Annotated in this window: 50 protein-coding genes and 2 tRNA genes (2 of these 52 cut by a window edge); 29 read left to right on the top strand and 23 right to left on the bottom strand. The window is 67.3% G+C overall.

What is annotated here, in order from left to right; all coding sequences use genetic code 11:
- The 6 genes from AC5P9P_RS06525 to AC5P9P_RS06500 form a co-directional block, all read left to right on the top strand.
- On the top strand, positions 1–595 hold the final stretch of the coding sequence (locus tag AC5P9P_RS06525; protein ID WP_231522360.1) for an NAD(P)H-hydrate dehydratase. It extends 890 nt beyond the left edge of the window; 595 of the gene's 1,485 nt are visible here — the last part of the coding sequence; its start codon lies beyond the left edge, outside the window; it ends in the stop codon at positions 593–595.
- Positions 592–1,074: a tRNA (adenosine(37)-N6)-threonylcarbamoyltransferase complex ATPase subunit type 1 TsaE gene (tsaE, locus tag AC5P9P_RS06520; protein ID WP_164133277.1), complete on the top strand. Its 483-nt coding sequence runs from the start codon at positions 592–594 to the stop codon at positions 1,072–1,074. Before AC5P9P_RS06525 ends, tsaE begins: the two co-directional genes overlap by 4 nt.
- A gap of 82 nt (positions 1,075–1,156) precedes the next feature.
- The gene (locus tag AC5P9P_RS06515) at positions 1,157–2,719 is read left to right on the top strand and encodes an N-acetylmuramoyl-L-alanine amidase (protein WP_033834690.1); all 1,563 of its coding nucleotides are present in this window, start codon (positions 1,157–1,159) and stop codon (positions 2,717–2,719) included.
- A gap of 165 nt (positions 2,720–2,884) precedes the next feature.
- A complete protein-coding gene (gene mutL, locus AC5P9P_RS06510) occupies positions 2,885–4,789 on the top strand; it encodes a DNA mismatch repair endonuclease MutL (protein ID WP_049404634.1) in 1,905 nt (634 codons plus the stop codon).
- 11 nt (positions 4,790–4,800) lie between these two features.
- Positions 4,801–5,730, top strand: coding sequence for a DUF1684 domain-containing protein (locus AC5P9P_RS06505; protein WP_049404635.1), 930 nt, complete (start codon positions 4,801–4,803; stop codon positions 5,728–5,730).
- Position 5,731: 1 nt separating this feature from the next.
- Positions 5,732–6,688, top strand: a complete 957-nt coding sequence (locus AC5P9P_RS06500; protein WP_024958298.1) for a TraB/GumN family protein — start codon at positions 5,732–5,734, stop codon at positions 6,686–6,688.
- A gap of 72 nt (positions 6,689–6,760) precedes the next feature.
- On the opposite strand, the gene phaR is transcribed toward AC5P9P_RS06500, so the two are convergent.
- The 3 genes from phaR to gluQRS all read right to left on the bottom strand — a co-directional run bounded on the left by phaR (position 6,761) and on the right by gluQRS (position 9,152).
- The gene (gene phaR, locus AC5P9P_RS06495) at positions 6,761–7,288 is read right to left on the bottom strand and encodes a polyhydroxyalkanoate synthesis repressor PhaR (protein WP_005410391.1); all 528 of its coding nucleotides are present in this window, start codon (positions 7,286–7,288) and stop codon (positions 6,761–6,763) included.
- Between the two features lie 185 nt (positions 7,289–7,473).
- The gene (gene phbB / locus AC5P9P_RS06490) at positions 7,474–8,214 is read right to left on the bottom strand and encodes an acetoacetyl-CoA reductase (RefSeq protein ID WP_005410389.1); all 741 of its coding nucleotides are present in this window, start codon (positions 8,212–8,214) and stop codon (positions 7,474–7,476) included.
- Complete coding sequence (gluQRS, locus tag AC5P9P_RS06485; RefSeq protein ID WP_049404636.1) at positions 8,211–9,152, bottom strand: tRNA glutamyl-Q(34) synthetase GluQRS; 942 nt, start codon at positions 9,150–9,152, stop codon at positions 8,211–8,213. The genes phbB and gluQRS overlap by 4 nt, the downstream gene beginning before the upstream one ends.
- Before the next feature lie 93 nt (positions 9,153–9,245).
- Here gluQRS and htpX point away from each other — a divergent pair, with 93 nt between their 5' ends.
- Complete coding sequence (gene htpX / locus AC5P9P_RS06480; RefSeq protein WP_005410387.1) at positions 9,246–10,112, top strand: protease HtpX; 867 nt, start codon at positions 9,246–9,248, stop codon at positions 10,110–10,112.
- Positions 10,113–10,793: 681 nt separating this feature from the next.
- Here htpX and AC5P9P_RS06475 read toward each other — a convergent pair.
- The gene (locus AC5P9P_RS06475; protein WP_005410386.1) at positions 10,794–11,621 is read right to left on the bottom strand and encodes an inositol monophosphatase family protein; all 828 of its coding nucleotides are present in this window, start codon (positions 11,619–11,621) and stop codon (positions 10,794–10,796) included.
- A gap of 120 nt (positions 11,622–11,741) precedes the next feature.
- Here AC5P9P_RS06475 and AC5P9P_RS06470 point away from each other — a divergent pair, with 120 nt between their 5' ends.
- From AC5P9P_RS06470 to AC5P9P_RS06460, 3 genes are read left to right on the top strand one after another with little or no spacing between them, the layout of a single operon-like run.
- Complete coding sequence (locus tag AC5P9P_RS06470; protein WP_005414025.1) at positions 11,742–12,512, top strand: RNA methyltransferase; 771 nt, start codon at positions 11,742–11,744, stop codon at positions 12,510–12,512.
- 47 nt (positions 12,513–12,559) lie between these two features.
- Positions 12,560–13,492, top strand: a complete 933-nt coding sequence (locus tag AC5P9P_RS06465; RefSeq protein ID WP_049404638.1) for a phosphate/phosphite/phosphonate ABC transporter substrate-binding protein — start codon at positions 12,560–12,562, stop codon at positions 13,490–13,492.
- On the top strand, positions 13,489–15,615 hold the full coding sequence (locus AC5P9P_RS06460) for a putative bifunctional diguanylate cyclase/phosphodiesterase (protein WP_049404639.1): 2,127 nt from the start codon (positions 13,489–13,491) through the stop codon (positions 15,613–15,615). The genes AC5P9P_RS06465 and AC5P9P_RS06460 overlap by 4 nt, the downstream gene beginning before the upstream one ends.
- A 67-nt stretch (positions 15,616–15,682) precedes the next feature.
- Here the strand turns inward: AC5P9P_RS06460 and epmB are convergent, their stop codons facing one another.
- Positions 15,683–16,699, bottom strand: coding sequence for an EF-P beta-lysylation protein EpmB (gene epmB / locus AC5P9P_RS06455; RefSeq protein ID WP_033834684.1), 1,017 nt, complete (start codon positions 16,697–16,699; stop codon positions 15,683–15,685).
- A gap of 120 nt (positions 16,700–16,819) precedes the next feature.
- Here epmB and efp point away from each other — a divergent pair, with 120 nt between their 5' ends.
- The 5 genes from efp to AC5P9P_RS06430 all read left to right on the top strand — a co-directional run bounded on the left by efp (position 16,820) and on the right by AC5P9P_RS06430 (position 21,079).
- The gene (gene efp, locus AC5P9P_RS06450) at positions 16,820–17,386 is read left to right on the top strand and encodes an elongation factor P (protein WP_005410381.1); all 567 of its coding nucleotides are present in this window, start codon (positions 16,820–16,822) and stop codon (positions 17,384–17,386) included.
- 199 nt (positions 17,387–17,585) lie between these two features.
- Positions 17,586–18,929 (top strand): TRZ/ATZ family hydrolase, encoded by a 1,344-nt coding sequence (locus AC5P9P_RS06445; protein WP_049404641.1) that lies wholly within the window; start codon positions 17,586–17,588, stop codon positions 18,927–18,929.
- A gap of 25 nt (positions 18,930–18,954) precedes the next feature.
- Positions 18,955–19,671 (top strand): bifunctional 2-polyprenyl-6-hydroxyphenol methylase/3-demethylubiquinol 3-O-methyltransferase UbiG, encoded by a 717-nt coding sequence (gene ubiG / locus AC5P9P_RS06440; protein WP_005410379.1) that lies wholly within the window; start codon positions 18,955–18,957, stop codon positions 19,669–19,671.
- Positions 19,668–20,363 (top strand): phosphoglycolate phosphatase, encoded by a 696-nt coding sequence (locus AC5P9P_RS06435; protein WP_005410378.1) that lies wholly within the window; start codon positions 19,668–19,670, stop codon positions 20,361–20,363. Before ubiG ends, AC5P9P_RS06435 begins: the two co-directional genes overlap by 4 nt.
- Before the next feature lie 11 nt (positions 20,364–20,374).
- Positions 20,375–21,079: a squalene/phytoene synthase family protein gene (locus AC5P9P_RS06430; protein ID WP_033834682.1), complete on the top strand. Its 705-nt coding sequence runs from the start codon at positions 20,375–20,377 to the stop codon at positions 21,077–21,079.
- Between the two features lie 105 nt (positions 21,080–21,184).
- Here the strand turns inward: AC5P9P_RS06430 and AC5P9P_RS06425 are convergent, their stop codons facing one another.
- Genes AC5P9P_RS06425 through yidD form a run of 3 tightly spaced genes read right to left on the bottom strand, consistent with a single transcriptional unit; the run spans position 21,185 to position 23,635 of the window.
- A complete protein-coding gene (locus AC5P9P_RS06425) occupies positions 21,185–22,033 on the bottom strand; it encodes a M23 family metallopeptidase (protein ID WP_005414018.1) in 849 nt (282 codons plus the stop codon).
- Positions 22,033–23,379, bottom strand: coding sequence for a dihydroorotase (locus tag AC5P9P_RS06420; RefSeq protein WP_049430184.1), 1,347 nt, complete (start codon positions 23,377–23,379; stop codon positions 22,033–22,035). Before AC5P9P_RS06420 ends, AC5P9P_RS06425 begins: the two co-directional genes overlap by 1 nt.
- A gap of 1 nt (position 23,380) precedes the next feature.
- Positions 23,381–23,635 (bottom strand): membrane protein insertion efficiency factor YidD, encoded by a 255-nt coding sequence (yidD, locus tag AC5P9P_RS06415; protein ID WP_080240779.1) that lies wholly within the window; start codon positions 23,633–23,635, stop codon positions 23,381–23,383.
- A 272-nt stretch (positions 23,636–23,907) separates the two neighbouring features.
- Here yidD and dksA point away from each other — a divergent pair, with 272 nt between their 5' ends.
- Positions 23,908–25,137 carry an RNA polymerase-binding protein DksA gene (dksA, locus tag AC5P9P_RS06410; protein ID WP_049453462.1) on the top strand — a complete coding sequence of 410 codons (1,230 nt, stop codon included), beginning with the start codon at positions 23,908–23,910 and terminating at the stop codon, positions 25,135–25,137.
- 652 nt (positions 25,138–25,789) lie between these two features.
- On the opposite strand, the gene AC5P9P_RS06405 is transcribed toward dksA, so the two are convergent.
- The 3 genes from AC5P9P_RS06405 to cysS are packed head-to-tail and all read right to left on the bottom strand — an operon-like array spanning position 25,790 to position 28,917.
- Positions 25,790–27,037 (bottom strand): MFS transporter, encoded by a 1,248-nt coding sequence (locus tag AC5P9P_RS06405; protein WP_049404644.1) that lies wholly within the window; start codon positions 27,035–27,037, stop codon positions 25,790–25,792.
- On the bottom strand, positions 27,034–27,486 hold the full coding sequence (locus tag AC5P9P_RS06400; protein ID WP_005410372.1) for a SufE family protein: 453 nt from the start codon (positions 27,484–27,486) through the stop codon (positions 27,034–27,036). Before AC5P9P_RS06400 ends, AC5P9P_RS06405 begins: the two co-directional genes overlap by 4 nt.
- Before the next feature lie 54 nt (positions 27,487–27,540).
- Complete coding sequence (gene cysS / locus AC5P9P_RS06395) at positions 27,541–28,917, bottom strand: cysteine--tRNA ligase (RefSeq protein WP_495232657.1); 1,377 nt, start codon at positions 28,915–28,917, stop codon at positions 27,541–27,543.
- Between the two features lie 187 nt (positions 28,918–29,104).
- Between cysS and AC5P9P_RS06390 the strand changes: the two genes are divergently transcribed.
- The 11 genes from AC5P9P_RS06390 to AC5P9P_RS06340 all read left to right on the top strand — a co-directional run bounded on the left by AC5P9P_RS06390 (position 29,105) and on the right by AC5P9P_RS06340 (position 40,495).
- Positions 29,105–29,668, top strand: coding sequence for a glycine zipper 2TM domain-containing protein (locus AC5P9P_RS06390; RefSeq protein ID WP_024958440.1), 564 nt, complete (start codon positions 29,105–29,107; stop codon positions 29,666–29,668).
- Positions 29,669–30,002: 334 nt separating this feature from the next.
- Positions 30,003–31,013: an N-acetylornithine carbamoyltransferase gene (locus tag AC5P9P_RS06385; protein ID WP_005410369.1), complete on the top strand. Its 1,011-nt coding sequence runs from the start codon at positions 30,003–30,005 to the stop codon at positions 31,011–31,013.
- 119 nt (positions 31,014–31,132) lie between these two features.
- A complete protein-coding gene (locus tag AC5P9P_RS06380; RefSeq protein ID WP_111108399.1) occupies positions 31,133–32,329 on the top strand; it encodes an argininosuccinate synthase in 1,197 nt (398 codons plus the stop codon).
- A gap of 151 nt (positions 32,330–32,480) precedes the next feature.
- Positions 32,481–33,569: an acetylornithine deacetylase gene (locus tag AC5P9P_RS06375; RefSeq protein WP_111108400.1), complete on the top strand. Its 1,089-nt coding sequence runs from the start codon at positions 32,481–32,483 to the stop codon at positions 33,567–33,569.
- A 25-nt stretch (positions 33,570–33,594) separates the two neighbouring features.
- Positions 33,595–34,923 carry an acetylglutamate kinase gene (locus AC5P9P_RS06370; RefSeq protein WP_495232656.1) on the top strand — a complete coding sequence of 443 codons (1,329 nt, stop codon included), beginning with the start codon at positions 33,595–33,597 and terminating at the stop codon, positions 34,921–34,923.
- Between the two features lie 3 nt (positions 34,924–34,926).
- A complete protein-coding gene (locus AC5P9P_RS06365; protein WP_495232655.1) occupies positions 34,927–35,529 on the top strand; it encodes a GNAT family N-acetyltransferase in 603 nt (200 codons plus the stop codon).
- Positions 35,526–36,479, top strand: a complete 954-nt coding sequence (gene argC, locus AC5P9P_RS06360; RefSeq protein ID WP_049404651.1) for an N-acetyl-gamma-glutamyl-phosphate reductase — start codon at positions 35,526–35,528, stop codon at positions 36,477–36,479. The genes AC5P9P_RS06365 and argC overlap by 4 nt, the downstream gene beginning before the upstream one ends.
- 20 nt (positions 36,480–36,499) lie before the next feature.
- Entirely contained in the window at positions 36,500–37,795 is a 1,296-nt protein-coding gene (gene argH, locus AC5P9P_RS06355) for an argininosuccinate lyase (protein ID WP_005414004.1), read from the top strand.
- Positions 37,795–38,058 (top strand): YciI family protein, encoded by a 264-nt coding sequence (locus tag AC5P9P_RS06350; RefSeq protein WP_005414003.1) that lies wholly within the window; start codon positions 37,795–37,797, stop codon positions 38,056–38,058. The genes argH and AC5P9P_RS06350 overlap by 1 nt, the downstream gene beginning before the upstream one ends.
- A gap of 11 nt (positions 38,059–38,069) precedes the next feature.
- The gene (proB, locus tag AC5P9P_RS06345) at positions 38,070–39,227 is read left to right on the top strand and encodes a glutamate 5-kinase (RefSeq protein WP_049404653.1); all 1,158 of its coding nucleotides are present in this window, start codon (positions 38,070–38,072) and stop codon (positions 39,225–39,227) included.
- Positions 39,224–40,495 carry a glutamate-5-semialdehyde dehydrogenase gene (locus AC5P9P_RS06340; RefSeq protein WP_049404655.1) on the top strand — a complete coding sequence of 424 codons (1,272 nt, stop codon included), beginning with the start codon at positions 39,224–39,226 and terminating at the stop codon, positions 40,493–40,495. Before proB ends, AC5P9P_RS06340 begins: the two co-directional genes overlap by 4 nt.
- 135 nt (positions 40,496–40,630) lie before the next feature.
- Here the strand turns inward: AC5P9P_RS06340 and pgaD are convergent, their stop codons facing one another.
- From pgaD to AC5P9P_RS06290, 10 genes are all read right to left on the bottom strand, one after another.
- Positions 40,631–41,101: a poly-beta-1,6-N-acetyl-D-glucosamine biosynthesis protein PgaD gene (gene pgaD, locus AC5P9P_RS06335; protein WP_012480823.1), complete on the bottom strand. Its 471-nt coding sequence runs from the start codon at positions 41,099–41,101 to the stop codon at positions 40,631–40,633.
- Positions 41,098–42,354 (bottom strand): poly-beta-1,6-N-acetyl-D-glucosamine synthase, encoded by a 1,257-nt coding sequence (gene pgaC, locus AC5P9P_RS06330; RefSeq protein WP_005414000.1) that lies wholly within the window; start codon positions 42,352–42,354, stop codon positions 41,098–41,100. The genes pgaD and pgaC overlap by 4 nt, the downstream gene beginning before the upstream one ends.
- Position 42,355: 1 nt before the next feature.
- Entirely contained in the window at positions 42,356–44,242 is a 1,887-nt protein-coding gene (gene pgaB / locus AC5P9P_RS06325; RefSeq protein ID WP_111173148.1) for a poly-beta-1,6-N-acetyl-D-glucosamine N-deacetylase PgaB, read from the bottom strand.
- 1 nt (position 44,243) lies between these two features.
- The gene (gene pgaA / locus AC5P9P_RS06320; protein WP_049404657.1) at positions 44,244–46,271 is read right to left on the bottom strand and encodes a poly-beta-1,6 N-acetyl-D-glucosamine export porin PgaA; all 2,028 of its coding nucleotides are present in this window, start codon (positions 46,269–46,271) and stop codon (positions 44,244–44,246) included.
- A gap of 344 nt (positions 46,272–46,615) precedes the next feature.
- Entirely contained in the window at positions 46,616–47,821 is a 1,206-nt protein-coding gene (locus tag AC5P9P_RS06315; RefSeq protein WP_033832954.1) for a CynX/NimT family MFS transporter, read from the bottom strand.
- A gap of 220 nt (positions 47,822–48,041) precedes the next feature.
- Positions 48,042–48,118 (bottom strand) — tRNA-Pro (locus AC5P9P_RS06310).
- Positions 48,119–48,258: 140 nt separating this feature from the next.
- A tRNA-Pro gene (locus AC5P9P_RS06305) sits at positions 48,259–48,335 on the bottom strand.
- 55 nt (positions 48,336–48,390) lie between these two features.
- Positions 48,391–48,507: a cytochrome bd-I oxidase subunit CydX gene (cydX, locus tag AC5P9P_RS06300; protein ID WP_005410354.1), complete on the bottom strand. Its 117-nt coding sequence runs from the start codon at positions 48,505–48,507 to the stop codon at positions 48,391–48,393.
- A 58-nt stretch (positions 48,508–48,565) separates the two neighbouring features.
- Positions 48,566–49,717 carry a cytochrome d ubiquinol oxidase subunit II gene (gene cydB / locus AC5P9P_RS06295; protein ID WP_033832953.1) on the bottom strand — a complete coding sequence of 384 codons (1,152 nt, stop codon included), beginning with the start codon at positions 49,715–49,717 and terminating at the stop codon, positions 48,566–48,568.
- A 15-nt stretch (positions 49,718–49,732) separates the two neighbouring features.
- Positions 49,733–51,322, bottom strand: a complete 1,590-nt coding sequence (locus AC5P9P_RS06290; RefSeq protein WP_005410352.1) for a cytochrome ubiquinol oxidase subunit I — start codon at positions 51,320–51,322, stop codon at positions 49,733–49,735.
- 228 nt (positions 51,323–51,550) lie between these two features.
- Here AC5P9P_RS06290 and cydD point away from each other — a divergent pair, with 228 nt between their 5' ends.
- Positions 51,551–53,296 (top strand): thiol reductant ABC exporter subunit CydD, encoded by a 1,746-nt coding sequence (gene cydD / locus AC5P9P_RS06285; protein ID WP_033832951.1) that lies wholly within the window; start codon positions 51,551–51,553, stop codon positions 53,294–53,296.
- Positions 53,293–54,966: a thiol reductant ABC exporter subunit CydC gene (cydC, locus tag AC5P9P_RS06280; protein ID WP_049402646.1), complete on the top strand. Its 1,674-nt coding sequence runs from the start codon at positions 53,293–53,295 to the stop codon at positions 54,964–54,966. The genes cydD and cydC overlap by 4 nt, the downstream gene beginning before the upstream one ends.
- A 92-nt stretch (positions 54,967–55,058) precedes the next feature.
- Here the strand turns inward: cydC and AC5P9P_RS06275 are convergent, their stop codons facing one another.
- On the bottom strand, positions 55,059–55,403 hold the full coding sequence (locus AC5P9P_RS06275; RefSeq protein WP_049432746.1) for a DUF1294 domain-containing protein: 345 nt from the start codon (positions 55,401–55,403) through the stop codon (positions 55,059–55,061).
- Positions 55,403–56,485, bottom strand: the 3' portion of a protein-coding gene (gene metX / locus AC5P9P_RS06270) for a homoserine O-acetyltransferase MetX (RefSeq protein ID WP_049454323.1). The gene runs 30 nt beyond the window's last position; the window shows 1,083 of its 1,113 coding nt (coding positions 31–1,113); its start codon lies beyond the right edge, outside the window; the stop codon is at positions 55,403–55,405. The genes AC5P9P_RS06275 and metX overlap by 1 nt, the downstream gene beginning before the upstream one ends.

Genomic DNA, 56,485 nt, shown 5'->3' with positions numbered 1-56,485 from the left:
TGCGCTCGAAGATGGCGATGTGCTGCCGGCGCTGCTGGACAAGGCCAGGGTGGTGGCGATCGGCCCCGGCCTGGGCCAGGACGAATGGGCACGCGCAATGTTTGCGCAGGTGCTGGACAGCGACAAACCGCTGGTGGTTGATGCCGATGCGCTGAATCTGCTGGCGCAGGATCCGCGCGCGCTGCCGGAGGCGATCCTTACGCCACATCCGGGCGAGGCCGCGCGTCTGCTCGACTGCAGTACCGCTGACATCCAGGCCGATCGCTACCGCTGTGCGCAGGCGTTGGCCGAGCGCTTCCACGCCGTGGTGGTGCTGAAGGGCGCGGGCAGCATCGTGACGGCGCCCGGGCAGGTGCCACGGCTGATTGCTGCAGGCAACCCCGGCATGGCCGTGGGGGGCATGGGCGACCTGCTCACCGGCATCATTGCCAGCCTGCGCGCGCAGGGCCTGGCCGCCTTCGACGCTGCCGCCGCTGGCGCACTGCTGCACGCGCTCGCCGGCGACGCTGCGGCCGCCGACGGCTCGCGCGGCATGCTTCCCACTGATCTGCTGGTGCCGCTGCGGCAACTGGCCAACCCGGAACGCTCTTCATGACTGAATTCTTCCTTGCCGACAGCGATGCCACCGAACTGCTCGGGCAGTGGCTGGCGGCGACCCGACCGCCCCAGGCGCTGATCGAACTGCGCGGCGACCTCGGCGCTGGCAAGTCCACAACGGCCCGGGCACTGCTGCGCGCACTGAGCGTGCAGGGCGCGATCCGCAGCCCGACCTATACCCTGGTCGAGCGTTATCCGCTGGCCAGTGGCGGCGAAGCCTGGCACCTGGACCTGTACCGGATCGGCCAGGCCGGCGAACTCGATTTCCTGGGCCTGGACGAGGGCAGCGCGGTGTTGTGGCTGGTGGAATGGCCGGAACGCGGCGCTGGCGCGCTGCCGCCGACCGACCTGGTGGTGGCGTTGGAGATCGAGGGGCAGGGGCGCCGCGTCCGTCTCACCGGAGCCAGCGACGTCGGACATGAGTGGCTGAAGCGGCTTCCCCAAGGGGGCGACTTGCAGGCCATTTCTGTCGGCTGACGAGAACAAAGACCGGCAGGTTACGGATTATTAAGGAAAAAGGTGTTGCATTCCGTTCAGCGCGATGATTGAATCCTGAGCCATGCGCCCGGGGAACCGTCTCATCGCTATCTGTGCCGCCGTCGGACTGGGTCTGGCGAGCGTCAGTGCGTGGGCGGGTGAAGTCCGCCAGGTCCTGCTGAATACCGGCGCCACCGGCACCCGTGCCGAGATCTCGCTGGTCGGCAGTGGCGGCTACAAGACGCTTTCTCTGGCCAGTCCGAACCGTCTGGTGGTCGACTTCCCTGACTCCAGCGCCATACGCAACCTGAAGATGCCGGCTGCGCAGGGCGTGGTCACGGCGGTGCGTACCGGACAGCCGGTGCCGGGCACCTTCCGTGTCGTTTTCGACCTCGCTGAATCGGTGGCGCCGTTCCGCCCGCAGATGCAGCGGGAGGGCAATGAATCCAAGTTGGTGATCGAATGGCCGGGCGATGGCCCGGCCATGGCCGCCAGCCGTCCGGCAGCGACACCGGCGGTGCAGCCGCAGGCACCGGTGGCCACGCCCGGGCCGACCCCGGCTGAAAGCGCACAGTCGCGTTCCGATGCCGCACGTGCGACCGCGCTGCTGACCGCGCAGGTGCGGCAGCAGGCCAGTGCCACTGCCGCCGCACCGGCCACGCCGACCCCGGCGCCGTCCACCGCGCCGGCCCAGGTTGCGGCGGCCGGTACCGTGGCCAGCAGCTCACCTTCTTCCTCGCCGGCCGCGATCCTGGCCGGCCAGCGCACCGCCGCCGTGGTGACCACGCCGCCGGCTACCGTGCCTGCACCGGCGCCGACGCCGGTGGAACCGCCGCGCCCGGCCATGCCCAGCGATGCCTCGCGCATCCGCATGCAGGCCGGCATGCGTCATCTGGTGGTCGCCATCGATCCCGGCCACGGTGGCCAGGATCCCGGCGCGATCGGCCCGACCGGCAAGCGCGAAAAGGATGTCACCCTGGCGGTGGCGCGTGAGCTGGCCCGCCAGGTCAATGCGACGCCGGGCCTGAAGGCCTATCTGACCCGCGACAGCGACGTGTTCATCCCGCTGCCGATGCGTGCGCAGAAGGCACGTGCAAACAAGGCCGACATCTTCATTTCGATCCATGCCGACGCGGCCGAAAACCGTTCGGCCACTGGTTCGTCGGTATACGTGCTGTCGACCAAGGGCGCCTCTTCGCAGCGCGCCCGCTGGCTGGCGGACAAGGAAAACGCGGCCGACCTGGTGGGTGGCGTGCGCCTGCAGCAGACCGAAGGCACGCTTGCCAACGTGCTGCTGGACCTTGCCCAGAGCGGTTACATGAAGGCGTCTGAAGATGCCGCCGGCCACGTGCTGGGCGGCCTGAAGCGGATCGGCAACAACCACAAGCCGAACATCGAACGTGCGAACTTCGCCGTGCTGCGCACCTCGGACATGCCGGCGATGCTGGTGGAAACCGCGTTCATCTCCAACCCGGACGAAGAGCGCCGTCTGATCGACCCGGCCTACCAGCGCAAGATCGCCGGCGCCGTGCTCGATGGCGTGCACACCTTCTTCAGCCGCCAGCCACCGCCGGGCACGCTGTACGCAGCCCGTGCCCAGGCCGAGATCGACGCTGCCGGGACCATGGCCGGCGGCAGCAAATAACCTGCCGAAGGCAGGTTACTGCTTTCTGTAGAGTCGACTGTCAGTCGACTACGCGCGCAGCGCGGGGTTTTCGCCGCCCGGCGGAGGGCAGTCGACTGACAGTCGACTCTACATGCGCAGCCTCCGCTATCATCAACCCATGAAGTCTGCTGCCCATCCTCTCCCATGAGCGCGCCCGGACCGCGCCCGATCCGGCCGTTGCCGGAAATCCTGATCAACCAGATCGCCGCCGGCGAAGTGGTCGAACGTCCTGCGTCGGTGGTCAAGGAGCTGGTCGAGAACGCGATCGATGCCGGTGCCAGCCGCGTTGATATCGATCTTGAAGAGGGGGGTGTCCGCCTGATCCGCATCCGCGACAATGGCAGTGGCATCGCGCCGGAACAGCTGCCGCTGGCGGTCTCGCGCCACGCCACCAGCAAGATCGCCGATCTGGACGACCTCGAATCGGTGGCCACGCTCGGGTTCCGTGGCGAAGCGCTGCCGTCGATCGCCTCGGTCAGCCGCTTTACCCTGTCCTCGCGTCGCGCGCATGACGAACACGGTTCGGCACTGCAGATCGAAGGCGGCAAGATCGGCGAAGTGACGCCACGTGCGCATGCACCGGGCACCACCGTGGAAGTGCGCGAGCTGTTCTACAACGTACCGGCGCGGCGCAAGTTCCTGCGCGCCGAGCGTACCGAACTGGGCCATATCGAAGAGTGGTTGCGTTCGCTGGCGCTTGCGCGACCGGATGTCGAACTGCGCGTGTCGCACAACGGCAAGGCCTCGCGCCGCTACAAGCCGGGCGATCTGTATTCCGATGCGCGCCTGGCCGAAACGCTGGGCGAGGATTTCGCCAATCAGGCCGTGCGCGTCGACCACAGTGGTGCCGGCCTGCGCCTGCACGGCTGGATCGCGCAGCCGCATTATTCGCGCGCCAGCGCCGACCAGCAGTACCTGTACGTCAACGGCCGTTCGGTGCGCGACCGCAGCGTCGCCCATGCGGTGAAGATGGCTTACGGCGATGTGCTGTACCACGGCCGCCAGCCAGCCTATGTGCTGTTCCTCGAGCTCGACCCGACCCGCGTTGACGTCAACGTGCACCCGGCCAAGCACGAGGTTCGCTTCCGTGATTCGCGGCTGGTGCACGATTTCGTCTACCGCACGCTGAAGGACGCGCTGGCTGATACCCGCGCCGGCATGTCGGCGCAGGAGATCGGTGCGGGTCCGGTGCATCCGGTGGACGCCGCTGCTGCACCGATGGCATCGAGCGCGGGCGCATCGGGTTTCGGGCTGGCGCGTGGACCTACGCCCGGTGCCGGCTCGGGTGGCGGTGGTGGTGGTTTTTCCGGCTGGCGCCCGCAGCAGCCCCTTGGACTGCAGGTGGCCGATGCACCGGCGGCCTATGCCGCGCTGTATGCCGCACCGGCCGGTGCCGAACGCGGTGCTGCGCTGCCGCCGATGCCGACCGAGAACGGACTGCCGGTGACCAGTGCCGACGCCGGCGTACCGCCGCTGGGCTACGCGATCGCGCAGCTGCACGGCATCTACATCCTGGCCGAGAACGCAGAAGGCCTGATCGTGGTCGACATGCATGCCGCGCACGAGCGCATCGGCTACGAGCGCCTGAAGAACGCGCACGATGGTATCGGCCTGCAGTCGCAGCCGCTGCTGGTGCCGATCACACTCGCCGTGGGCGAGCGCGAAGCCGACACCGCCGAAAGTGAAGCCGAAACGTTGGCGGCGCTCGGCTTCGAGGTGACCCGTGCCGGTCCCGGATCGCTGCACGTGCGCAGTATTCCAGCGCTGTTGGCGCATGCCGAACCGGAGGGGCTGCTGCGCGATGTGCTGACCGACCTGCGCGAGCACGGCCAGAGCCGCCGCGTGGCCAGCGCACGTGACGAACTGCTGTCGACCATGGCCTGTCACGGTGCGGTGCGTGCCAACCGGCGCCTGACCGTGCCGGAAATGAACGCGCTGCTGCGCGACATGGAAATCACCGAACGGTCTGGCCAGTGCAACCACGGCCGGCCGACCTGGGCCCGTTTTTCGCTGGCGGAGATCGACCGCTGGTTCCTGCGCGGACGTTGAGGGGAGCATCGATGCGTTATCGGGGAATGGGCGGCCTGCTGGCCGCCTTGCTGTTGGCCGCGTGCAGTCCGGCAACACCGCCGGCGCCGAAGGTTACCGAAGATCCGGCCTATGCGGCCGCGCAGCAGCAATGGCGGGTGGCCCGCTACCAGGACCTGACCCGGCCCGATGGCTGGACGGCCCTGGTCGGCCTGCACTGGCTGCAGAACAAATCACACTTCGTCGGCAGTGGTGCCACCAACGGCATCCGCCTGACGGTTGGCCCGGACAAGCTGGGCCTGCTGCGTCGCGAGGGCAGCCAGTGGTGGTTCACGCCCGAAGCCGGTGTGGATGTCAGCCATGATGGCCAGCCGGTGCGCGGCCGTATCCGCATCGACACCGACAAGGATCCGCAGCCAACCCTGTTGGCCTTCGACGGTGGCAAGGGCCAGCTCAGCATCATCCGGCGCGGTCCGCGCGATGCGCTGCGGGTCAAGCATGCCGATGCGCCGGCGCGCCGTGATTTCGCCGGGCTGGAGTACTGGCCGGGTGGCCCGGACTGGCAGGTGCAGGCACGCTTCATCCCGCATCCGGCGGGCAAGACCCTTCCCATTGTCGACATCACCGGCCTGACCACCGAGATGCCCAATGCGGGTGCGGTCGAATTCGAACGCGACGGCCGCACATGGCGGCTGGAGGCGATCGGAGCCACCGAGCAGCCGCTGTTCCTGATCTTTGCCGACCGCACCAGTGGCCGCGGCAGTTATCCGGCCGGGCGCTATCTGGATACCGATGCGCCGGCAGCCGACGGCACGCTACGCATCGATTTCAATCATGCCTACAACCCGCCGTGTGCATTCACCGCGTATGCCACGTGCCCGCTGGCGCCGCCGGAAAACCGGCTGGACGTGCGCATGGAAGCGGGCGAGAAGGCCTACCACCTGTCTGAAGGAGAGGGCTGAGATGCCGTTGAAGGGACTGTTCCGTGCAACGCTGCTGATGGCAGCGTTTGCAATCGCACCGCTGGCACCGGCGCGCAATGCACCGGCCACCGACGCCGCTGCCACGGCGGCGGCCAAGCCGCCGGTGCCGCTGCTGTGGAAGGTGACCGGCCCGGGTGATTCACGCGTATACCTGCTTGGATCATTCCACCTGTTGAAACCGCAGGACTACCCGCTGTCGCCCGATGTCGAGCAGGCCTTCGAGGCCTCGCAGCGGGTCGTGTTCGAACTGTCGCCGGAGGACATGCAGTCGCCGCAGCTGGCCAGCCGCATGGTGCAGGCTGCAGTGCGCACCGATGGCAGCGAGCTCAAGCGCGATCTCGACGCGGCCACTTGGCAGAAGCTGCAGGCGTTCGCATCCGAGAACAAGCTTCCGTTGGCACAGATGCAGGGCATGAAGCCCTGGTTCGTCGGCCTGAGCATTTCGGTCGGGCAGATGCAGAAGATGGGCCTGGACCCGGCGCTGGGCCTGGACCGTCATTTCATGGAGCGCGCGCAGAAGACCGGCCGCAGGACCGCTGGGTTGGAAGACATCGATACCCAGATCGGCATGCTCGACGGCATGACCGTGCAGGAGCAGCGACAGATGCTGTCCGAGGCGCTGGATCAGGCGGGCAAGGGCGATGAGCAGGCGCGCCAGCTGCATGATGCCTGGCGGCGAGGCGATGAGCGCGTGTTGTGGACGAAGATGGCCGCGGAAATGCGCCAGCAGTACCCGCAGCTTTACCAGCGCATCAACACCGGGCGCAACGATGCGTGGGTACCGAAGCTGCTGCCGTACCTGCAGGCCGGGCAGGGTGGCACGCTGGTGGTGGTCGGTACGCTGCACCTTCTGGGCGGTGACGGCGTGGTCGAGAAGCTGAAGGCGAAGGGCTACAAGGTCGAACGCGTATGCACGGGGTGCAAAGCGAAACGTTGATGCTCCCCCGGGGCACAAAACAAAGCGGCGCGCCATTGGGCGCGCCGTTTTCGTATCCGCCGGTACATCGGCTCAGCGGCGGGTCTTGCCGCCGGTGCCGGTACCGGGTTCGTTGGGCTTGTTGCCGGTGCCGGTACCGGTGCCACCCGGTCGCGGACCACCGAAACCGGTGCCCATGCTGCGCTGGAATTCCTGCCACAGCTCCAGGTTGCGCTCGGTCAGCTGGTTCATCATCGCCCACGGGGTCTGGCCCAGCAGGTTGCCCATCTGCTGGCGGAACTGCTGCTGCTGGTCGAGGAAGACCTGCATGCTGCGCTCCAGGTAGTTGCCCATGAAGCCCTGCAGGGAATCGCCGTAGAAGCGGATCAGTTGGCTCAGCAGCTGGGTGGACAGCATCGGTTCGCCGTCCTGTTCCTGGTCGGCGATGATCTGCAGCAGGACCGAACGGGTGAGGTCGTCGCCGCTCTTGGCGTCACGGACTTCGAAGTCTTCACCGTCCAGGATCAGCTGTCGCACGTCCTCGATGGTGATGTAGCTGGAGATCTCGGTGTCGTAGAGACGGCGGTTCGGATACTTCTTGATGATGCGGGTCGCAGCCATTGAAGCGGTCACTCGTCACAGTAGATGCGAAGCATGGCGCAGTGCAGCAGCCGTTGCAACCGCCTCAGCCCCCGCCAGGCTTGGCTTTCACAGGGGATCATGTTGCGCAACAAGGGTTTGCGTGCTGCGCAGCATGACCATCGGCAGGGGCGGCGGGTGTGCGCCGCCGAGGCCGCCGGCGCGGCTTACCAACCCATATGGTGGCCGCCATTGATGTCCAGGTTGCTGCCGGTGATCCACGAGGCTTCCTCCGCCACCAGGAAGGACACCCCGTAAGCGATTTCCTCCGGCTTGCCGAGGCGCCCGGTGGGAATGTCGGCGACGATCTTGGCGCGCACTTCCTCCGGCACCGCCATCACCATGTCGGTCGCGACGTAGCCGGGCGAAATGGTGTTGACGGTAATGCCGAAGCCGGCGTTCTCGCGCGCCAGCGAGATGGTGAAACCGTGCATGCCGGCCTTGGCCGCCGCGTAGTTGGCCTGGCCGTACTGGCCCTTCAGGCCGTTGATCGAGCTGATCTGGATGACCCGGCCCCAGCCGCGGCGGCGCATGCCCTCGATGACCGGGCGGGTGACGTTGAACACCGAATTGAGGTTGGTGTTGATCACATCGTGCCACTGGTCCGCGCGCATGCGATGGAACGTGGTGTCGCGGGTGATGCCCGCGTTGTTGACCAGGATCTCGACCGGGCCCAGCTCGGCCTCGACGGCGCGCACCAGCGCTTCGGCGCTGCCTGGATCGGAGACATCGCCCGGGAAGATCGACACGCTGTAGCCGCGTTCGGTCATTGCCTGCTGCCAGGCGCGGGCCTTGGCCTCGTCGCGGTAGTTGGTGGCGACTCGGTGGCCCTGGTCGGCCAGGCGTTGGCAGATGGCGGTGCCGATGCCGCCGGTTCCGCCGGTGACCAGTGCGACGCGAGATGTCATGGAGTGTTGTCCGGGTGTCGGGTGGGGGAAGGGGGATTCTGCAACATCGGCGCGGAAAGTGCGCCGGCTGGCAACAGGATGTCGGTCCGCGGCAGTCGTGCCGGGTCGAAGGCCTGCCGAGCGGTGGCCAGCAGCGTATCCAGGTCGTGCGCAGGTTCCAGCGCCCCAGGTGCCTGGCCGAGCAGCTTCCAGAGCTGGCGCAGCACGGGCAGCGGGTGCGAACTGTCCACCGGCAGCGCCGCCAGCGACTTGGACAGTTTGTGGCCCGGCGCATCCAGCAGCAGCGGCAGGTGCCAGTAGCGCGGCACCGCCAGCCCCAATGCCTGCTGCAGCAGGATCTGCCGCGCGGTGGAGTCGAGCAGGTCGGCGCCGCGCACCACTTCGGTCACTCCTTGTGCGGCGTCATCGACCACCACCGCCAACTGGTAGGCCCAGCAGCCATCGGCGCGGCGCAGCACGAAGTCGCCGACCTCGGCGTGCACGTCCTGCTGCTGCGGGCCGCGCAGGCCATCGTCGAAGTACACGATGCTGCCCGGTGGCACGCGGAAGCGGACGGCAGGGTCCGGTCGAGGTTGCCGGGCGACGCAACGATGGTGGATGCCGCCGTTGGCGGCCAGGTCGCTGCGGCTGCAGTGGCAGACAAAGGCCAGGTCGCTGGCCAGCAGCACGTCCAGCGCGGCCTGGTAGGCCTCGCCGCGGGTGCTCTGCCAGAGGATCGGGCCATCGTGGACCAGGCCGAACGCGGCCAGCGCCCGCAGCTGTGACTCGGCGGCGCCGGGCACGGTGCGTGGTGGATCGACGTCTTCGATGCGCAGCCGCCACAAGCCGCCGTTATGTCGCGCGAGCAGCCAGCTGCCGAAGGCGGCGAGCAGGGATCCGGGATGGAGCAGGCCGGTCGGCGAGGGCGCGAAACGACCGCAGGGAATGGGGGAGGTCATGCTGGCTGAATCGTCGGTCAGGTTGGCGCTTGAATTCAAGCTGACCACACCGCAAATTGACCGGTATCGACCCCTTCCGAGCCGGATTTTCCCATGTTTACCCGCATTGCCCTGTTCCTGGCGACCAACTTCGCGGTCCTGATTCTCGCCAGCATCGTGATGTCGTTGCTCGGGGTCAATCCAAGCCAGATGAGCGGCCTGCTGGTCATGGCCGCGATCTTCGGCTTCGGTGGCTCCTTCATCTCGCTGCTGCTCTCCAAGTGGATGGCCAAGCGCTCCACCGGTGCGGTGGTGATCACTGAGCCGCGCAACCAGACCGAGCGCTGGCTGCTGGCCACCGTCGAGCGCCAGGCCAAGGCGGCCGGTATCGGCATGCCCGAAGTAGCGGTGTACGAAGGCCCGGAGATCAACGCCTTCGCCACTGGTGCCAACCGCAACAACGCGCTGGTGGCGGTGTCCACCGGCCTGCTGCACAACATGAGCGAAGACGAGGCCGAAGCGGTGCTGGGCCACGAGATCGCCCACGTCGCCAACGGTGACATGATCACCATGGCGCTGCTGCAGGGCGTGCTGAACACCTTCGTGATCGTGCTGGCCCGCGTGGTCGGCGGCATCATCGACAGCGCGCTGTCGGGCAACCGCGAAGGCGGCGGCCGTGGCTTCGCCTATTACATCATCGTGTTCGTGCTGGAGATGGTGTTCGGCCTGTTCGCCACCATGATCTCGATGTGGTTCTCGCGCCACCGCGAGTTCCGCGCCGACGCCGGCGGTGCCTCGCTGGCCGGCCGCCAGAAGATGATCGCCGCGTTGGAGCGGCTGCAGCTGAACCACGGCCAGAGCACGCTGCCGACCCAGATTGCCGCCTTCGGTATTGCCGGTTCGACGGCGAAGAAGCTGTTCATGAGCCATCCGCCGCTGGAAGAGCGCATCGCCGCGCTGCGGGCGTCGACGGTGGCGTAAGTCTCCGTACTTCTACGGTAGTGCAGGAACGCCTGGCCCCGCGCCGGGCGTTTTTGTTTGCGCGGTGCATTGCTGATGCCGGATCGTGCCCGGGGGATCGTTTCCGCGCCTGCGGGGAGGTGTCACTTTCTTTGCTCGTGCAAAGAAAGTAACCAAAGAAACACGCCGCCGGGGCGCGAGCCGACGTGCTGCGCACGCCGGTACCCTGCGCTCCTCGGCCCGTCGAGGGACGGTGCGGGAACTCGCTGCGCTCGGACACCCGCACCTCTTCGCCCTCGCCGGACCTGCGGTGCTCGGCTCGCTCAAGGCGGACCCAACGTCAAATGCCACAGCTGCACCCAGTAGATCCACGCCACGTGTGGATGCTGTCGATCTTGATCTTGATCTTGATCTTGATCTTCCAGTCCGCCTTGAGCGAGCCGAGCATCGCAGGGGAATCAGGGGCGAAGAGGCGCCGGTGTCTGAGCGCAGCGAGTTCGGCGCCGTCCCCTGATTCTCCGAGAAGCGCAGGGAACCGTCGCGTAGCGACGGCTCGCGGCTGGCGGAGCGTTTCTTTGGTTACTTTCTTTGCGCGCAAAGAAAGTGACACCCCTCCGCGGTCGCGGAAATGACTCTCCGTGCGCACAAACGAAAACGGCACCCTCGCAGGCGCCGTCTCCATGAACCGCATTACGCGAAACCTCAGAACTTCGCGTCGAACTCCGCCGCGTAGCCAGTGTTCACCAGCACCTTCTGCAGCGACTCGGCCACCTTCAGGTTGCCGGCAACGATCTGGTGGGTCTCCGGGCCACGGTTGTCCATCCGGCCCAGGGTCGCGCCCTTGAAGTCGCAGACCTTGCCACCCGCCTCGCGGACCAGCAGCAGCCCGGCAGCGATGTCCCACGCCTTCACGCCGGCTTCGAAATAGGCGTCGGCGCGGCCGCAGGCCACGTAGGCCAGGTCCAGCGCGGCCGAACCGGTGCGGCGGATGTCCTCAGCTTGGACCAGCAGGGTGTCGACCGACTTCAGCTGCGCGCTGGCGCGGCTGCGTTCGCGCGGGGCGAAGCCGGTGTGGATCATCGTGCCTTCCAGATCCTTGCGGTCGGCCACGCGGATGCGGCGGTCGTTCAGCACGGCGCCGGCGCCACGGCTGGCGGTGAACAGTTCATTGCGCAGCGGATCGAAGATGACGGCATCGGTCGGCTCGCCGTTCTCGACCAAGGCGATCGACACGCAGTAGTGCGGCACGCCGCGCAGGTAGTTGCTGGTGCCATCCAGCGGGTCGATGACCCACATCTGGCGGCGCTCGCCCTGCACGCCACCTTCTTCACCGAAGATGCCGTAATCCGGGTAGGCGCGCTTGAGTTCCTTGACGATGACCTTTTCCGCGTCCGCATCCACTTCGCTGGCGTAGTCCATCCGGCCCTTCTGCACCACGTTCAGTGCCTCGAGCTTGTTGATGTTGCGCAACAGGACGTTGCCGGCGAGGCGGGCGGCCTTGACCATGACGGTGACGGCGGGTTTCTGCATGGCGTGGGCTCCCGGAAAGGCAGAAGAGATGGACTGGCGGGGGAAAAGAGCGGGTCCGGCGCAGTGGCCGGCCGCACAGTTTACCATTGGTCATCGTCCAGCTCGACCTTTTCCCTGTTCATGTCCCAGTTTCCCGCCGCCACCCGCCTCCGATTCGTCCTGGTCGGTACCCAGCACCCCGGCAACATGGGGGCTGCCGCCCGCGCCCTGAAGACCATGGGCCTGGCCCGCCTGGTGCTGGTCGCCCCCGAAAAGCCGCTGGACGAGGAGGCCTTCCGCCGCTCGGCCGGTGCCGAAGACGTGCTGGGGGACGCTCCGGTGGTGGCCACCCTGGCCGAGGCCGTGGCTGACTGCCGCCTGGTACTGGGTTGCACGGCCCGTGCCCGCCGCGTCCAGCTCGAGGAGTACCTGCCGGCCGACGCTGCCGCCCGTGCGGTGGCCAAGGCGGGCGAAGGTGCCGAGGTCGCACTGGTGTTCGGCCGCGAGCGCACCGGCCTGACCAACGAGGAGCTGCAGCTCTGCCACGCCGCAGTGCACATCCCGTCAGACCCGGAGTTCAGCTCGCTCAACCTGGCCGCCGCCGTGCAGGTGCTGGCGTACGAAACGCGCATGCAGCTGCTGGGCGCGCAGCCGGCCGCCGACGCCGAGCCGGGCTTCCGCGAACAGGCCGCCAGCCATGAGCAGATGGAGAGCTTCTTCGCCCAGCTCGGCGACACTCTGGACGAGATCGATTTCCACAAGGGCCGCGCGCCCGAATCGGCGATGCGCAAGCTGCGCCGCCTGTTCCTGCGCAGCGAGCCGAGCGAGCAGGAAGTGCGCCTGTTGCGCGGCATCCTCGCCGACACCCAGCGCATGGCGCGTTTGGCCCAGGCCGGCAGCAAGGACAGCTGACGACGTTCTCATTTTTTCGGGTAGTCTGTCTGGATACCCAGGGGGGGATGACGTCTGTGTCGGGTCTGCGAAAGGCAATGCAGGGGGGACTGCTGAGCCTGGCCATGGTCCTGCTGGCCGGAGCCGTGCATGCAGCACCGGATCCGGTGCTGGTGCTGGGCCGGATCAGCGATGACCCCCAGGCTCACTACGAGCAGCTGCAACCCCTGCTGGACTACGTGGTAGCGCGCATGCATGACGTTGGCATCCAGGAGGGGCGGGTACTGATGGCCCGCGACCCGCAGCAGATGGCCAGCTATCTGCGGCGGGGACGGGTCGACTGGGTCACGGAAACCTCCGGTACGGCGGTGGCACTGGGCCAGCGCAGTGGCGCGCGGCCGCTGCTGTTGACCGAGCGCAATGGGGTGCGCGAATACCAGACGGTGTTCTTCGTGCGCAGCGACAGTCCCATCCAGCGGGTGCAGGATCTGCGCGGCCATCGCCTGGCCCTGCAGAACACGGCATCCACCAGCGCCTACCTGGTGCCGGTGATGACTCTGCTGAACCATGGCCTGTCGCCGCAGATCCTGGCCGGGGTCTGGGACGTGCCAGGGCGTGACAGCGTGGGGTATGTGTTCGCGCGCAGCGAGTTGAACATCGCGACGTACGTGCACAAGGGGATGGCGGATGTGGGGGCGGTGAGCAGCGTGGACTGGAACGACGAGCGGCGGGTGCCGGCTGCATTCCGGCGCGATTTCCGCGAACTGCTGCGCACCGAACCCTACCCGCGTGCGGTGGAGATGGTCCGCGCCGACCTCGATGCGCGGGTGCGCGACCGCCTGCAGGAAGTCCTGCTGCAGGCCGCCAGCGACCCGCAGGCACAGGGTGCGTTGCATCGGTTTTTTGGCACTTCCGGTTTCCACCGTGTCGATGCGCATGCGCAGCAGCGGTTGGATGAATTGAAACAAGGATTGACGCGCGTGCGGATGGAAGTGGAATGAAGTGGCTCGGCTCGGGGATGCAGGCCCGGTTCCTGCTGGCGATGGGCGGAGCGATGGTCGTGGTGGTCGCCATCCTGGCGGTGCTGCTGGGGCGCCAGACGGCGATGCAGAGCGAGGTGCGCACCCTCAGCGGTGGCGTCATCCATGAATTGTTCGACCGCAGCGTGCGCAGCCGCGGCGAGGCGATGGCACGCGAGTTGTCCGATGCGCTGGCCAACCCGCTGTATTACCGCGACCTGGACCAGGTCGGCGTGCTGGTGCGCAGCACGGCGCGACAGCCGGTGGTGCGCTATGTACTGGTGTTCGACGAGCGCGGCCGGCTGGTGCACGACGGCTCGGTCGAGGTCCCGGGATTCGGCCAGCCGATGGCCGATCCCCTGGCGCCCAAGGCTGCGGCGGCGCAGGCCTTGCTGGTGCAGGAATCGCCGAAGGTGCTGGACAACACGATGCCGATCATGGTCGGCAACCAGCGCATCGGCGGCGTCCGCGTCGGCATGGCGCTGGACGAAGTGCAGCAACGCGAACAGGCGGCCAACGCCACCCTTGGCGAGCGCCTGCAACTGGTCGGCAGCCGCCACCTGGGTTGGTTGCTGCTGATGCTGGGGTTGCTGGTGGTGATCGGCGTGGTGGTGATCCTGTACGTGCAGCGCACGCTGGTCGCGCCGATCCGCGATCTGGCCGCGGCCGCGCGCCGCATCGAGGCCGGTGACTACCAGACGCCCCTGGCCGAGAACACCCGTGACGACGAAGTGGGTGAGCTGGTGCGCGGCTTCGCCCGCATGCGCGATGCGATCGCCCGCCATGACCGTGAAGTGCGGCGCATGGCCTATACCGATGCGCTGACCGGGCTGACCAACCGGCTGGCATTCCGCGAAGCGCTGGACCATCGGCTGATGGCGGCGCGTGCCGCCAATCACCGGTTGGGCCTGCTGTTCGCCGACATCGACGATTTCAAGCGGGTCAACGACACGCTTGGCCATGAGGCCGGTGACGAGGCGTTGCTGCAGTTCGCACAGCGCATCGGCCGCGCCGTTGCGGAGGCAGGCGGCGACGAGGCCCTGCTGGCCCGCTTCGGCGGTGACGAGTTCGTGATCCTGGTGGGCGACGGTGATGTGGCCGCCAACGTGCGGCTGCTGGCCGAAGTGCTGGTGCGCGAGCTGGGCAGGCCGCTGGTGGTGCAGGGCAGGGAGCTGTTCCTGGGCACCTCGATCGGCGTGACCCTGTTCCCCGACGATGCGGCCGATGCGACCACCCTGTTGAAAAACGGCGACATCGCCATGTACCAGGCGAAGATGGCCGGCAAGAACTGCTATCGCTACTACAGCCGGGCGATGGACCACGCGGTCGAACGTCGCGTGCATATGGAACAGGAGCTGCGCGGGGCCTGGGAGCGCGGCGAACTGCGCCTGGCCTACCAGCCGATCTTCCGCATGCGCGACCGCCGCATGGTCGGCGTCGAAGTGCTGCTGCGCTGGCAGCATCCGACCCTGGGCACGATTCCGCCATCGGTGTTCATCGAGGTGGCCGAGCAGAGCGGCCTGATCGAGATCATCGGGCCGAAAGTACTGCGTGCGGCCTGCATGGAGGCCTCGCAATGGCCACGTGGCGTGGCAGGCGACGACCTGTTCGTATCGGTCAACGTGTCACCGCGGCAGCTGCGCGGCGGCGAACTGCCGGCGCTGGTCGCGCAATGCCTGCATGAGTCCGGGCTGCCTGCGTCGCGCCTGCATCTGGAGCTGACCGAGACCGCGGTGATCGGTGACGAGATGGTCGCGGCGCAGCTGCTGGACAAGCTGCACCGCACCGGCGTGAAGGTCTGGCTGGATGATTTCGGGACCGGCTTCTCTGGGCTCAGTCATCTGCGCCAGGTGCCGGTGGACGGCGTGAAGATCGACAAGAGCTTCGTGGCCGACATGCAGCGTGATCCCGACGACCTCGCATTGACCACGGCGATCATCGCCATGGCCCACGCGCTGGGCATCACGGTGGTGGCCGAGGGCATCGAGCAGCAGGCGCAGTTCGAACTGCTGGCGCAGCGCGGCTGCGATCTGGGGCAGGGCTACTGGCTGAGCCACCCGGTCACCGCCACCGAAGTGGTGCGGATGATCGAATCGGGCGTTTGACCGATTGACGTTGTAGCGGGGTCAGATCCCTTTTCCGCAGGAAAAGGGATCTGACCCCGCTACGGAATTACACCGGGCGCTTGCTCGGGTCGCCGGGCAGTTCGCGCACCAGCTTCGGGACCAGATAGCCGGACAGGCGCGCGGTCAACCCGGCAATCAATGCCTTGGCCCGGGTGTCGTCCACTTCGAAGTGGGCCACGCCCTCGACCCGGTCCAGCTGGTGCAGGTAGTAGGGCAGCACGCCGGCGGCGAAGCTGCGCTCGCTCAGGTCCTGCAGGGCCTGCACGCTGTCGTTGACCCCGCGCAGCAGCACCGCCTGGTTCAACAGCTGGGCGCCGATGCCGCGCAGGCGGGCCATCGCCGTGTCCACGCTGGCATCGAATTCATTGGCATGGTTGGCGTGGACCACGACCGCCAGCGGCCACGGCAGGCTGCCCAGCCAGGAGACCAGTTCATCGTCCACGCGCTCGGGCAGCACGATCGGCAGGCGGCTGTGGATGCGCAGGCGGCGGATATGCGGGATCGCGCGCAGGGCGTCGGTCAGCTCGACCAGCTTGTGCGTGGCCAGCGACAGCGGGTCACCGCCGGACAGGATCACCTCGTCGATGTCCGGGTCGGCGGCGATGGCGGCTACGGCCTCCTGCCAGCCACCCTTGGCGGCGTTCTCCGCGCCATAGTCGAAGTGGCGGCGGAAGCAGTAGCGGCAGTTGATCGCACAGCTGCCCGTCGCCACCAGCAGGGCGCGGCCACGGTATTTCTGGATGACGCCGGTGGCCTTCTTGGCCGCACCATCACCCACCGCATCGAAGCTGAACCCGGGCGCCGGGCGCATTTCCTCGTCGATCGGCAGCACCTGCCGCAGCAGCGGATCGGCCGGATCGCCCTTGCGCATGCGGGCCACGAACCCCTCCGGCACGCGCAGCGCGAACTGGGCCATGGCCGCTTCGGAGACGCCCAGTGCCGCCGGGTCCAGCTCCAGCCGGGCCAGCAGCGCCTGCGGGTCGCGCAGTGCCTGGCGCCAGAGCTGCTGCCAACGCGCGGGCGCGCCTGGCGACTGGGGCCGGGGGAAGGCGGAAAGCTGCATGGAGAGGGGGCCTGCGGTTATCATGGGGGCAGAAAAACAGTCGCCCACCGGCATCCGGTGGGCTTTCCATTCTAACGGCTCGCCGCACCCGCGGCGTTTTTGCCACTCAGGAGTTTACGCATGGCCAGCTACGGCATGAACGACGTCAAGAACGGGATGAAGATCCTGGTCAACAACCAACCGGCCGTCATCATCGACACCGAATACGTCAAGCCGGGCAAGGGCCAGGCCTTCACCCGCGTGAAGTACCGCCTGATCAAGGACGGCCGTACCCAGGAAGTGACCATGAAGTCGACCGACTCGCTGGATGCAGCCGACGTCGTCGATACCGACATGAACTTCATGTACAGCGACGGCGAGTACTGGCACTTCATGGACCCGGAATCCTTCGAGCAGGTCCAGGCCACCAAGGCCGGCATGGGCGGCGCCGAGAAGTGGCTGAAGGGCGAGGAGTCCTGCGTGGTCACCCTGTGGAACGGTGAGCCGATCTTCGTGCAGCCGCCGAACTTCGTCGAGCTGAAGATCACCGAAACCGATCCGGGCGTCCGTGGCGACACCTCGGGCGGCGGCGGCAAGCCGGCCACCCTGGAAACCGGCGCCGTGGTCCGCGTGCCGCTGTTCGTGAACCAGGACGAAGTGATCCGCGTCGACACCCGTTCGGGCGAATACTCCGCACGCGTCAAGTAATCCGGCGCAGCCGGATTACGGTAGTGCCGGCCGCTGGCCGGATACGCGCCATCGCATTCGCGCTGGCGCTCCCATGATCTGCTTCGGCAGATCATGGGCCCCGCTTCACGGGTTTCCAGACCCCGCCGCTTCGCGGCAGCCCCTGACTCAGGGGCGTGTCCCCAGAAGTATCTCGCCGCCCCCCAGCCAGTGAGCCCGCATGAGCGATAGCCCGCACCTCCCCGAAGCCTGCGACCTGCTCATCGAAGCCGGTTACGTCGTTCCGATCGAGCCGCATGCGGTGGTGCTGGAAGACCATGCCGTTGCCGTGCGTGGCAGCGAGATCGTGGCCATCCTGCCGCGTGCCGAGGCGCGCGCACGGTTCCGCGCCACCCAGGTGGTCAGCCGCCCCGAGGCGGCGCTGATGCCGGGCCTGGTCAATGCGCACACGCACAACCCGATGACCCTGCTGCGCGGCGTCGCCGACGACCTGCCGCTGATGACCTGGCTGCAGCAGCATATCTGGCCGGTGGAAGCGGCGGTGATCGGCCCCGAATTCGTCGCCGACGGCACCACCCTGGCCATCGCCGAGATGCTGCGCGGCGGCACCACCTGCGCCAACGAGAACTACTTCTTCGGCGATGTGCAGGCCGCCGTCTACAAGAAGCATGGTTTCCGCGCGCTGGTCGGCGCGGTCATCATCGATTTCCCCACCGCCTGGGCCAAGACCGACGACGAGTACTTCGCCAAGGCCGGTGAACTGCATGACCAGTGGCGCACCGATCCGCTGATCGGCACCGCGTTCGCGCCGCATGCGCCGTATACGGTCAACGATGCCAACTTCGAGCGGGTGCGGATGCTGTCCGACCAGCTCGACATGCAGGTGCACCTGCACACCCACGAGACCGCGCAGGAGATCAACGATTCGATCAAGCTGCACGGCCAGCGCCCGCTGGCGCGGCTGGATCGCCTCGGCCTGGTCAACGACCGCCTGATCGCGGTGCACATGACCCAGCTGACCGATGCGGAAATCCACCTGTGCGCCGAGCGTGGCGTCAGCGTGGTGCATTGCCCGGAATCGAACCTGAAGCTCGCCTCCGGTTTCTGCCCGGCCTGCGCCCTGCAGCGCGCCGGCGTGAACCTGGCGATCGGCACCGACGGCTGCGCCAGCAACAACGACCTGGACATGTTCAGCGAGAACCGCACCGCGGCGATCCTGGCCAAGGCCGTGGCCGATGACGCCACCGCGCTGGACGCGGCGACCACGCTGCGCGCCTCCACCTTGGGCGGTGCCCGCGCGCTGGGCTTCGGCGAGCGCATCGGCTCGATCGAAGTCGGCAAGCAGGCCGACCTGGTCTGCGTCGACCTGTGTGCGCTGGAAACCCAGCCGCTGCACAACGTGCTGTCGCAGCTGGTGTACGCCACCGGCCGCCAGCAGGTCAGCGACGTCTGGATCGCCGGCAAGCCGAAGCTCGTGCAGCGCGAGCTGGTCGGCATGGACCTGCCGGGCATCATCGCCAACGCGCGCCAGTGGCGCGAGCGCATCCGTCATATCCGCGCCTGAAACCCGGCGCCGCAAGGACTCCCTCATGACTGCCCCCCACGCTTCCTCCAATTTCGATCAGGCCGAGCTGGACAAGTTCGCCGCACTGGCCAACCGCTGGTGGGACGCTGACGGCCCGCAGAAGCCGCTGCATGCGCTGAACCCGGTGCGCCTGAAATACGTGGCCGACCGCGTGCCGCTGCGCGGCGCACGCGTGCTCGACATCGGTTGCGGTGGCGGCCTGTTGAGCGAAGCGCTGGCCCAGGCCGGCGCCGACGTCACCGCCATCGACCTGGCCCCGGAGCTGGTCAAGGTCGCGCGCCTGCATGCGCTGGAAAGCGGCGCCAAGGTCGATTACCGGGTGCAGGCCGCCGAGGACCTGGCCGCCGAGCAGCCGGGCAGCTTCGATGTGGTGACCTGCATGGAAATGCTGGAGCACGTGCCGGACCCGGGCGCGATCATCGAGGCCTGCAAGCGCCTGCTGAAGCCGGGCGGCCACCTGTTCCTGTCGACCATCAACCGCACCGCTGCCGCCTTCGCAGTGGCGATTGTCGGTGCCGAGTACGTGGCGCGGCTGCTGCCCAAGGGCACGCACCACTACCAGGAATTCATCAAGCCGGCCGAGCTGGCGCGCTGGCTGCGCGAGGCCGACATGCAGCTGGTGGACGTCAGCGGCATGGCCTACGAGCCGTGGCGCAACCACGCCCGCCTGAGCAGCCGCACCGACATCAACTACCTGGCCTACGCGGTCAAGCCGGCATGACGTCCGCCCGCTTCCCGCGTGCGGTGCTGTTCGACCTGGATGGCACGTTGCTGGACAGCGCGCCGGACTTCGTCGCCACCTGCAACGCGATGCTGGCCGAACGTGGTCGTGCACCCATCGACCCGGCCGCACTGCGCCCGGTGGTGTCGAAGGGCTCGCGGGCGATGGTCTCGGCCGCGTTCCCGGACCTGGATGCCGCTGCGCGCGATGCACTGATCCCGGAATTCCTGCAGCGCTATGAAGCGTTGATCGGCCAGCACGCAGTGCTGTTCGACGGCGTGGCCGGCATGCTCGCCGCGCTGGATGAGGCCGGTACGGTGTGGGGCATCGTCACCAACAAACCCGAGTACCTGGCGCGCCTGATCCTGCCGCAGCATGGCTGGCAGCAGCGCTGCGCGGTGCTGGTCGGCGGTGACAGCCTGGCCGAACGCAAGCCGCACCCGCTGCCGCTGCTGCACGCTGCGCAGGCCATTGGCATTGCCGCCGAAGACTGCGTGTACGTGGGTGACGACGAGCGCGACATCATCGCCGCACGCGCTGCCGCCATGCCGTCGGTGGCGGCGCTGTGGGGCTACCGCCTGCACAGCGACGACCCGCTGGCCTGGCAGGCCGACGTGCTGGTCGAGAACGCCGAACTTCTGCAACTGGCCAGTCTCTGGCCGACCCGGCCGGCAGCCCCGGCCCAGCCGTAAGGAATCACGTAGTGAGCAGTACCGCGCTGGACAGTTTCCTCGACAAGTGGCGCAGCCGTTGGCCGGAATGGTCGGTGGCCGCCCCGTTCGTGGCCGAATCGCAACGCGAGCTTGCCGTGGCGTGGTTTGCGCTGCTGCAGGAGTTCGACGACATGCTCAATACCGGCGGCGATCCGCTGCCGGCCGATGCCAAGCTGGCATGGTGGGGCGAGGAGCTGCGCAGCTGGGCCGGGCATCGTTCGCGCCATCCACTGGGCCGTCTGCTGGAGCCGGTGCGTGCGCCGTGGGTGCAGTTGGCCGAGGCGCTGCCGGATCTGGTTGAAGCACGCACCGTCGCGCTGGACGCCGCCAGTGCCGAGCGTGCGCTGGCCAACTACGCTGAAGCCGTGGCCGCGGTCGAGGCGGCCTTGTTCGCGGACAAGCCGCGCACCGGTGCCGGCCGTGCGGTGCAGCTGCAGACCCTGGCCCAGCGCCTGCAGGATGCCGGCGTGGCCGGTGTACCGCGCAGCCTGCTGGACGGTGATGCCAGCACGGCTGCACAGCGCTGGGCGCAGCATCTGTTGAAGGGTTGGGGCAGCCGCGTGCCCGGCCCGCGCCCGCGCCGTGTGTGGTCCAGCCTGGCGCGCGCCCGCGTTGCCGCGCAGGCCGCAGGCAAGCCGATTGAAGCGACCCCGGTGCGCACCTTGTTGCGCGTGTGGTGGGCCGCGCGCGGTTGATCGATCGGCGCTGTTGACTGCTTCTGGTGGGTGCGGACCTTGGTCCGCACGCTCTGTGAGGTTGTGCCGACCAAGGTTGGCACCCACCAAAGCGCATTGCGCGCGTTACTTGCGTTCCAGTACCAGTAGCGGATCGATACGGGTATCGAACCAGTTCATGCCCCAGTGCAGGTGCGGGCCGGTGGCGCGGCCGGTGGCGCCGACCGCGGCGATCACCTGGCCTTGTTCCACACGGTCGCCAACTTTTACGTCGATGCGCGACAGGTGCAGGAAGTTGGAGCTGACCCCGAAACCGTGGTCGAGCAGCAGCGTACCGCCGGTCAGGTACAGGTCCGGCCCGGCGAATGTGACGATGCCGGCGGCCGGTGCCTTCACCGGCGTGCCGGTCGGTACCGCGATGTCCATGCCGGAATGACCGGCACCGGGCTGCCCGTTGTAGACGCGCGCATTGCCGAAGCGACCGCTGATGCGGCCCTGCACCGGCCAGATGAAGGTCTGGGTGAAGTCGGTGCGGTCGTCATCGCGGGCACGCGCGGCGGTCACCTGCGCCTGTTCGCGTTTGATCCGCTCGGCAATCGCCGGCGGCGGATTGACCGTCTTCGGCGGCACGCCGTTGACCCGCTCGGTGGGCCAGTCGCGCGGCGTCACCGCAATGGTCGCGGTCTCGCTGCCACCATCGGGGCGCTGCACCTGCACGCGCAATGGTCCCTTCTCGTCGCGGCCAATGCCGAACACCACGCTGCCGTAGCCGCTCACCCGCAGCTGGCGACCGGCGTACTGCACGCGGCTGCCGGCGGGAACCTTGCCGATCACCAGTGCGCCCTGCGACGCACTGGCCGGGAACACCACGCGGCTGTCGATCAGGCTGCCGATGGCATCCTGCGCGTGAGCCGACGGTACGCTGAGCAGGGGCGCCGCCAGCAGCAGCGCCCCGGTAAATAGGGCCGCGCGCATCAGCGGTCGTAGGTCATGCGCTGGCCGGCGGGCTCGCCGACCAGTTTGCTGCCATCCCACACCAGCTGGCCGTTGACCCAGGTGGAGGCCACGCGCGAACGGAAGGTCGTGCCTTCGAACGGCGACCAGCCGCACTTGGACAGCACGTCCTCGCGCTTGACGGTGAACGGCACGTCTTCCACCAGCACCAGATCGGCGAAGTAGCCTTCGCGCAGGAAGCCGCGCTCTTCCACGTCGAACAACTGTGCCGGCGCGTGTGCGAATTTCTGCACCACCTGCTCGCGGGTCAGCTTGCCTTCGTGCACGCGCTCCAGCGCGGCCACCAGCGCGTACTGCACCAGCGGCAGGCCCGACGGTGCCTGCGCGTACGGCTTCTGCTTCTCTTCCCAGGTGTGCGGCGCGTGGTCGGTGGCCAGCACGTCCAGCACGTCGTCGGCCAGCGCAGCGGTGATCGCCTCGCGGTCGGACACTTCCTTGATCGCCGGGTTGCACTTGATCAGGTTGCCCTTGGTCGCGTAATCCGGGCGCGCGAAGTGCAGGAAGTGCACGCAGGTCTCGGCAGTGATCTGCTTGCGGCTGCCGTCGGCGCGGATCAGCGGGCCCTTCTCGAACAGCGCCAGCTCATCGGCGGTGGAGATGTGCAGCACATGCAGGCGGGTGCCGTGCTTGCGCGCCAGCGACATCGCCAGGCGGGTCGACTTGATGCAGGCCTCGCGCGAACGGATGTCCGGATGCATGTCAGGGGTCAGCGCATCGCCGTACTTTCCCTGGAAGGCCTTCAGGTTGGCATCGATCATCGGCGTGTCTTCGCAGTGCGTGATGATCGGGGTCGGGCATTCGCGGAAGATCGCATCCAGCGTTTCCGGGTTGTCCACCAGCATGTTGCCGGTCGAAGCACCCATGAACACCTTCACGCCCGGGGCCTTCTTCGGGTCCAGCGCACGGATCGCGTCGAGGTTGTCATTGCTGGCGCCGTGGTAGAAGCCATAGTTGGCCCAGGCGCGGCCGCGCGCGAGCTCGTACTTGGCTTCGAGGATGGTCGAATCCAGCGTCGGCGGGTTGGTGTTGGGCATGTCCATGAAGCTGGTCAGGCCACCGGCCACGGCCGCGGCCGATTCGCTGGCGATGTCGCCCTTGTGGGTCAGGCCCGGTTCGCGGAAGTGCACCTGGTCATCGATCATGCCGGGCAGCAGCCAGCGTCCGGCCGCATCCACCACCTGCTCGCCGTCGCGCGGCGCCAGCCCGCTGCCGATCTGCGCGATGCGGCCGTTCTCGATGCGCAGGTCGCCGTCGAAGGTGCGGCCTTCGTTGACCATCCGGGCGTTGGTGATGAGGGTGGAGGACATGTCAGTGTTTTCCTGTGCAACGGCAAGAGGGGGCGTTGGGAGACTCGGGCACGGGGTCGAAGCCGCCGGGATGGAACGGGTGGCAGCGACCGAGCCGGCGTGCTGCCAGCCAGCTGCCGCGCAGCGGGCCGTGCCGCGAGATGGCTTGCATCGCGTATTCAGAACAGCTCGGCACGAAACGGCAGCGTGGCCCCAGCAAGGGGCTGATGAAGCGCTTGTAGAAGCGCAGCAGGGCAATGAGCAGGCGCGAGATCACCCAGTCATCTTATGCCAGTTGGCATGAAGGCCGCATTTGTGCAGGATGGGCCGTTGGTCGCATGTCGCCGATGGCCTGCGACCGGTACCAGCACCTGCGGGTGCTGGCCAGGTTCCGTACCGCGCAAGGCGGTCCGTGTTCGTCGGACTGCCTCCAAGGGCGCCTTGACTCCAGGACTGAATGGAGCAGGGTGCCGAGGTTGCTGCTGCGGGTCGGGTAGGCTATAAAGGCCCGCTTTCCCGGGCCCCGGGGAATCCAAGGAAGAGCGTTTCGTGGCTGCTAAAAAAACTGCAAAGAAGGCCGCAACGGCCGCCAAGAAAACCGCCAAGCCTGTTGTGAAGAAGTTGGCGGCAAAGCCCGTTGCCAGGAAACCGGCCAGCAAGCCGGCGACCAAGGCAGCGTCCTCGCAACCGGCGGCCAGGAAGGCCACCGCAAAGAAAACGCCGGTCAAGGCAACCAAGCCGGTGGCGAAGAAGGCTGCTGCGCCCGCCAAGGCCAAGCCTGCCGCTGCCAGCAAGAAGGCGCCGGTGGTGAAGAAGGCCGCCAGCAAGGCTGCGCCGGTGAAGAAGGCTGCCGCCAAGCCAGTGGCGAAGAAGGCAGCAACCAAGCCGGCGCCGAAGGCGGTGGTGAAGAAGGCTGCGGTCAAGCCGGTTGCCAAGCCCGCAGCAAAGAAGGTCGCTGCGGCCAAGCCGGTCGCCACACCTGCCGCTGTAAAGAAGGTTGCCAAGAATGTTGCCGCGCCGGCCGTAAAGCCGACCCCGGCCCCAGTAGTGAAGTCCGCACCGAAGCCTGCTGCCACGCCGGCTCCGGCCAAGCCTGTCCCGGCCAAGACCGTGGCAGTGGCAGCAGCCCAACCGGCCTCCAAGCCGGCCCCGGCCGCCGCTCCTGCCGCCTCGAAGGCCCCGCAATCCAAGAATCCCGTGCCCGTTTCGAAATCGCCTGCCAAAACCGCCGTGAAATCCGATTCCGCCCCGAAGACCGTGTCGCGCCCTGTCGGCAAGGTTGCCGTGGCCGTCGCCGCCCGCTCGGCGGCACCGGCCCCGCGCAGCAAGTACAAGGTGGTCGAGTACAAGACCGACGAGGCCACCGGCCGCCCGATCCTGCCGGCTGGCTACAAGCCGTCCTCGGAAGAGGAATACATGAGCCCGCTGCAGCAGGAATACTTCCGCCAGCGCCTGCAGAACTGGCGCGCGGACCTGGTGGAAGAGTCCAAGCAGACCATCGAGAACCTGCGCGAGGAAGTGCGTGACATCGGCGACGAAGCCGAGCGTGCGACCCGCGAGACCGAGAACTCGCTGGAACTGCGTACCCGCGACCGCTATCGCAAGCTGATCGGCAAGATCGACAGCACCCTGAAGCGCCTGGAAGCGGGCGACTACGGTTACTGCGTCGACACCGGCGAGGAAATCGGCCTGGAACGCCTGGAAGCGCGCCTCACCGCCGAACGCACCATCGACGCCCAGGAGCGTTGGGAGCACCTGCAGAAGCAGCAGGGCGACTGATTCCCGCTCGTTGTATGGTCATGCAGAAAACCCGGCTTCGGCCGGGTTTTTTGTTGGGGTGGTTGACTGGGTAGAACGGCGCCTTCCGCGTATCAGAGGGAGCCTGCGGGTGGGTCCGGGCAGGACACGCTGCAAGTACATCCCTGTAAGCTCGGCCGCGGCATCCATGCCGCGGACGGTCCTGCCCGGACCCACCCGCAGGCTCTCAACGGTTTCCTGCGTGCGCGGCCGATGTAGGGCCGAGCCCACGTTCGGCTCAGGCCGAAGCTGGAGGGCAAGGAAGAGGAAAAGCAAAAGCAGAAAGCAAAAGCAGCCAAGCATGGCTTGACTCTACCAAGAGCGGTCATGCGTGCGCTCGCGGCTGTTGAGTCCGCCTTGTAGCGAGCCGAGCACCGCAGGGGAATCAGGGGCGAAGAGGCGCCGCTGTTTGAGCGCAGCGAGTTCGGCGCCGTCCCCTGATTCACCGAGGAGCACGGGGCACCGGCGCGCAGCGCCGGCTCGCGGATGGCGGAGCGTTTCTTTGGTTACTTTCTTTTCGCGAAAAGAAAGTAACACCCCGCCGCGGTCGCGGAAAAGGGCCGCCGGGCATGGCCCGGCGCTACCAATGCGTCGGCGCACGTAAAGCGGCTGTCGCGGAAACGACGAGCCGACGCTACTGCAGATCACGCAAATTCAGTTTCCGCAGCGTCGGGTTCTTCCACGCGGTGATCCCGGCCACGCTCAGCACCGCAAACCCACCCAGCACCACTGCAGGCACCAGCCCCAGCAGACGGGCCATCGTGCCGGCATAGAACGCGCCCAGCTCGTTGGACGAACTGATGAAGATGCCGTTGATCGACGACACCCGTCCGCGCATTTCTTCCGGCGTGGCCAACTGCAGGATGGTCGAGCGGATCACCACCGAGACGCCATCGAAGGCCCCATAGAACAGCAGGATCAGCGCCGACAGCCAGAAGTGCTGCGACAGGCCGAAGCCGATCACGCACAGGCCGAACCCCGCCACCGCGAACAGCAACACGCGGCCGGCATTGCGGTGCAGCGGGTGGCGGGCCAGCCACAGGCCCACGAACACCGAACCGAGCGCCGGCATCGCGCGCAGGATGCCGAGGCCCTCCGGACCGTGGTGCAGGATTTCGTGCAGGAAGGCCGGCAGCATCGCCACCACGCCGCCCAGCAGCACCGAGAACATGTCCAGCGCCATCGCGCCGACCATGATCCGGTTGCCGACCACGAATCGCGCGCCTTCGGCGATGCTCTTGAAGATCGGCGCGGCCGGACCGGTGTGCACCGGCTCCTCCACTTTCAGCGTGGCCAGGCAGGCCATCGCCACCAGCGCAAAGGCCGTAGCCACCGCGTAGGACAGGCCCTTGCCGCCGAAGCCGACCAGCACGCCGCCCAGCGCCGGGCCGGCCACCATGCCGGCCTGGAACACCACGGCGCCGAGGCCAGCGCCACGCGCGAACTGGTCACGGGCCAGCACGCGGGCGAACAGTGCGTTGTAGATTGGCGACAGGAAGGCGCGGACCATGCCGGTCAGGGCGATGGCCGCATAGATCGGCCACACGCCCTCGAACGGCAGCCAACCCGTCGCAACGCTGGTCAGCACCAGCGCCGTGGCGATCAGCCCGGAACAGGCGACCATGCCCAGCCGACGGCGCGGCAGGTGGTCGACCAGATAGCCGGCGAACGGCGCCACGCAGAAGAACGGCAGCACCTCGGCCAGGCCGACCAGGCCCAGCGAGAACGGATTGCGGGTGACTTCGTAGATGTGCCAGCCGACGGTGACCGCCACCACCTGGTAAGACAGCATCGCGAAGATGCGGTAGGCCAGCAGCTTGGCGAAACCGGGCCGGGACAGCAGGCCCAGCGCGGTGTCTTCGGCTGTGGCAGGCTCGCTCACGACGGGTCGCGCTGCAGCTGGGCCTGCGCGGTCTCGCGGATGAAGGCCAGCATCGCCGCCACGCCGTTGCTGCGGGTGGGGGAGAGGTGACGGGCCAGGCCGATGTCCTGGATGTAGCTGGGCTCGGTGTCCAGGATTTCCTGTGCCGAGCGCCCGGAGTACACGCGCAGGGCCAGGAAGATCAGGCCGGAAACGATGGCCGAATCACTGATGGCATGGAAGCGTAGCGACTGCGCGTTGCCTTCCGGCACGATCCAGACCATCGACTGGCAGCCGAGCAGGCGGTGCTCTTCGGTCTTCCATTCGTCCGGGAAGGCGGGCAGCTTGCGGCCGAGGTCGATCAGGTACTGGTAGCGCTCGGACCAGTCGCCGAAGAAGCCGAATTCCTCGGCGATGGCGGTCTGGGCCTCGGCGGCGGTAGGTTCAAGCGGGAACGGGGAGTCGGTCACAACAGTCTCTACAGTGGGGGCGTGGCCGGCGGGCCGGCCACGGGGCAGGGCAGGTCAGCCGCGCTTGCGCGACCAGCGCACGCCCTGCGGGGTGTCTTCCAGCACGATGCCTTCGGCGGCCAGCTGGTCGCGGATGGCATCGGAACGGGCGAAATCACGCGCCTTCTTGGCCGCAGCACGCTCGTCGATCAGGCCCTGGATGCGGGCATCGTCGCCGTCATCGCCCGCAGCGGTACCGAACCACTTCGCCGGATCGGCCTGCAGCAGGCCCAGCGCCAGGCCGGCGCCGAGCAGCTCGCCCTTCAGCCGTGCCTGTTCGGCCGGGTCGGTGGCGCGGCGTGCATCGGCGGCGATGCGGGCCACTTCGGCCAGCGCCTGCGGGGTGTTCAGGTCGTCATCCAGGGTCGCCTCGACGCTGGCCGGGATCACCGCGCTGGCTTCGATCGACGCCAGCTCGCGCAGCGTGCCGTACAGGCGGTCCAGGGTGCGCACCGACTGCTCGATCAGGCCATCGGACCAGTCCAGCGGCTGCCGGTAATGGGCCGACAGCAGGGCCAGACGCAGCGCTTCCGGCGGATGCTGGCGCACCAGGTCGTGTACGCGCTCGATGTTGCCCAGCGACTTGCTCATCTTGGCGCCGCCGAAGTTGAGCATGCCGTTGTGCAGCCAGTAGCGGGCAAAGATCCTGCCGCCATGCGCGCATTCGCTCTGCGCGATCTCGTTCTCGTGGTGCGGGAACTGCAGGTCGACACCGCCGGCATGGATGTCGATGGTCTCGCCCAGATGGGCGGCCGCCATCGCCGAGCATTCGATGTGCCAGCCCGGGCGGCCGCGGCCCCAGGGCGATTCCCAGCCGGGCAGGTCGTCGCTGGACGGCTTCCACAGCACGAAATCGCCCGGATCACGCTTGTAGGGGGCGACATCGACGCGGGCGCCGGCCAGCATCTCTTCCGGATCGCGTCGCGAGAGCTTGCCGTAGCCGTCGAAGCTGGCCACCGCGAACAGCACGTGGCCTTCGGCGGCATAGGCATGACCATTGGCGATCAGCTGCTCGATCATGGTGATGATCTGCGGCATGTGCGCAGTCACTTCCGGCTCGATGTCCGGCGGCACCACGCCCAGCGCGGCCATGTCTTCACGGTAGGCGGCGGCGAACCTGTCGGTGATGGTGCTGATCGGCACCCCCTGCTCGCGTGCAGCGGTGTTGATCTTGTCGTCCACGTCGGTGATGTTGCGCGCGTAGCGCAGGCCACCGAAACGCCGCCGCAGCAGATCGGCCAGCACCCCGAACACCACCGGGCCACGGGCGTTGCCGATGTGCACGTAGTTGTAGACCGTGGGGCCGCACACATACAGGGTCGGACAGGCCGGATCGAGCGGGGTGAACGGTTCGAGCTGGCGAGTCAGGTTGTTGTGCAGGCGCAGGGTCATGGGGCTGTGGCTGGGGGACAAGCCCGTGATTTTAGAACGTGTCGGCCCGCTTTGGGGCGCCGATTGCCACCGGTGGACGCCGGCTCCCCCCAAGGTGGGGTGGGCAGGAGCGGCGTGGACGGGTAATGTTCAGCCCCTTGCGCTCGTCACTGCCTACACTATTGCCGTGTCCTTGCTCCCGTCGCCACTGAAATCCACCGCGTTGCTGACCCTGGCCTGCCTGTCGGCGACGGCCGCCGTGGCCCAGGCGCAGGAAGCCGAGCCGCGCAACCGGGTGGTGATCGTCGAGAACGTGAAGTTCGACTATGCGCAGGTGCTGAACGTCGAGCCGGTGTTCCAGACCCTGCGCGCGACCCGCACCGAGGAGCATTGCGAGCCGATCTCGACCCGCACCCTGGCCCCGGTCAACGTCACCGGTGAAGAGCCGGTCGAGGACAAGGGCCGGATCAGCCGCTTCTGGGACTCGGTGCGCTCGATGTTCAAGCGCAGCGATGAAGAGGTCTCCGAGGAGACCGCCGCCGAGACGCCCGCCCCGGCACCGGCCAACAACGGCCCGATGCTGACCCGCGACTGCCGCATCGTGCCGGTCGGGCGTGAATTCCGCCGGCCGATCGCCTATGACGTGGATTACGTCTACAAGGGCACCAAGTACCGGTCGCGCCTGCCGGAAGACCCCGGCAACCGGCTGAAGATCCGGGTTTCGATCACCCCTTGGGTCGGCCCCGAGCAGGGCGCCGCCGGTAATCCCTGATTCTGCGACCCCGGCCCCTTGCGTCGGCCCCGGCCGCATGCAAAGATTGGCGGCCATGAAGCTCACCGACTTCCAGCACGACAGCAGCGCAGCCCGACAGGCGTCGGGCATGACCTCGCGTGCGCGTCGACCGGAACCCCACATCCTCGCTGGGTAACCGGAGCTTTCTGCTGTTCGTCCGAAAAAAACCCAGCCCGCCGGCTGGGTTTTTTCGTTTCCGCGCTTAAAAAATGCATGTGCTGAAAGCTGCAACTGCAACCTTTTCGATCCACCTTTGCTTCCTGCTTTTCCCTTCCACCGCGTCGAACCCGGCGCCGCCACGCAAGGAAAGATGATGTCCCCCAAGCACTTCCTGAACACCCAGGACTGGAGCCGCAGCGATCTTGACGCGCTGCTGACCCAGGCCGCGCTGTTCAAGCGCAACAAGCTCGGCGACCAGCTCAAGGGCAAGTCGATCGCGCTGGTGTTCTTCAACCCCTCCATGCGCACCCGCACCAGCTTTGAACTGGGCGCGTTCCAGCTCGGCGCCCACGCGGTGGTGCTGCAACCGGGCAAGGATGCGTGGCCGATCGAGTTCAACCTCGGCACGGTGATGGACGGCGATACCGAAGAACACATTGCGGAAGTGGCCAAGGTGCTGGGCCGTTACTGCGACATCATCGCCGTGCGTGCGTTCCCCAAGTTCATCGACTGGGCCTACGACCGCCAGGACATCGTCCTCAACAGCTTCGCCAAGTATTCGCCGGTGCCGGTCATCAACATGGAGACCATCACCCACCCGTGCCAGGAGCTGGCCCACGTCATGGCCCTGCAGGAGCACTTCGGCACCCAGGATCTGCGTGGCAAGAAGTATGTGCTGACCTGGACCTACCACCCCAAGCCGCTGAACACCGCCGTGGCCAACTCGGCACTGACCATCGCCACCCGCATGGGCATGGACGTGACCCTGCTGTGCCCGACCGCCGACTACATCCTCGACGATCGCTACATGGGCTGGGCCGAGCAGAACGTGGCCGAGAGCGGCGGTTCGCTGAAGATCAGCCATGACATCGACAGCGCCTACGCCGGCGCCGACGTGGTCTACGCCAAGAGCTGGGGCGCGCTGCCGTTCTTCGGCAACTGGGAGCCGGAGAAGCCGATCCGCGACCAGTTCAAGCACTTCATCGTGGACGAGCGGAAGATGGCACTGACCAACAACGGTGTGTTCAGCCACTGCCTGCCGCTGCGCCGGAACGTGAAGGCCACCGACGCGGTGATGGATTCGCCGCAGTGCATCGCCATCAACGAAGCCGAGAACCGCCTGCACGTGCAGAAGGCGATCATGGCGGCCGTTGCCGGGCGCTAGATCGAACAAGGGGTAGAGCCGACCGTTGGTCGGCTGCTCCCGCAGCGGCGCACCCATCATTCCAGCCGACCAACGGTCGGCTCTACCGAATTCCCATCCCCCAAGTGGACCTGACTCCCATGAGCAACAAAGACGTCGTTCTCGCCTTCTCCGGCGGCCTGGATACCAGCTTCTGCGTGCCGTACCTGCAGGAGCGCGGCTACAACGTGCACACCGTGTTCGCCGACACCGGCGGCGTGGATGATGAAGAGCGCGATTTCATCGAAAAGCGCGCCGCCGAACTGGGCGTGGCCAGCCACGTCACCGTCAACGGTGGCCCGGCCATCTGGGAAGGCTTCGTCAAGCCGTTCGTGTGGGCCGGCGAAGGCTACCAGGGCCAGTACCCGCTGCTGGTCTCGGACCGCTACCTGATCGTCGATGCCGCGCTGAAGCGTGCCGCCGAACTGGGCACCAACATCATCGCCCACGGCTGCACCGGCATGGGCAACGACCAGGTCCGCTTCGACCTGGCCGTGAAGGCGCTGGGTGACTACCAGATCATCGCGCCGATCCGCGAGATCCAGAAGGAACACACCCAGACCCGCGCCTACGAGCAGAAGTACCTGGAAGAGCGCGGCTTCGGCGTGCGCGCCAAGCAGCAGGCCTACACCATCAACGAGAACCTGCTGGGCCTGACCATGTCCGGCGGCGAGATCGACCGTTGGGAAGCCCCGGGCGAGGGCGCCCGTGGCTGGTGCGCACCGCGCAGCGAGTGGCCGGAGCAGGCGATGACCGTCACCCTGAAGTTCGTTGAAGGCGAAGCCGTTGAACTGAACGGCAAGGCGCTGCCGGGCGACCAGATCCTGGCCCAGCTCAACAAGCTGTTCGCCCCGTACGGCGTCGGTCGCGGCGTGTACACCGGCGACACCGTGATCGGCCTGAAGGGCCGCATCGTGTTCGAGGCCCCGGGCCTGGTTTCGCTGCTGGCCGCACACCGCGCGCTGGAAGATGCGGTGCTGACCAAGCAGCAGAACCGCTTCAAGCCGGACGTGGCGCGCAAGTGGGTGGAGCTGGTGTACGAAGGCTTCTACCACGATCCGCTGAAGACCGACATCGAAGCCTTCCTGAAGTCCTCGCAGGCCAAGGTGAACGGTGAAGTGGTGCTGGAAACGCGCGGTGGCCGCGTCGATGCAGTGGCGGTGAAGTCGCCGCACCTGCTCAACACCAAGGGTGCCACCTACGCGCAGTCGGCCGACTGGGGCGTGGAAGAGGCGGAGGGCTTCATCAAGCTGTTCGGCATGAGCTCCACTGTCTATGCGCAGGTCAATCGTGGTTGACCTGTGACGGGGTGCCGGCCGCTGGCCGGCGCCTCGCAACGTCGATGGAGGGTAGTGCCGGCCGCTGGCCGGCTCGTGGCACGGCTGGATCATTGCGGAGCCGGCCAGCGGCCGGCACTACCGATTTCGAACCCTACGGATATTCAGACACATGCTTGAACAGACGCTCGATCACCTGCAGGCCCTGGTGTCTTTCGACACCCGCAACCCGCCGCGTGCGATCACCACCGGTGGCATCTTCGATTACCTGCGCGCGAACCTGCCCGGCTTCAACGTCGAGGTGATCGACCATGGCGCGGGCGCGGTCAGCCTGTACGCCGTGCGTGGTACGCCGAAGTACCTGTTCAACGTGCACCTGGATACGGTGCCGGACTCGCCGCACTGGAGTGCCGACCCGCATGTGATGCGGCGCCTGGACGACCGGGTGATCGGCCTGGGCGTGTGTGACATCAAGGGCGCGGCCGCTGCACTGGTGGCTGCGGCCAATGCCAGCGATGGTGATGCCGCGTTCCTGTTCTCCAGCGATGAAGAAGCCAACGATCCGCGCTGCATCGCCGCGTTCCTGGCCCGCGGCATTCCGTACGAAGCGGTGCTGGTGGCCGAGCCGACCATGAGCGAAGCGGTGCTGGCGCATCGCGGCATCAGCTCGGTGCTGATGCAGTTCGCCGGTCGTGCAGGGCACGCCTCGGGCAAGCAGGATGCGGCTGCCAGCGCGCTGCACCAAACGATGCGCTGGGGCAATCGCGCGCTGGACCATGTGGAATCGCTGGCTTCGGCGCGCTTCGGTGGGCTGACGGGCCTGCGCTTCAACATCGGCCGCGTCGAAGGCGGGATCAAGGCCAACATGATCGCGCCCGCTGCCGAAGTGCGCTTCGGCTTCCGGCCGCTGCCGTCGATGAACATCGACGCGTTGCTGGCCACCTTCGCCGGTTTCGCCGAGCCGGAAGCGGCGGTATTCACCGAAACCTTCCGTGGCCCCAGCCTGCCGGCCGGCGACATCGCCGAAGCCGAGAACCGCCGCCTGCTGGCACGTGACGTAGCCGATGCGCTGGAACTGCCGATCGGCAACGCAGTGGACTTCTGGACCGAGGCCTCGCTGTTCTCGGCCGGCGGTTACACCACGCTGGTGTTCGGCCCGGGTGACATCGCCCAGGCCCACACCGCCGATGAGTTCGTGACGCTGGAGCAGTTGCAGCGCTACACCGACGCCGTGCACCGCATCATCGCCGCCGGCGCCTGATTCTTCCCTTTCCGACGAAACCGAAATGTCTCCTGCCCTCCAGCCCCATCGCCAGACCCGCCAGACCATCGTGCGCCTGCTTTCCAGCATGGCCAGCGCGAAGGAGATCAGCCAGTACCTCAAGCGCTTCTCGCAGCTGGATGCCAAGCGCTTCGCCGTGGTCAAGGTCGGCGGCGCGGTGCTGCGCGACGACCTCGACGCGCTGACCTCTTCGCTGTCGTTCCTGCAGGAAGTCGGGCTGACCCCGATCGTGCTGCACGGCGCCGGCCCGCAGCTGGATGCCGAACTGTCGGCCGCCGGCATCGAGAAGCAGACCGTGAACGGCCTGCGCGTGACCTCGCCGGAAGCGCTGGCAATCGTGCGCCGGGTGTTCCAGCAGTCCAACCTGCGGCTGGTCGAGGCGCTGCAGCAGAACGGCGCGCGCGCCACCTCGATCACCGGCGGCGTGTTCGAAGCCGAGTACCTGGATGTGGATACCTACGGCCTGGTCGGCGAGGTGAAGAAGGTCAACCTGGCACCGATCGAGGCCAGCCTGCGCGCCGGCTCGATCCCGGTCATCACCAGCCTGGGCGAGACCGCCGGCGGCCAGATCCTCAACGTCAACGCCGACTTCGCCGCCAACGAGCTGGTGCAGGAACTGCAGCCGTACAAGATCATCTTCCTGACCGGCACGGGCGGCCTGCTGGACGAGGCGGGCAACGTGATCGATTCGATCAACCTGTCCACCGAGTACGACCACCTGATCGCGCAGCCGTGGATCCACGGCGGCATGAAGGTGAAGATCGAACAGATCAAGGATCTGCTCGACCGCCTGCCGCTGGAATCGTCGGTGTCGATCACGCGCCCGGCCGACCTGGCCAAGGAACTGTTCACCCACAAGGGTTCGGGCACGCTGGTGCGCAAGGGTGAAAAGGTGCTGCGCGCCACCGCCTGGAACGAACTGAACCTGCCGCGCCTGAAGGGCCTGATCGAATCCAGCTTCGGCCGCGCGCTGGTGCCGGACTATTTCGAGAAGACCAAGCTGTTGCGTGCCTACGTCAGCGAGAACTACCGCACCGCGGTCATCCTCACCGACGAGGCAGAGGGCGTGTACCTGGACAAGTTCGCCGTGCTCGACGACGCGCAGGGCGAGGGCCTGGGCCGTGCGGTCTGGAACGTGATGCTGGAAGAGACGCCGCAGCTGTTCTGGCGCTCGCGCCATGGCAACCCGATCAATCACTTCTACTACGCCGAATCCGACGGCTGCTACAAGCAGGACCACTGGAAGGTATTCTGGTTCGGTGCCGATGGCATCGACCGGATCAAGACCTATGTCGATCATTGCGCGCAGCGCACCCCGAGCCTGCAGGGCTGAGCAATGAGCAACCTCGATGCCTGGAACACGGTTCCCACCCTGCGCGGCCAGCACGTAACCCTGCAGGCGCTGCAGATGGAACACGTGCCCGGCCTGCGCGATGCGCTTGAAGGCAGCGGCCTGGACCAGCTCTGGTACACCCAGGTGCCGTCGCCGGAACAGGCCGAGACCTATGTGCGGGCCGCGCTGCAGGCGCAGAGCGAAGGCAAGGTGCTGCCGTTCGTGATCCGTGATGCGGCTGGCGGAATCGTTGGCAGTACCCGTTTCTATGACATGGATGCCGGTGTGCCGAAACTCAGCCTCGGCTACACCTGGTACACGCCGCGCGTGCAGCGCACCGGTGCCAATACCGAAGCCAAGCTGTTGTTGCTGCAGCACGCCTTTGAAACGATGGGTTGCATCAGCGTGGTGCTGGAAACCAGCTGGTTCAACGCCACTTCACGCAGCGCCATTGCCCGCCTCGGCGCCAAGCAGGATGGCGTGCTGCGCAACCACAAGCGGCACGCCGACGGCACGCCGCGCGACACCGTCATCTTCTCCATCATCGACGCGGAATGGCAGGGCGTGAAGCGCCACCTGCAGTACCGCCTGGACAGTCACGCATGAACGATTCGACCTTCACCCTTGGCATCGTCGGTGCCCGCGGCCATACCGGCGCCGAGCTGATCAAGCTGGTGGCCGCCCATCCGCGGCTGAAACTGACTTTCGTCTCTTCGCGCGAGCGCGCCGGGCAGCGCCTGTCCGACCATCACCCGGAATTCCAGGGCGAGCTGCAGTACGAAAACCTGGACGCCGATGCAGTGGCGGCCAAGGGCGTGGACGCGGTGATCCTGGCCCTGCCCAATGGCCTGGCCGCACCGTTCGTGGCTGCGCTGGAAGCGGCGAAGCCGGACACCGTCATCGTCGATCTCTCGGCCGACTATCGCTTCGACAACAGCTGGTACTACGGCCTGCCGGAGCTGACCCGCGGCCGCTACAACGGCCAGAAGCACATCAGCAACCCGGGCTGCTATGCCACGGCGATGCAGCTGGCGGTGCATCCGCTGCTGGACCTGCTGGCCGGCCCGCCGCAGTGCTTCGGTGTCTCCGGCTACTCCGGTGCCGGTACCACGCCGTCGGACAAGAACAACGTTGAACTGCTGGCCGACAACCTGATGCCCTACGCGCTGACCAACCACGTGCACGAGCGCGAAGTGTCGGTGCAGCTGGGTGTGGCCGTCGAGTTCATGCCGCACGTCGCCCCGCATTTCCGTGGCATCACGCTTACCGCCAACCTGTGGTTGAACCGGGTGCAGACCCGCGAGCAGATCGTCGAGTGCTTCCAGCAGGCCTATGCCGGTGAACCGCTGATCGAGGTGGTGGATGAGGCGCCGTGGGTCAGCCGCATTGCCGGTCGCCACGGTGCCCAGGTCGGAGGCTTCACCCTGGCCCCGGGCGGCAAGCGCGTGGTGGTGGTGGCGACCCTGGACAACCTGCTCAAGGGCGCGGCCACCCAGGCCATGCAGAACCTCAACCTCGCGCTGGGCATCGACGAACTGATGTCCATCCCGCACTGAACACGCCTTCCGGAGCCCCCATGGCAGACCTTCTTTGGCAGAAGCCCGGCGTCGCTGTCGACGCCCAGATCCAGACCTTCCTCGCCGGCGACGACGTGATCCTCGACCGCGAGTTCTTCCTGCACGACATCGCCGCCAGCGCCGCGCACGCGCAGGGCCTGCAGCACATCGGCATCCTCAGTGCCGACGAGCTGGACGGCCTGCTGCGCGAACTGGAGGTGCTGGCGCAGGACTTCCGCGAAGGCCGCTTCGTGCTCGATACCCAGTATGAGGATGGCCACTCGGCGATCGAAGCGCGCCTGACCGAACGCCTCGGCGATGCCGGCCGCAAGATCCACACCGGCCGCAGCCGCAACGACCAGATCCTCGTCGCCACCCGCCTCTGGCTGAAGGAGAAGCTGCAGCGCGTGGCACAGCTCAGCGCCGAAGTGGCCAAGGTCGCGCTGGACCGCGCACAGGCCGAGAAGGACCTGCCGATTCCCGGCTACACCCACATCCAGCGCGCCGTAGTGTCCTCGGCCGGCATGTGGTGGGCGGGCTGGGCCGAGGCCTTCATCGACAATGCCATCCGCGCGCGTGACACCCATGCGCTGGTCGATGCCAATCCGCTGGGCACGGCTGCCGGCTACGGCGTGAACCTGCCGCTGGACCGCGAACACACCACGGCCGCGCTCGGTTTCGCGCGCATGCAGATCTCGCCGATCTACGCACAGCTGTCGCGCGGCAAGTTCGAGCTGGCCGCACTGGAAGCGCTCGGCGGTGCCACGCTGGACCTGCGCCGCATCGCCTGGGACCTGTCGCTGTTCACCAGCGCCGAGTTCGGCTTCGTCGCGCTGCCGGCGCAGTACACCACCGGCAGTTCGATCATGCCCAACAAGCGCAACCCGGACGTGATCGAGCTGATGCGTGCGACCCACGCCAGCGTCGCCGCAGCGCGCACCGAGATCGAGCAGCTGCTGTCGCTGCCGTCGGGCTACCACCGCGACCTGCAGTCGTCCAAGGGTGCCATCTTCCACGGCTTCGGCCGTGGCCTGGCCGCGCTGGAGCTGCTGCCGGCGCTGCTGGCCAATCTGGAATGGCGTGACGACAAGCTGCGTGCGGCCATCGATTCGGGCATGTATGCCACCGACGTGGCGGTGGAAGCGGCCGTGGCCGGCGTGCCGTTCCGTGAGGCCTACAAGGCCGCTGCGGCCGGTGCCGACAGTGCAGGGCAGGGGCGTACCCCGGAAGGCAGCCTCGCCGCGCGCGTGTCGCCGGGTTCGGCCGCCGACCTGCGCCTGGACGAACTGCGCGCGCGCTGGCAGGCGCTGTCCTGATGGCGGGCACTGTCTACCTGGTGATGGCGATGCGCCGGCCGGACTTCAACGATGCAGCAGTGCAGCCGCACCGCGATTTCCTCGATGCGTTGCAGGCGCAGGGCAAGCTGCAGCTGACCGGTGGTTTCGCCGACGGCAGTGGTGGCGCCTATGTGCTGTGCAACGTGGACAGCCTGGCGCAGGCGCAGGCCATCGTTGCCACCGATCCGCTGGTGACGATGCAGGCCTCCGAGCTGACCGTGCACGAATGGAACACCCGCTGAGACACTGACCGATGATCCAGCACGCTGCCAACGTCGCCTCGCCGTTCCCCGAACAAGCGCTGCCGCCATGGCGGCGTGCGGTGCTGAAGGTCGGCAGCAGCCTGCTGGCAGCCGATGGCGGCGGCCTGTCACCACGCCACGCGCTGGGCCTGGCCCAGTTCGTCTCGGCCAATGTCCTGGCCGGGCGCGAGGTGGTGATCGTGTCTTCCGGCGCGGTCGCTGCCGGGCGCGCGATCCTGCCGCGGGCCGATGAGCCTGGCGCGGCGATGGCGGCGCGGCAGGCGCTGGCTGCGCTCGGCCAGGCCCAGCTGATCGGGCTCTGGCAGCGCTTCTTCGAGCGCCCGGTGGCGCAGGTGCTGCTGACCCATGACGACCTGCGCAACCGCCGCCGCTACCTCAACGCACGCGCCACGCTCAACGAACTGCTGCGGCTGGGCGCGTTGCCGGTGGTCAACGAGAACGACACCGTGTCGGTGGACGAGCTCAAGCTTGGCGACAACGACAACCTGGCGGCGACGGTGGCGGCACTGGTCGATGCCGATGCGCTGTTCATCGCCACCGATATCGATGGCCTGTACAGCGCCGACCCGCGCGCCGTGGCCGATGCGCGGCCGCTGCACGAGGTGCCGGAACTGAGTGACGAGGTGCTGGCGATGGCCGGCGGCGCCGGCTCGGGCGCCGGTACCGGCGGCATGCGGACCAAGCTGGAAGCGGCAGCGAAGGCGGGTCGTCTCGGCATCGAAACCTATCTGTTCAATGGCCGCAGCGGTGACGTGGTGCGCGCGCTGGCCCAGGACCGCCTGTTCGGTACCCGTATCTACGCCGCGCGCAGCCGTGAGGCGGCCCGCAAGCACTGGCTGCGGCACGCGCCGCTGGTCGAGGGTGCGATCGTGATCGATGCCGGCGCGGCGCAGGCGATGCGCGAGAAGGGCGCCTCGCTGCTTCCCGGCGGCATCACCGGCGCGGAGGGCATGTTCCGCCGTGGCGACATGGTGCAGGTGTGCTGGAACGCGCCACAGGGCCGCGTCTGCGTGGCGCGCGGCGTCAGCCAGTACGCGGCCGATGATGTGCGCCGGATCGCCGGCCGCCATTCGCGCGACATCGAGGCCGTGCTGGGCTACAACTACGGTGGCAGTGTCGTCCATCGCGACGATCTGGTGCTGCCATGACCGGTTTGAAGGACTCCCCGATGAGTGAAATCGAAGCGCAGGCGCGTGCCTGCCGTGACGCGGCCCAGATCGTTGCCGGCCTCGACAGTGCGGCGCGCCGCACGCTGCTGCTGGCAATGGCCCAGGCACTGGAAGTGAATGCCGGGCTGATCCTGGCCGGTAATGCGCGCGACCTTGCCGCTGCGCGCGAGAAAGGCATTGGCAGTGCCATGCTCGACCGCCTGGCGCTGGACCCGGCACGCCTGTTCGCGATGGCCGAAGCCGTGCGAGAGATCGCCGCGCTGCCCGATCCCGTCGGCCAGATCACCCGCGACGATGTGCGTCCAAACGGCATCCGCGTGCAGAAGGTGCGCGTGCCGCTGGGCGTGATCGTGATGATCTACGAGGCGCGCCCGAACGTGACCGCCGAAGCGGCCGCGCTGTGCCTGAAGGCGGGCAATGGCGTGATCCTGCGCGGTGGTTCCGAAGCGATCCACTCCAACACCGCCATCGCCCAGGCGCTGGCCGGCGCCCTGCAGGCCAATGGCGTACCGGCGGCGGCAGTGACCGTGCTGACCGACCTGCGCCGCGAAGCGATGCTGGAGCTGCTGCAGCTGCATGAACTGATCGATCTGGCGATTCCGCGCGGCGGCGAAGGCCTGATCCGCTTCGTTGCCGAGCATGCGCGGGTGCCGGTGATCAAGCACTACAAGGGTGTCTGCCACCTGTTCGTGGATGCCAGCGCCGACCTCGGCAAAGCCATCGATCTTCTGGTGGACGGCAAGTGCAGCCGTCCGTCGGCTTGCAACTCGCTGGAAACCCTGCTGGTGCATCGTGATGTGGCCGAAGCCTTCCTGCCGCGCGTGGCGCAGGCGCTCGGTGAGCGTGGCGTGGAGCTGCGCGCCGACACGAATGCGCAGCCGCTGCTGCCGGGCAGCACCGCCGCCAGCGAAGACGACTACGCTGCCGAGTTCCTCGACCTGGTGCTGGCCGTGCGCGTGGTTGATGACCTCGAGGCGGCCATCGCGCACATCCGTGCCTATACCTCCGACCATACCGAAGTGATCGCCACCGAAGACGCCGGCCATGCCGAGCGCTTCGTCACTGCGCTGCGCTCGGCGGTGGTGATGGTCAATGCCTCGTCGCGCTTCTCCGACGGTGGCCAGCTGGGCCTGGGCAGCGAGATCGGCATTTCCACCACGCGCCTGCATGCGTACGGCCCAATGGGCCTGGAAGCACTCACCGTCGAACGATTTGTCGTGCGCGGTGAAGGGCAGACGCGCAAGTAGATCCACGCGATGCGCGGATGCCCTTCGCGGTAGACCCCGGTACCGACCAAGGTCGGCGCCCACCAGGCCCAAGCGCCGACCAGGATCGGCAGCTACCCAAGCAAGCGCCGACCCGGGTCGGCGACTACCGGGGCGTCACACCACCTCGCGGCGGATACCGATCGGCCGCGCGTGATCGTCCATGTGCAGCGTGGCGGCCTTGCAGCCCAGCAGGCGCTCGGCAAGGCCGGTGCTGGCACCCAGATCAGCCGCGACTTCATTGAGGCTGGCCAGCGGTCGCGGCAGGCGTCGCTCGTGGCCACGGAAGCGCGCGCGGTTGTACTCGGCCCAGCCGATCAGCAGCACGCTGGCACACAGCAGCATCAGCGGCAGTGCCACCAGCACATAGGGGTCGAACTGGCTTTGCCGTTGGTACAGCTGCTGCCAGGCCAGCTGGCCGCCGATCAGCCACGAGAACAGGGTCACCAACGGTGCCCACAGGTAGAAGTAGAACCCCCAGAACGCGAGGGTGACGAAGCCCCAGGCGGTGCGCTGGAAGCGTGGTTGGCGATGCGGCTTGCGGATCATCCGCGAGTCGAAGCGGTTGGACGGGCGTTGTGCGTTCATCGGATCCCCCGATCGGGACTGGTCCAGGTGGCGCGCTTGCTGCGACGGCGCAGCAGGGTCTTCGGCAACGCCACCAAGGTGGTGGAAAGACTGATCAGCCAGTACGCCATCGGGTACCAGATGACCCAGAAGTAGTTGCGTCCAATCTGTGTTTCGTAACGACGGTCGATGATCAGGCTGCTGGCGAACTGCATCAGGCAGACCAGGGCCAGGATCACGCCATGCCATTGCGGCAGCAGGCTGGCGATGTACAGCTGCGGCGGCATGTCGATGAGCTTGCCCAGCACCCACAGCACCACGATGAACAGCATGGTGTAGGCCCAGATCACGCTCAGCACGTACTCCAGCAGTACGCCCCACATGCGCCGTTCCTTCCAGTGCAGCAGTGAACGCGCATGCCGCAGCATCACTTCCACGCCACCCTGCGCCCAGCGCAGCCGTTGCCGCCACAGACCCTTCAGCGTTTCCGGCATCAGGATGAAGCACAGCGCGTTGGGTTCGTAGCGGATGTCCCAATGCGCACGCTGCAGGCGCCAGCTGATGTCGATGTCTTCGGTCACCATGTCGTCCGACCACCAGCCGACCTGGTGCAGGGCGGTGCGGCGAAAGCCGGCGATCACTCCGGAGATGGTGAAGATGCGCCCGTACACGCGCTGCGCGCGCTTGATCATGCCGATGATCGAGGAGAATTCGGCCACCTGCAGGCGTCCAAGCAGGGTGGAACGGTTGCGGATGCGCGGGTTGCCGGTGACCGCACCGACGCGGTTGCCGCTGACCAGGTGCCAGACCATCCAGTGCAGGGCGTGTTCCTCCAGCATGGCATCGCCATCGATGCACACCAGGTACTCCGAGCGGGCCGCCAGCGCACCCATGCGCAGCGCGTTGGCCTTGCCGAGGTTGCGGTCCAGGTGCAGCACGCGCAGCCGCGGATGCTTCGCCGCCAGCACGTCGAGCCGGGCGCCGGTGTCATCACTGCTGCCATCGTCGATGGCGATCACCTCGTAGTCGGCCGGATAGCGCTGTGCCAGCGCCGCGCCGAGTGTGTCGTCGAGGTTCGCGGACTCGTTGTGGCAGGGAATCAACAGGCTCGCGAACGGTGGATCGACCATCAGCGGCGGGTCGTTGCGTGGGCGCGAATGGCGTTCGCGCCGGAAGTAGTAATACAGGCCGCCCGACATCCAGAAGAACGCCATCACCATCGGGTAGTAGAAGGCGAACTGGAACAGGACCTGCAGCAGCGGGTGCATGTCCATGTCACTTCTCCGGGTACGGGAAGTTGCCGGCGGACATCGCCGCGCGGGCATCATGGGTGGAAGGCTGGCCGGCGATGAAGTCATCCGGGTACCAGGCGAAGTGGTGCACGCCCTGCGCCTGCAGCTGGCGGATCTGCGCGCGCAGCCGCTCGGCGGGAATCGGTTGCCCGCTGCGCCAATCGACGGTCTGCAGTTCGAACAGGGTGTGCTGCAACTGGGGATCGTGCGCACGCACCGCGGCCAGCAGCTGGTCGAGCCAGCGTTCCGGATGCCTGCTGCCTTCCATCCACGGCATCGCCATCAGTGCGGTCTGGTCGTAGGCCTTGTTGAACAGGTCCAGGCGCTGCGCGAACCAGGCTTCGCTCTGCGGACGCAGTACCGGCTCCGCGTACAGGTTGCGCACCGTGGCCAGCTTCGGCCGCCAACGCTGCGCACTGTCGCGCAGGGCCAGGGTGAAGTCGATCAGCGCCCGGGTGCGAGCGCTGCCATCGTCGCCGGCCGCCAGCGTCGGCAGTTCTGTGTCGCGCAGGTAGCCATCATCATGGAAGAGCAGGCCTTCGAAGTACGAGTTGACGGCCAGATCCTCGTAGATGTCGAGCATGATCTGGCGTGCCTTCGGATTGGTGAAGTCCAGCCGGTACATGCCGTCGGCATCGCCGTTGTGGATCGCCAGTGCCTTGCGCTGCACGGGGTCGGGCAGCTCGAAGCCGAGCACCGGCAGCCATGCGTAGACCTTCACCCCCGCGCGCGACTTCAGCTGCCAGGCGACCCGGCTGAACAGGTCCGCGCGCATCGGCATGTGCCGGTTGGGGAAGTACAGTGCATCGGCGGTGTTGTTGCCGTCCGGATCGGCGAACGCCTGCAGGTAGACGTGGGTGGGCGAGATGCGCTTGACCCGCTCGATCAGCGCATCGAGGTTGCGCCCCTGCTGGGCCGGGTCCGGGTCGTACACATCATCCAGGTCGACCTGCAACGCGCGGATGCCGTCGAGCGCAACGTCGCGCCGCAGCTCGTAGGCAAGGCCCTCCACGGTCGGGTTGTCGCTGACCAGGAAGCGCGCCAGCCCATGCAGGTCGCTGGCCACTGGCGTGCTGCGGCCTTCCAGATCGAAGGACACCGGCATGCCCAGCTGTTCGGCGATGTCGTTGCTCAACTGGTTGTAGGCGGCGTACGGCCAGACGATGGCGCGCGGGCGCACGCCCAGGTGCTGCTGGATGCGCTGCACGCTGCGGCCGAGATCGGCGCGCAGGCGCTGCTCGTACTGCGCCTCGCTCTCGTAGCTGCGCGTGGCCGGCCGGTAGATGCGGGTGACCACCGCTGGCGTCGAATTGCCCTGCGGATTGGCAAGCACTCCGTGGTGCAGGTCGTCGGTATGGCTGGCCACTTCGATCAGGCCGCTGTCGTGCATCTGCTTCAGCTGCGCCCAGGTAACGAAGTCATCGTGGCCGAACGGCCGGTAGCCATAGTCGATCGTGCGCCCGGGTGCCATGTCCACGTAATCGGTGATCACTGCCACCAGCGCCGGGTAGCGGTACGCCTGCAGCAGCGGGAACGCCTTGTCGTAGACGCTGCGCAGGCCATCATCGAAGGTCAGCAGTACCGGTTTCGGTGGCAGCGTGGCGCGTCCCTGGGAGGCGTCGATCACCTGCGACAGCGACACCGGGTGGTAGCCGTGTGCCCCCAGCCAATCCAGGTGCGCAGCGAAGTTCTGCGTGCTCACCGCGTAGGTATCGGCGTCGCCCTTGGCCGCGACCCGGTCGCGGATGTCGTGGTAGCTGAGGATCAGCAGGCCGTTGTCAGTGTCATCGAGATGCAGGGCCTGCTGCGCGAACGCCGGCGGCGTGGCGGCCAGCAGCAGGAGCACGATCAGTCGCAGGATGCGGGCCATGTCACTCTCCCCAGCGCAGTGCGGCTTCGAAGCCGATATGACGCTCGCGGTGGCCGTCGTAGACCGGCCGCGACCAGCGCACGCCGTACTCGAACACGCGGCCCTGGCCCAGCTGCCATTCGTGCATGTAGGACACCGAAGGGACCAGAGCGCTGCCGAAGCCGTCCTGCCAGTAGTCACCCAGCGAGACCGTCAGGCGGTGCCGGAAGTGGCGCTCGTAGTGCCGCCACAGCTGCTGGTCGATGCGCAGCCCGATCTCGACCATGCGGTCGCGCTTCGGGTTGAAGTAGGGCGCGTCGTCGCGGCTGCCTCGGCTGGTGTAGGCACTGGCCAGGCCGTCGATCAACCAGCGCGGGCGGGTCAGCAGGCGCTGTTCGATGCTGGTGCTGAACAGCTCGCGGTGGTTGCCGTCGTCGTAGCGGAAGCGGCTGGCGCCGAACATCCAGTGGGTCAGCTCGCTGCGCCGGTAGTCGACCTGCGCGCTCACGCTGTCAGCGCTGATGCCCGCCACGCGCGCCTGCATCGAGGCTTCCGGGTCATTGCGTGCGGCCACCAGCCCGGCATGCCAGTAATCGTTGAACTGCCAACCCACGCCGATGCGCAGGCCGGTATCGCCAATGTGGTCGTTGGCGCGCAGTACCGCCGCTTCCGCATCCAGCTGGCCAAAGCGGTAGCGTACGCCCGCGCCCAGCCACAGCGGGTCGATGCGCTGGTCCTGGAAGTCGACCGAGCGCCTGTCGGCGAAGGCGAACAACCGCCAGCGGTCGTCGAGTACCGGTGTCTGCACTTCGACCCCGTAGTGACGGTCGTTGTTGCCCAGCGGCGAGGTGCCGCCACCGCCGGAGCTGCGACCAATGTCGGTCCATGCCTTCAGCTGCCAACCGCGATGCGCCCGCCAGGCCTGGTCCATGCGTTCGACGGCGGGTTGGGTCGGGTAGCGTGCGACAAGATCGTCGTGCAGTGGCCTTGCCAGGTCATCGCGCTGCAGGGCGACGTAGGCCTCCTCCATGCCCAGCCGCGGCTCGATGTCGCGGGGGTCCAGCGCATGTGCCATCTGCTGGCGCTGCAGTGCCATGCGTGGCCATCCGCGCATCATGTACACGCTGCCCAGCGCGCTCTGCAGGCCGCCGTTGCCCGGTGCGATGTCGACCATCGACTCCAGGTCGTGCTGTGCGGTGCGCAGGTCGCCGCTGTAGGCGCGTACCATCGCCAGATTCAGGTCGGCCTCGTAACGTGACCAGTTCGCGTACGGTGACTTGCCGTTGCTCCAGCGCCACGCCGGCTCCTTGTCACGCCAGGCCTGCAGCAGGTCGATCGCCTTTTCCTGCTGCTCGCTCTCCAGGTAGGCATAGGCCAGTTCCGAATGCGAGGCATCGCGTGTCGGGTCGCCGGCCACTGCCGCCTGCAGCACCGGTATGGCTTCTTCCGGATGCAGGGTGCCCATCAGCGAATCGCCGACCGCAGGCAGCACATAGTCGGGCAGGGCATGGCCTTCGGCCTGCAGTGCGCGGGCTTCCTCGCGCACCTGCGCATGGCGGCCCAGCCGGTTGAGCAGGATCAGCCGGTCCATGCGAACGCGAAGCGGCGCCTGCGCGGGCGGGGTGCCTTCGCTGCCCAGGTAGCGCTGCATGCGCGCCAGGGTCGATTCGGCTTCTTCCAGGCGGCTGTCTTCGCTGCTGCTGTAGGCCAGGCTCCAGACCACCAGCTTGGCCAGGTAGTCGCCTTCGATGCGCTGCTTCTGTGCAGCGTCGAACAGCTGCGGGCGCTGCTGGTACAGCTCCCAGGCGCGCCAGGCGTTGCCGATGTCGCCCAGGGTCAGTACGCGCAGCTTGAACAGCAGGTCGTCGCTGGGTTGCTCTTGGCTGGCGCGCTCGATCGCGCCGAGGGCATCCAGCCAGCGGGCCTGGTCGCGGTAGCGGCCGATCTCGGCCAGGGCCGCCTCGCGGTCAGGCGGGGCAGCGCTGCTGGCCCAGGCCAGGGTGGTACAGGCAAGGCCGACGCTGAGCGCCAGCCGGCGGTGGACAACCATCGGGAACCCCCTTGGCTTCCGAACCAGACAACCTGAGAAATGTGACGCACATCACATGCCAGCTTTTGGCGTGGCCGTGGCCCGCGTCACTCCCTTCGTGCATTCCCGTCCAGCAAGGACGGATACAAACCCGGACAGCGACCTGCAATGTCTTGTCTGAAACGAGAGTCCCCCGCACACCGAATGGCGGCCTGGGCGGCGCTGCCGCCCCCATGCCCGATGCCGGCACGCGGCAAGGATGGGCATTCGTGGGCACTATCCGCCCGGAATTGTCAGCCCGGTGTCAAAATGCGCAGACGGGCTGACGAGCGGTAGGTAGGGCCGGTTGCGAGGCCCTGCGCGGCTTACCAGAGGTCTTCCAGCTTGCGCGGCTTGCAGGCCACCCAGGAGGCGCACAGCATCAGGGTGGCGCAACCGAACAGGAAGCTGAACGGGAGCGTCCAGCCGTTGCTGACCGTATGCAGCCAGCCGACCAGGAATGGCCCCAGGCAGCTGAAGCTGTAACCCACGCCCTGCATGAAGCCGGACAGTGCCGCCGAGCCGGTGGGGGTGCGCGTGCGCAGGTTGATCAGGGTCAGCGCCAGCGGGAAGGTGGATGGACCGACGCCGAGCAGGCACGCCCACAGCAGGGGGGCCTTCATCGGTGCCAGCAGCAGGCCGGTGAAGGCGATCACGAACGAGAAGAAACCGATCAGCACCAGCGGGAACGGGTTCTGCATGCGAACTGCCATGGACGGAATGACCAGCGACGGCAGCAGCCCGAGCGCCGAGAACACCGCCACCATCACGCCACCAAAGGCCGGTGTGCCGCCGGCCTCGACCACGATGCGTGGCAGCCAGGTGAACATCGAATAGGTCATCAGCGAAGTCATGCCGAACATCAGCGTCATGCTCCAGCCCAGTGAGGTGCGCCAGACTTTCCCATGCGGCTGTGCGGCCGGGTCGGTGGCATCTGCCTGCGGCTTCGGTGCGCGCCTGGCCAGAACCAGCCACGGCAATGCTGCGGCCAGTGCCAGCAGTGCCCACATGCCCAGCGACACGCGCCAGCCTGCGGCGTTGGCCACCGGCACCGCCAGCAGCGCCGGCAGCATCGTGCCCAGCTGCAGCACGCTGATGTAGAGCGTGCTCATGGTGCCGACCTTGTTGGCGAAATAGCGCTTCACCAGCGGCGGCACCACCACGTTGCCGATGCCCATGCCGGCCAGTGCCACCACCGAACCCAACAGCAGCGTGCCGACGTTGCCGGCGCTGGAACGCAGCAGCAGGCCGGCCATCGCCATCACCATCGCCAGCAGCGTGGTGCGCTCCAGGCCCAGGCGCCGCGCCAGCGCCGGCGTGGCCACGCCGAACAGTGCGAACGACGCGGTCGGCAGCATGCCCAGCACGCCGGTCATGGTGGTACCGAAACCGAACTGCTGGCCGAGCACGTCCAGCAGCGGGGTGATCGAGGTGACCGCGGTGCGCAGGTTGATCGCTGCCAGCAGGATCGCGGCGAATGCGAGGACGCGGCCGTGCAGCAGCGACGGCGAATCGGAAGTGGAGGAACTCATCGGTGGTCCTTGCAGGTGTCGCACGCCGGGGCAGTGGCATGCAGCGCCGGCATCGGTCTACGCCGAAGCGGCAGGTGGGGGAGGGCTGCTGGCGGGCCGGCAGCGCGGCCATTGTACGTGCGGGCTCCGGCAAGGTCCCGTCATGCGGGCGGCCAGGTGCCTGATACAAAAAAACCCGGAGGACAGTGATGTCTTCCAGGCTTCTTGGTGACCACCGAAGTGGTCGGGGAGACAGGATTCGAACCTGCGACCTCTACGTCCCGAACGTAGCGCTCTACCAGACTGAGCTACACCCCGAAGGGAGCCGCCTATTCTAGCGATTCACCCCGATGGCGGCAAGGGGGGAATGCTGTTTTCTTCACACTGCCGAAGCAGTGCCACTTCAGGGAACAAAAAAGCCTGGACGACTTCACCAGGCTTCAATGCGACCACGTGAGTGGTCGGGGAGACAGGATTCGAACCTGCGACCTCTACGTCCCGAACGTAGCGCTCTACCAGACTGAGCTACACCCCGAAGGAGCCGCCTAAGATACCGTGTGAAGGCCAAGGCGGCAAGGCTTTTTTACAGCTCAGCGACGATTTTCCTTCTCGATGCGGTTCTGCTCGCGGGCTTCGAACCACATGCCGTTGAGGATGGCCACCGTCGAGGCGAGGCCGGCACCGAGAATCCAGGCGAAATACCACATGATCAGTCTCCTTCATTCCGGGTAGGTGCCGACCGTTGGTCGGCACACGTGCAAGCAATCAGTACGCGTTCGGGTTGTTGCCCATCTCTTCGGTGGTGGTCTTGCCCTTCAGCACGCGGTACACCCAGGTGGTGTAGGCGAGGATGATCGGCAGGAACACCGCCGTGGCCAGCAGCATGATCCACAGGGTCAGGTGGCTGGACGAGGCGTCCCACACGGTCAGGCTGGAGGTGGGCTGGCTCGAGGACGGCAGCAGGAACGGGAAGATCGCAAAGCCGACGGTCAGGATGATGCCGGCGATGGCGGCCCCCGAGGCGATGAAGGCCGAGCCGCCGCGACGGGCCCGCAGCAGTACCGCACTGGCCAGCAGGCCGGCCAGGCCCAGCAGCGGCGCCAGGATCGTGGCCGGCATGGCGCTGTAGTTGCGCATCCAGCCACCGGCGGCGCCGAGTTCGGCGGTCTTCAGCAGCGGATTGGTGGCGCCGTCGGTGACCACCTGCGAGGTGATCTGGTAACCCGGCAGGCCGAAGGCCACCCAGGCACCGCCCACCGCGAACAGCACGAAGGCGATGATCGCGGCGATGCTGCCGAAACGGGCCGCACGTTCGGCCACCGGGCCGTCGGTCTTCAGCACCAGCATGGCGGCACCGTGGGCGACCAGCATCGACACGCTGAGCAGGCCGGCCAGCAGCGCGAAGGGCATCAGCAGGCCGAAGAACGAGCCGGTGTAGAAGATGCGCATGCTGTCATCGAAGTGGAACGGCACGCCCAGCACCACGTTGCCCACCGCCACGCCCATGATCAGCGCCGGGATGAAGCCACCGATGAACAGCGCCCAGTCCCAGGTGTTGCGCCAGCGCTCGCTGGGCATCTTGCTGCGGAACTTGAAGCCGACCGGTCGCAGGATCAGCGCGAACAGGATCACGAACATCGCCAGGTAGAACCCGGAGAAGCTGACCGCGTAGAGCGGCGGCCATGCGGCGAAGATCGCGCCGCCGCCCAGGATCAGCCACACCTGGTTGCCTTCCCATACCGGACCGATGGTATTGATCACCAGCCGGCGCTCAGCGTCGTTGCGGGCGACGAAGGGCAGCAGGGTGCCCACGCCCAGGTCGAAACCATCCATCACGGCGAAACCGATCAGCAGGATGCCGAGCAGCAGCCACCAGATCACGCGCAGCGTGGTGTAGTCCAGAAGAATGAAATCCATCTTGGTTCTCCTGCCTCAGGCCTGGCCGGCGGCCGGCGCCGAGGCATTGTGGGAAGCATGCGGCTGGGGCGACTGCAGTGACGGCAGCACCTCGTCCGGACCCTTGCGGATCGCCTTGAGCATCAGCTTGATCTCGACCACGATCAGCGCGGTGTAGATGGCAGTGAAGCCGGCCAGGGTCAGCACGATTTCATGCAGGGCCAGCCCCGATGCTGCATAGAAGGTCGGCAGCACGCCATCGACCGCCCACGGCTGGCGACCATACTCGGCCACGAACCAGCCGCACTCGATCGCGATCCACGGTGCCGGCAGCGTCCACAGGGCCAGCTTGAGGAACCAGCGCTTGTCCTGGAAATTGTTGCGGCAGGAGTAGTAGAAGGCCAGGGCGAAGAAAGCGATGAGGTAGAAGCCGAGGCCGGCCATCACGCGGAAGGTCCAGAACAACGGCATCACGCGCGGCACCGTATCCATCGCCGCCTGCGAGATTTCCTGCGGGGTGGCGTTGAGGATGTCATCGCGATAGCGCTTGAGCAGCAGGCCGTGGCCCAGGTCCTGCCAGTGACGGTCGAACATCTCGCGCGCTTCAACGTCGTTCTTGTTGGCGCGCAGGCGTTCCAATGCACCGTAGGCCAGCTGGCCGCCACGCACGCGGTGTTCGGCGCGCTCGACCAGTTCCAGGATGCCGGGAATCGGCTGGTTCAACGAGCGGGTGGCGATCAGGCCCATCAGGTAGGGGATCTTCACCGCGTAGTCGTTCTGGTGAGTCTCCTGGTTGGGGATGCCGAAGGCGGTGAAGTCGGCCGGCGCACGCTCGGTCTCCCACATCGCTTCGATCGCGGCCAGCTTCATCTTCTGGTGTTCGCTGGCGGCGTAACCGCTCTCGTCACCCAGCACGACCACCGACAGCGATGACAGCAGGCCGAACGCCGCGGCCACCGCAAACGAACGACGGGCCAGGTCCTTGTGCTTGTTGCGCAGCAGGAACAGCGCGCTGATCGCCATCACGAACACCGCACCGGTCACGTAGCCGGCGCTGACGGTGTGCACGAACTTGGCCTGCGCCACCGGGTTGAACACCACCGCCATGAAGTCGACCACTTCCATGCGCATGGTTTCCGGGTTGAACACCGCACCGGTCGGGTTCTGCATCCAGCCATTGGCCACCAGGATCCAGATCGCCGACAGGTTGGTCCCCAGCGCCATCAGCCAGGTCACCATCAGGTGCTTGACCTTGCTCAGGCGGTTCCAGCCGAAGAAGAACAGGCCGACGAAGGTCGCTTCCAGGAAGAACGCCATCAGGCCTTCGATGGCCAGTGGCGCACCGAAGATGTCACCCACGTAGTGGCTGTAGTAGGACCAGTTCATGCCGAACTGGAATTCCATGACGATGCCGGTGGCAACGCCCATGGCGAAGTTGATGCCGAACAGGACGCCCCAGAACAGGGTCATCCTGCGCCAGATCTCCTTGCCGGTCATCACATACACGCTCTCCATGATGGCCACCATGAAGGACAGGCCGAGGGTGAGCGGTACGAATAGGAAGTGGTACATCGCGGTCAGCGCGAATTGCAGCCGCGACAGTTCTACGACTGTCTGATCAATCATGGCCTGGCTACCTCGTTGGATAGTGCCGTTGCAGGTGGCGGGAAGGGTGGTCTACGACGTGAATGATGTGACCGACTACTTCAAACAGCCTTGATCCAGATCAATGTATGAACAGGTGCCCCGGTTGATCGTATGCCAACCTGATGAAGACTGCGACCGCCGGCCGCAGGGGCGGGCTATTGCCTGCGCCTACAATGCCGTGTCTCCCCCGTTGCCCGTGAAGACCTCTTGAGCGCTGCCGAAACGACCCCTGACGGCCTGTCCCCGGAAGCTGAAACCGCCCGCCAGCGGCGTGTGCGCACGGCCTGGCTGGCCGACCTGGCACGCTCCGCCCGGGGCCGCCAGCGCCTGGCCGCGCTGTGCATCAGCCTGTCCGGCGCACTGTTGATCGGCCAGGCTGCCGCCATCGCCTGGCTGGTGCAGCAGGTGCTGGTGGAGCGCGTGCCGCTGGCCTCTGGCCTGCCGGTGCTGGCGGGATTGGCGGTGATCCTGGTGCTGCGCACCCTGCTGGGCAGCGCCACCCAGGCCGCCGCCGGTGACGTGGCCGACGCCGCACGCCTGGCATTGCGCGAACGCGTGTTCGCACGCCTGCTGGGCCACGGCCCACTGTGGCTGCGGCAGCGCCGCACCGGCGAACTGGGTGAACTGATGCTGCATCACGGTGATGCGATCGAGAGCTATTACAGCGGCTTCCTGCCGGTGCGCACTGAAGTGGTGGTGGTGCCGCTGCTGATCCTGGCCGCGGTGGCCTGGGTGGACTGGGTGGTGGCGCTGATCCTGCTGTTCACCGCGCCACTGGTGCCGTTCTTCATGATGCTGGTGGGCTGGGGCGCCGAAGCGGCCGGCCGTGCGCAGCTGGATGAGCTGGCACGCATGAGCGGCCATTTCGCCGACCGCATCAAGGGCCTGGGCCTGCTACGCCTGTATGGCCGCGGTGACGCCGAGCTGGAGGGTATCGAGGCTGCCGCTGAAGGCGTGCGCGTGCGCACGCTGAAGGTGCTGCGGATTGCCTTCCTGTCGTCCACGGTGCTGGAATTCTTCGCCTCGGTGAGCGTGGCGATGGTGGCGCTGTACCTGGGCCTGAGCTATCTGGGCATGATGTCGCTGCATGCAGCGGTGCCGACGCTGGGTGCGGGGCTGTTCTGCCTGCTGCTGGCACCGGAATTCTATGCGCCGCTGCGACGGCTGGCCGCGCACTACCATGATCGCGCCAATGCACTGGCCGCCGCCGCCGAAGTGGAGCGCCTGCTGCAGTCGCTGCCCGATGAGCAGGGCCTGGTCGAGAACGAGGTTGCACCGCTGGCGGTGGAGCCGGCCGAGGCCGCCTTGCCGCCGCTGCAGGCACAAGGGCTGGTGCTGCGCCCGCTGGGCGCGCCGCAGGATGTGCTGCAGGATCTGGACCTGCGGCTGGAGCCGGGCCAGCGCCTGGCCCTGGTTGGTCCCAGCGGTTCCGGTAAAAGCACTCTGCTGGAAGCGCTGGCCGGCTGGCTGCCGCCGCGCGCCGGCAAGCTGCAGCTGCGTCCCGGTGTGCAGGTGGCCTATGCCAGCCAGCGCCCCTACCTGTTCCACGGCAGCATTGCCGACAACCTGCGGCTGGCCGATCCGGGTGCCAGCGATGCGCGTCTTCGTGCGGTGGCCGAGGCCGCGCAGGTGCTGCAGTTCGCGCAGCGCCTGCCACAGGGCCTGGACACGGTGATCGGCGAACGTGGCTTCGGCCTGTCCGGCGGCGAAGCCCGTCGTATCGGCCTGGCCCGGTTGTTGCTGCGCGACCCGCAGGTCCTGCTGCTGGACGAACCCACCGCGTTTCTCGACGCCGATACCGAGGCCGCACTGCTGCGCAGCCTGGCTGCCTATGCGCGGGGTCGCAGTGTGGTGGTCGCCACCCACAGCCCGGCGGTGATCGCCTGGGCCGACCGCTGCCTGCTGCTGCCGGAAGGGCGCCTGGTCGAACCGGCACAGGCGGTGCGCGCATGAGCCGTTCGCCTGATTCGCTGCGCGCGGTGTTCCTGCGCCATCGGCCGCGCCTGCTGCTGACCGTGCTGCTGCTGTGGACCACCATGCTGGCCGGCACCGCATTGCTTGGCCTGTCCGGTGGCTTCCTCACCGCCGCCGCGTTGGCTGGGGCGGCCGGCCTCGGCCAAGGCTTCAACTTCTTCTCACCGTCCGCGGGTATACGCGGGCTGACGATGGCGCGCATCGTGTCGCGCTACTTCGAGAAGCTGGTCGGCCACGACGCCACGCTGCGCATCGCCCGTGACCTGCGCGTGTGGTTCTTCCGCCGCGCGTTGCCGCTGGCACCCGCACGGTTGGGGGCTACGCGCACCGGCGACCTTCTGGCGCGCCTGCTCGGCGACATTGGTGAAGTGGACGGCCTGCTGGTGCGTGCGATCGGGCCGCTGGTGGCGTTGGGCGGATTGTCGCTGGTCGCGATCGTTTCGGCAGCACTGATCCTGCCGTCGGCTGCGGTGCTGCTGGCGGTGCTGGCGCTGCTGATAGCCTTCGGCGTGCCGTGGCTGGGCGTGCGTGGCCATGACGACGAAGAGGCCGACCGTGCCGCGCATCGTGCCGCATTGCGTACCGCCGCATTCGAAGGGCTGGAAGGTGCGGGTGACCTGGCCGCGCTGCATGCCGATGCAGCGTGGCAGCTGAAGGTGCGCGTGGCAGCCAAGCAGCTGGCCTCGCGTGACCGCCGCCGCCGCTGGCGCCTGATCGCGGCCTCGACCCTGCACGGCCTGGTGGCGGGGCTGGGCCTGGTGGCGATGCTGGCGTTGGCCCTGCACGCGGCCGAGCAGCGGCGCATCGCACCGGAAATGGCCGCAGGTTTGGTGTTCCTCACCGTGGCGTTGATCGAGCTGTGGGCCGGCATGGGCCTGGCCTGGCAGTCGCTGCAGTCCGGGCGCATTGCCGCCGATCGCCTGCAGGCGATCGTCGAGCAACCGCCGACGGTGGACGATCCGCCGGCGCCACAGGTGGTGCCGCCGGCTGCGCGCGTGCATTGGGATGACGTGCATTTCCAGTGGCCAGGCGGCGCGCGGCCGGTGTTGTCCGGCCTGCAGCTGACCCTGGCGCCAGGCGAACGCATCGCCATCCGTGGAGACAGCGGCAGCGGCAAGACCACGCTGTCGAGCCTGCTGCTGCGGTTGTGGGATCCGCAGCAGGGACGGCTGACCTACGGTGGCCGCGACCTGCGTGATTTCGCCCAAGCCGACTGGCACCGGCAACTGGCGTGGCTGCCGCAGAACGCGCCGGTGTTTGCCGGCAGCGTGGCCGAGAACCTGCGATTGGGTGATCCCGATGCCAGCGACGCCGCCTTGTGGGCGGTGCTGCGCCGCGTGCGCCTGGGTGAATGGGCCGAGCGCAACGGCGGCCTGCCGGCCTGGGTGGGCGAGAACGGCGCGACGATGTCGGCCGGCCAGGCGCGGCGGTTGGCACTGGCGCGTGCGCTGCTGCGCAATGCGCCGATCCTGTTGCTGGACGAACCGACCGAAGGCCTCGACGTGGATACCGCACGCGCGCTGCTGCAGGACCTTTCCGGTTTGCTGGACGGGCGCAGCCTGTTGATGATCACCCACGACGACCTGCCCGAAGGCGTGGTTGATGCGCAGTACCGGTTGCGCGACGGGGCTCTGGTACGCGAAGCGTGAACCGGTAGTGCCGGCCGCTGGCCGGCAACCTCATGGCGCTTGATACGGACACGGAATTGCCGGCCAGCGGCCGGCACTACCGATTGCGAGGGTTACCGCGAGAACTCGCGCAGCATCACCGCGATCGAGGCCACGTTGGCCAGCACGCACAACCAGAACACCCCCTGGAATGCGGCCTTGCGGTGCTTGTGGCGGAACAGCGCCTGGCCCAGCAGCGCGCCCGGCCAGCCACCGGCAAAGGCCAGCAGCTGCAGGGTGCGTTCGGGAATGCGCCACTGCTTTCGCTGCGCCGCGCGCTTGTCCTGGCCGTACAGCGCGAACGACACCGCGCTGGCCAGCACGCACCAGCCACCCAGCCACAGCGGCAGCACACCGCTGACCATCAGCGCGATCAACGCGCCGAACGCGGCGAGCGCCAGGTTGCGCCGCCAAGCCACTACAGCGCGTCGAGGAAGCCGCGCACGGCGGGGCCGAAACGATCGAAGTCGACCAGGAAGGCGTCATGACCCTGCGGTGACTCCAATCCGATGAAATGGGCGTCAGCGCCTCCGGCACGCAGGCCATCGGCGACCTGCTGCTGCTGCTGCACCGGGAACAGGATGTCGGTGTTGGCGCCGATCGCCAGCGCCTTCTCCACCCGGATCTTCGCCAGCCCGGCCAGCACATCGCCATCGGCGTACTCGGCCAGGTCGAACCAGTCCATCGAGCGGCTCAGGTACAGATAGCAGTTGGGGTCGAAGAAACGCACGAAGCGCCGTGCGTGGCCTTCCAGGTAACTTTCCACCTGGAATTCGAGGCCGAACGGATCGTCGTCGGTCTGGTCCGAATCCAGCCGCACGCGGCCAAAGCGGCCATCCCATTCCAGTGCCGAACGGTAGGTGATCACGCCCAGCTTGCGCGCCATGCGCATGCCGGACTCGGGATACGCGTCGTCGTCGTAGTGGCCACCATTCCAGCGTGGATCAAGGCGGATCGCTTCGCGCTGCAGCGAGCGGATCGCGATGGAGAACGGCAGCGCCTGCGCGCTGCCGGAAATGTTGACGTGGCTGCGCGCAATGCCCGGGTGCAGCATCAGCACGGCCAACGCGGTCATGCCGCCCATCGAATTGCCGACCACGCAGGCAAGCTGTTCGATGCCCAGGGCGCGCACGACTTCGATCGCGGCGCGCGCGCCGTCTTCGATCGACAGCTCGGGGAAGTCGAGACGATACGGTTGGCTGGTGGCCGGGTTGAGCGAGGCCGGACCGGTCGAGCCCTTGCAGCTGCCCAGCGAGTTCACGCAGACCACGAACCAGCGGTCGGTATCGATCGCCTCGCCGGGTCCGACCATGCCTTCCCACCAGCCCGCTGCCGGGTTGGCGTCGTTGGCTGCCGCGTGTGCATCCGGCGAGAGGCCGGTCACGATCAGGATCGCGTTGCTGGCGTCGGCCGCCAGTGTTCCCCAGGTCTCATAGGCCACGCGCGCGCCGTGCAGGGCGCCGCCGCGCTTGAACGGGAAGGGCGAGGGCAGGGCGTGGAA

The sequence above is a fragment of the Stenotrophomonas sp. YJH_SMC_14-1 genome (assembly GCF_059372275.1).
Note: the sequence above shows the minus strand (reverse complement) of the source record. Positions and strands in the feature narration are given on the sequence as shown.

What these genes read in the sequence shown, in the direction of transcription:
- tsaE (WP_164133277.1), top strand. Translation starts at nt 592, where the DNA reads ATGACTGAATTCTTCCTTGCCGACAGCGATGCCACCGAACTGCTCGGG.
- AC5P9P_RS06515 (WP_033834690.1), top strand. Translation starts at nt 1,157, where the DNA reads ATGCGCCCGGGGAACCGTCTCATCGCTATCTGTGCCGCCGTCGGACTG.
- mutL (WP_049404634.1), top strand. Translation starts at nt 2,885, where the DNA reads ATGAGCGCGCCCGGACCGCGCCCGATCCGGCCGTTGCCGGAAATCCTG.
- AC5P9P_RS06505 (WP_049404635.1), top strand. Translation starts at nt 4,801, where the DNA reads ATGCGTTATCGGGGAATGGGCGGCCTGCTGGCCGCCTTGCTGTTGGCC.
- AC5P9P_RS06500 (WP_024958298.1), top strand. Translation starts at nt 5,732, where the DNA reads ATGCCGTTGAAGGGACTGTTCCGTGCAACGCTGCTGATGGCAGCGTTT.
- phaR (WP_005410391.1), bottom strand. Translation starts at nt 7,288, where the DNA reads ATGGCTGCGACCCGCATCATCAAGAAGTATCCGAACCGCCGTCTCTAC.
- phbB (WP_005410389.1), bottom strand. Translation starts at nt 8,214, where the DNA reads ATGACATCTCGCGTCGCACTGGTCACCGGCGGAACCGGCGGCATCGGC.
- gluQRS (WP_049404636.1), bottom strand. Translation starts at nt 9,152, where the DNA reads ATGACCTCCCCCATTCCCTGCGGTCGTTTCGCGCCCTCGCCGACCGGC.
- htpX (WP_005410387.1), top strand. Translation starts at nt 9,246, where the DNA reads ATGTTTACCCGCATTGCCCTGTTCCTGGCGACCAACTTCGCGGTCCTG.
- AC5P9P_RS06475 (WP_005410386.1), bottom strand. Translation starts at nt 11,621, where the DNA reads ATGCAGAAACCCGCCGTCACCGTCATGGTCAAGGCCGCCCGCCTCGCC.
- AC5P9P_RS06470 (WP_005414025.1), top strand. Translation starts at nt 11,742, where the DNA reads ATGTCCCAGTTTCCCGCCGCCACCCGCCTCCGATTCGTCCTGGTCGGT.
- AC5P9P_RS06465 (WP_049404638.1), top strand. Translation starts at nt 12,560, where the DNA reads ATGACGTCTGTGTCGGGTCTGCGAAAGGCAATGCAGGGGGGACTGCTG.
- AC5P9P_RS06460 (WP_049404639.1), top strand. Translation starts at nt 13,489, where the DNA reads ATGAAGTGGCTCGGCTCGGGGATGCAGGCCCGGTTCCTGCTGGCGATG.
- epmB (WP_033834684.1), bottom strand. Translation starts at nt 16,699, where the DNA reads ATGCAGCTTTCCGCCTTCCCCCGGCCCCAGTCGCCAGGCGCGCCCGCG.
- efp (WP_005410381.1), top strand. Translation starts at nt 16,820, where the DNA reads ATGGCCAGCTACGGCATGAACGACGTCAAGAACGGGATGAAGATCCTG.
- AC5P9P_RS06445 (WP_049404641.1), top strand. Translation starts at nt 17,586, where the DNA reads ATGAGCGATAGCCCGCACCTCCCCGAAGCCTGCGACCTGCTCATCGAA.
- ubiG (WP_005410379.1), top strand. Translation starts at nt 18,955, where the DNA reads ATGACTGCCCCCCACGCTTCCTCCAATTTCGATCAGGCCGAGCTGGAC.
- AC5P9P_RS06435 (WP_005410378.1), top strand. Translation starts at nt 19,668, where the DNA reads ATGACGTCCGCCCGCTTCCCGCGTGCGGTGCTGTTCGACCTGGATGGC.
- AC5P9P_RS06425 (WP_005414018.1), bottom strand. Translation starts at nt 22,033, where the DNA reads ATGCGCGCGGCCCTATTTACCGGGGCGCTGCTGCTGGCGGCGCCCCTG.
- AC5P9P_RS06420 (WP_049430184.1), bottom strand. Translation starts at nt 23,379, where the DNA reads ATGTCCTCCACCCTCATCACCAACGCCCGGATGGTCAACGAAGGCCGC.
- cysS (WP_495232657.1), bottom strand. Translation starts at nt 28,917, where the DNA reads ATGACCCTGCGCCTGCACAACAACCTGACTCGCCAGCTCGAACCGTTC.
- AC5P9P_RS06385 (WP_005410369.1), top strand. Translation starts at nt 30,003, where the DNA reads ATGTCCCCCAAGCACTTCCTGAACACCCAGGACTGGAGCCGCAGCGAT.
- AC5P9P_RS06380 (WP_111108399.1), top strand. Translation starts at nt 31,133, where the DNA reads ATGAGCAACAAAGACGTCGTTCTCGCCTTCTCCGGCGGCCTGGATACC.
- AC5P9P_RS06375 (WP_111108400.1), top strand. Translation starts at nt 32,481, where the DNA reads ATGCTTGAACAGACGCTCGATCACCTGCAGGCCCTGGTGTCTTTCGAC.
- AC5P9P_RS06370 (WP_495232656.1), top strand. Translation starts at nt 33,595, where the DNA reads ATGTCTCCTGCCCTCCAGCCCCATCGCCAGACCCGCCAGACCATCGTG.
- AC5P9P_RS06365 (WP_495232655.1), top strand. Translation starts at nt 34,927, where the DNA reads ATGAGCAACCTCGATGCCTGGAACACGGTTCCCACCCTGCGCGGCCAG.
- argC (WP_049404651.1), top strand. Translation starts at nt 35,526, where the DNA reads ATGAACGATTCGACCTTCACCCTTGGCATCGTCGGTGCCCGCGGCCAT.
- argH (WP_005414004.1), top strand. Translation starts at nt 36,500, where the DNA reads ATGGCAGACCTTCTTTGGCAGAAGCCCGGCGTCGCTGTCGACGCCCAG.
- AC5P9P_RS06350 (WP_005414003.1), top strand. Translation starts at nt 37,795, where the DNA reads ATGGCGGGCACTGTCTACCTGGTGATGGCGATGCGCCGGCCGGACTTC.
- proB (WP_049404653.1), top strand. Translation starts at nt 38,070, where the DNA reads ATGATCCAGCACGCTGCCAACGTCGCCTCGCCGTTCCCCGAACAAGCG.
- AC5P9P_RS06340 (WP_049404655.1), top strand. Translation starts at nt 39,224, where the DNA reads ATGACCGGTTTGAAGGACTCCCCGATGAGTGAAATCGAAGCGCAGGCG.
- pgaD (WP_012480823.1), bottom strand. Translation starts at nt 41,101, where the DNA reads ATGAACGCACAACGCCCGTCCAACCGCTTCGACTCGCGGATGATCCGC.
- pgaC (WP_005414000.1), bottom strand. Translation starts at nt 42,354, where the DNA reads ATGGACATGCACCCGCTGCTGCAGGTCCTGTTCCAGTTCGCCTTCTAC.
- pgaB (WP_111173148.1), bottom strand. Translation starts at nt 44,242, where the DNA reads ATGGCCCGCATCCTGCGACTGATCGTGCTCCTGCTGCTGGCCGCCACG.
- pgaA (WP_049404657.1), bottom strand. Translation starts at nt 46,271, where the DNA reads ATGGTTGTCCACCGCCGGCTGGCGCTCAGCGTCGGCCTTGCCTGTACC.
- AC5P9P_RS06315 (WP_033832954.1), bottom strand. Translation starts at nt 47,821, where the DNA reads ATGAGTTCCTCCACTTCCGATTCGCCGTCGCTGCTGCACGGCCGCGTC.
- cydX (WP_005410354.1), bottom strand. Translation starts at nt 48,507, where the DNA reads ATGTGGTATTTCGCCTGGATTCTCGGTGCCGGCCTCGCCTCGACGGTG.
- cydB (WP_033832953.1), bottom strand. Translation starts at nt 49,717, where the DNA reads ATGGATTTCATTCTTCTGGACTACACCACGCTGCGCGTGATCTGGTGG.
- AC5P9P_RS06290 (WP_005410352.1), bottom strand. Translation starts at nt 51,322, where the DNA reads ATGATTGATCAGACAGTCGTAGAACTGTCGCGGCTGCAATTCGCGCTG.
- cydC (WP_049402646.1), top strand. Translation starts at nt 53,293, where the DNA reads ATGAGCCGTTCGCCTGATTCGCTGCGCGCGGTGTTCCTGCGCCATCGG.